The 57,671-nt window shown below is 43.0% G+C and carries 52 protein-coding genes and 5 tRNA genes (1 of these 57 running past the window's edge); 24 read left to right on the forward strand and 33 right to left on the reverse strand.

The window, feature by feature from the left end; genetic code table 11:
* Nucleotides 1–1,100: ShlB/FhaC/HecB family hemolysin secretion/activation protein (locus tag BHC51_RS03635; protein WP_143558745.1), on the reverse strand; the 1,100-nt coding region annotated here is incomplete at its 3' end.
* 811 nt (nt 1,101–1,911) lie between these two features.
* Between BHC51_RS03635 and BHC51_RS03645 the strand changes: the two genes are divergently transcribed.
* Nucleotides 1,912–3,213 carry a threonine/serine exporter family protein gene (locus BHC51_RS03645; protein WP_100153345.1) on the forward strand — a complete coding sequence of 434 codons (1,302 nt, stop codon included), beginning with the start codon at nt 1,912–1,914 and terminating at the stop codon, nt 3,211–3,213.
* A gap of 136 nt (nt 3,214–3,349) precedes the next feature.
* Here BHC51_RS03645 and BHC51_RS03650 read toward each other — a convergent pair.
* Nucleotides 3,350–3,436 (reverse strand) — tRNA-Leu (locus tag BHC51_RS03650).
* Nucleotides 3,437–4,125: 689 nt separating this feature from the next.
* Nucleotides 4,126–4,212, reverse strand: a tRNA-Leu gene (locus BHC51_RS03655).
* Nucleotides 4,213–4,299: 87 nt separating this feature from the next.
* On the opposite strand from BHC51_RS03655, the gene rnr reads away from it, so the two are divergent.
* Nucleotides 4,300–6,633, forward strand: coding sequence for a ribonuclease R (gene rnr, locus BHC51_RS03660; RefSeq protein WP_100153346.1), 2,334 nt, complete (start codon nt 4,300–4,302; stop codon nt 6,631–6,633).
* A gap of 592 nt (nt 6,634–7,225) precedes the next feature.
* On the opposite strand, the gene BHC51_RS03665 is transcribed toward rnr, so the two are convergent.
* The 8 genes from BHC51_RS03665 to BHC51_RS03700 form a co-directional block, all read right to left on the reverse strand.
* Nucleotides 7,226–7,798, reverse strand: a complete 573-nt coding sequence (locus BHC51_RS03665) for a 50S ribosomal protein L25/general stress protein Ctc (protein ID WP_100100696.1) — start codon at nt 7,796–7,798, stop codon at nt 7,226–7,228.
* Between the two features lie 61 nt (nt 7,799–7,859).
* Nucleotides 7,860–8,846: a ribose-phosphate pyrophosphokinase gene (locus BHC51_RS03670; protein ID WP_100090315.1), complete on the reverse strand. Its 987-nt coding sequence runs from the start codon at nt 8,844–8,846 to the stop codon at nt 7,860–7,862.
* Between the two features lie 576 nt (nt 8,847–9,422).
* Nucleotides 9,423–9,498: transfer RNA gene (locus BHC51_RS03675), tRNA-Gln, on the reverse strand.
* Between the two features lie 30 nt (nt 9,499–9,528).
* Nucleotides 9,529–9,604, reverse strand: a tRNA-Gln gene (locus BHC51_RS03680).
* Between the two features lie 21 nt (nt 9,605–9,625).
* Nucleotides 9,626–9,701, reverse strand: a tRNA-Gln gene (locus tag BHC51_RS03685).
* Nucleotides 9,702–9,711: 10 nt separating this feature from the next.
* Nucleotides 9,712–10,563 (reverse strand): 4-(cytidine 5'-diphospho)-2-C-methyl-D-erythritol kinase, encoded by an 852-nt coding sequence (ispE, locus tag BHC51_RS03690; RefSeq protein ID WP_100153347.1) that lies wholly within the window; start codon nt 10,561–10,563, stop codon nt 9,712–9,714.
* Between the two features lie 19 nt (nt 10,564–10,582).
* A complete protein-coding gene (gene lolB / locus BHC51_RS03695; RefSeq protein WP_100153348.1) occupies nt 10,583–11,212 on the reverse strand; it encodes a lipoprotein insertase outer membrane protein LolB in 630 nt (209 codons plus the stop codon).
* Nucleotides 11,213–11,416: 204 nt separating this feature from the next.
* A complete protein-coding gene (locus BHC51_RS03700) occupies nt 11,417–14,245 on the reverse strand; it encodes a tetratricopeptide repeat protein (protein WP_100153349.1) in 2,829 nt (942 codons plus the stop codon).
* A 326-nt stretch (nt 14,246–14,571) separates the two neighbouring features.
* Between BHC51_RS03700 and mutM the strand changes: the two genes are divergently transcribed.
* Together mutM and BHC51_RS03710 are read left to right on the forward strand one after the other, a co-directional pair.
* Nucleotides 14,572–15,393: a bifunctional DNA-formamidopyrimidine glycosylase/DNA-(apurinic or apyrimidinic site) lyase gene (gene mutM / locus BHC51_RS03705; protein WP_100153350.1), complete on the forward strand. Its 822-nt coding sequence runs from the start codon at nt 14,572–14,574 to the stop codon at nt 15,391–15,393.
* A 12-nt stretch (nt 15,394–15,405) separates the two neighbouring features.
* Nucleotides 15,406–16,221 (forward strand): lysophospholipid acyltransferase family protein, encoded by an 816-nt coding sequence (locus BHC51_RS03710; protein ID WP_100123817.1) that lies wholly within the window; start codon nt 15,406–15,408, stop codon nt 16,219–16,221.
* A gap of 38 nt (nt 16,222–16,259) precedes the next feature.
* On the opposite strand, the gene pdxH is transcribed toward BHC51_RS03710, so the two are convergent.
* A complete protein-coding gene (pdxH, locus tag BHC51_RS03715) occupies nt 16,260–16,892 on the reverse strand; it encodes a pyridoxamine 5'-phosphate oxidase (protein WP_100100708.1) in 633 nt (210 codons plus the stop codon).
* 191 nt (nt 16,893–17,083) lie between these two features.
* Here pdxH and hemA point away from each other — a divergent pair, with 191 nt between their 5' ends.
* A complete protein-coding gene (gene hemA, locus BHC51_RS03720) occupies nt 17,084–18,346 on the forward strand; it encodes a glutamyl-tRNA reductase (protein WP_100153351.1) in 1,263 nt (420 codons plus the stop codon).
* 84 nt (nt 18,347–18,430) lie between these two features.
* Nucleotides 18,431–19,513 carry a peptide chain release factor 1 gene (gene prfA / locus BHC51_RS03725; protein ID WP_100100689.1) on the forward strand — a complete coding sequence of 361 codons (1,083 nt, stop codon included), beginning with the start codon at nt 18,431–18,433 and terminating at the stop codon, nt 19,511–19,513.
* A 43-nt stretch (nt 19,514–19,556) separates the two neighbouring features.
* On the opposite strand, the gene BHC51_RS03730 is transcribed toward prfA, so the two are convergent.
* Nucleotides 19,557–20,441, reverse strand: coding sequence for a DMT family transporter (locus BHC51_RS03730; protein WP_100153352.1), 885 nt, complete (start codon nt 20,439–20,441; stop codon nt 19,557–19,559).
* A 53-nt stretch (nt 20,442–20,494) separates the two neighbouring features.
* Complete coding sequence (locus BHC51_RS03735; RefSeq protein ID WP_100100687.1) at nt 20,495–20,764, reverse strand: DUF1289 domain-containing protein; 270 nt, start codon at nt 20,762–20,764, stop codon at nt 20,495–20,497.
* Nucleotides 20,765–20,997: 233 nt separating this feature from the next.
* On the opposite strand from BHC51_RS03735, the gene typA reads away from it, so the two are divergent.
* The 3 genes from typA to mfd all read left to right on the forward strand — a co-directional run bounded on the left by typA (nt 20,998) and on the right by mfd (nt 27,293).
* The gene (typA, locus tag BHC51_RS03740; RefSeq protein ID WP_100123813.1) at nt 20,998–22,812 is read left to right on the forward strand and encodes a translational GTPase TypA; all 1,815 of its coding nucleotides are present in this window, start codon (nt 20,998–21,000) and stop codon (nt 22,810–22,812) included.
* A gap of 388 nt (nt 22,813–23,200) precedes the next feature.
* Nucleotides 23,201–23,689: a DUF456 domain-containing protein gene (locus BHC51_RS03745; RefSeq protein WP_100153353.1), complete on the forward strand. Its 489-nt coding sequence runs from the start codon at nt 23,201–23,203 to the stop codon at nt 23,687–23,689.
* A gap of 187 nt (nt 23,690–23,876) precedes the next feature.
* The gene (gene mfd / locus BHC51_RS03750; RefSeq protein WP_100153354.1) at nt 23,877–27,293 is read left to right on the forward strand and encodes a transcription-repair coupling factor; all 3,417 of its coding nucleotides are present in this window, start codon (nt 23,877–23,879) and stop codon (nt 27,291–27,293) included.
* Nucleotides 27,294–27,449: 156 nt separating this feature from the next.
* Here the strand turns inward: mfd and BHC51_RS03755 are convergent, their stop codons facing one another.
* The 6 genes from BHC51_RS03755 to glyQ form a co-directional block, all read right to left on the reverse strand.
* Nucleotides 27,450–28,148: a M48 family metallopeptidase gene (locus tag BHC51_RS03755; protein WP_100153355.1), complete on the reverse strand. Its 699-nt coding sequence runs from the start codon at nt 28,146–28,148 to the stop codon at nt 27,450–27,452.
* A 261-nt stretch (nt 28,149–28,409) separates the two neighbouring features.
* The gene (locus BHC51_RS03760) at nt 28,410–29,171 is read right to left on the reverse strand and encodes a lysophospholipid acyltransferase family protein (RefSeq protein WP_100153356.1); all 762 of its coding nucleotides are present in this window, start codon (nt 29,169–29,171) and stop codon (nt 28,410–28,412) included.
* Between the two features lie 6 nt (nt 29,172–29,177).
* Nucleotides 29,178–29,753: a D-glycero-beta-D-manno-heptose 1,7-bisphosphate 7-phosphatase gene (gene gmhB / locus BHC51_RS03765; protein WP_100123808.1), complete on the reverse strand. Its 576-nt coding sequence runs from the start codon at nt 29,751–29,753 to the stop codon at nt 29,178–29,180.
* A gap of 8 nt (nt 29,754–29,761) precedes the next feature.
* The gene (locus BHC51_RS03770) at nt 29,762–30,211 is read right to left on the reverse strand and encodes a DUF7832 domain-containing protein (protein ID WP_257381743.1); all 450 of its coding nucleotides are present in this window, start codon (nt 30,209–30,211) and stop codon (nt 29,762–29,764) included.
* A gap of 45 nt (nt 30,212–30,256) precedes the next feature.
* The gene (gene glyS / locus BHC51_RS03775; RefSeq protein ID WP_100153357.1) at nt 30,257–32,320 is read right to left on the reverse strand and encodes a glycine--tRNA ligase subunit beta; all 2,064 of its coding nucleotides are present in this window, start codon (nt 32,318–32,320) and stop codon (nt 30,257–30,259) included.
* A gap of 22 nt (nt 32,321–32,342) precedes the next feature.
* Nucleotides 32,343–33,260, reverse strand: coding sequence for a glycine--tRNA ligase subunit alpha (gene glyQ / locus BHC51_RS03780; protein WP_100100679.1), 918 nt, complete (start codon nt 33,258–33,260; stop codon nt 32,343–32,345).
* Between the two features lie 182 nt (nt 33,261–33,442).
* On the opposite strand from glyQ, the gene trhA reads away from it, so the two are divergent.
* The 5 genes from trhA (at nt 33,443) to BHC51_RS03805 (ending at nt 36,513) form a co-directional block, all read left to right on the forward strand.
* The gene (trhA, locus tag BHC51_RS03785) at nt 33,443–34,066 is read left to right on the forward strand and encodes a PAQR family membrane homeostasis protein TrhA (RefSeq protein ID WP_100153358.1); all 624 of its coding nucleotides are present in this window, start codon (nt 33,443–33,445) and stop codon (nt 34,064–34,066) included.
* 75 nt (nt 34,067–34,141) lie between these two features.
* Nucleotides 34,142–35,008 (forward strand): MetQ/NlpA family ABC transporter substrate-binding protein, encoded by an 867-nt coding sequence (locus BHC51_RS03790; RefSeq protein ID WP_180296423.1) that lies wholly within the window; start codon nt 34,142–34,144, stop codon nt 35,006–35,008.
* 88 nt (nt 35,009–35,096) lie between these two features.
* Nucleotides 35,097–35,432, forward strand: a complete 336-nt coding sequence (locus BHC51_RS03795) for a DUF2288 domain-containing protein (protein ID WP_100153359.1) — start codon at nt 35,097–35,099, stop codon at nt 35,430–35,432.
* 34 nt (nt 35,433–35,466) lie between these two features.
* A complete protein-coding gene (locus BHC51_RS03800; RefSeq protein WP_100153360.1) occupies nt 35,467–35,892 on the forward strand; it encodes a type IV pilin protein in 426 nt (141 codons plus the stop codon).
* Between the two features lie 195 nt (nt 35,893–36,087).
* A complete protein-coding gene (locus BHC51_RS03805) occupies nt 36,088–36,513 on the forward strand; it encodes a hypothetical protein (protein ID WP_100100675.1) in 426 nt (141 codons plus the stop codon).
* 85 nt (nt 36,514–36,598) lie between these two features.
* On the opposite strand, the gene BHC51_RS03810 is transcribed toward BHC51_RS03805, so the two are convergent.
* Nucleotides 36,599–37,417, reverse strand: coding sequence for an META and DUF4377 domain-containing protein (locus BHC51_RS03810; protein ID WP_100100674.1), 819 nt, complete (start codon nt 37,415–37,417; stop codon nt 36,599–36,601).
* Nucleotides 37,418–37,549: 132 nt separating this feature from the next.
* Between BHC51_RS03810 and BHC51_RS03815 the strand changes: the two genes are divergently transcribed.
* Entirely contained in the window at nt 37,550–38,365 is an 816-nt protein-coding gene (locus BHC51_RS03815; RefSeq protein WP_100100673.1) for a competence/damage-inducible protein A, read from the forward strand.
* 306 nt (nt 38,366–38,671) lie between these two features.
* Nucleotides 38,672–39,775, forward strand: coding sequence for a 3-phosphoserine/phosphohydroxythreonine transaminase (gene serC / locus BHC51_RS03820; protein WP_100153361.1), 1,104 nt, complete (start codon nt 38,672–38,674; stop codon nt 39,773–39,775).
* 146 nt (nt 39,776–39,921) lie between these two features.
* On the opposite strand, the gene BHC51_RS03825 is transcribed toward serC, so the two are convergent.
* Both BHC51_RS03825 and BHC51_RS03830 read right to left on the reverse strand, forming a co-directional pair.
* Nucleotides 39,922–41,232, reverse strand: coding sequence for an FAD-binding protein (locus tag BHC51_RS03825; RefSeq protein WP_180296424.1), 1,311 nt, complete (start codon nt 41,230–41,232; stop codon nt 39,922–39,924).
* A gap of 610 nt (nt 41,233–41,842) precedes the next feature.
* Nucleotides 41,843–42,361 (reverse strand): TlpA disulfide reductase family protein, encoded by a 519-nt coding sequence (locus tag BHC51_RS03830; RefSeq protein ID WP_100100669.1) that lies wholly within the window; start codon nt 42,359–42,361, stop codon nt 41,843–41,845.
* 292 nt (nt 42,362–42,653) lie between these two features.
* On the opposite strand from BHC51_RS03830, the gene arsC reads away from it, so the two are divergent.
* The 6 genes from arsC to BHC51_RS03860 all read left to right on the forward strand — a co-directional run bounded on the left by arsC (nt 42,654) and on the right by BHC51_RS03860 (nt 48,114).
* Complete coding sequence (gene arsC, locus BHC51_RS03835) at nt 42,654–43,010, forward strand: arsenate reductase (glutaredoxin) (RefSeq protein WP_100100668.1); 357 nt, start codon at nt 42,654–42,656, stop codon at nt 43,008–43,010.
* Nucleotides 43,011–43,670: a YdcF family protein gene (locus BHC51_RS03840; protein WP_100100667.1), complete on the forward strand. Its 660-nt coding sequence runs from the start codon at nt 43,011–43,013 to the stop codon at nt 43,668–43,670.
* 283 nt (nt 43,671–43,953) lie between these two features.
* Nucleotides 43,954–45,243 carry a glutamate-1-semialdehyde 2,1-aminomutase gene (hemL, locus tag BHC51_RS03845; protein WP_100153362.1) on the forward strand — a complete coding sequence of 430 codons (1,290 nt, stop codon included), beginning with the start codon at nt 43,954–43,956 and terminating at the stop codon, nt 45,241–45,243.
* Between the two features lie 445 nt (nt 45,244–45,688).
* Complete coding sequence (locus BHC51_RS03850; protein WP_100153363.1) at nt 45,689–45,955, forward strand: acid-shock protein; 267 nt, start codon at nt 45,689–45,691, stop codon at nt 45,953–45,955.
* A 129-nt stretch (nt 45,956–46,084) separates the two neighbouring features.
* Entirely contained in the window at nt 46,085–46,747 is a 663-nt protein-coding gene (locus tag BHC51_RS03855) for a response regulator (RefSeq protein WP_100123798.1), read from the forward strand.
* Nucleotides 46,723–48,114: an ATP-binding protein gene (locus BHC51_RS03860; protein ID WP_100123797.1), complete on the forward strand. Its 1,392-nt coding sequence runs from the start codon at nt 46,723–46,725 to the stop codon at nt 48,112–48,114. The genes BHC51_RS03855 and BHC51_RS03860 overlap by 25 nt, the downstream gene beginning before the upstream one ends.
* A gap of 279 nt (nt 48,115–48,393) precedes the next feature.
* On the opposite strand, the gene upp is transcribed toward BHC51_RS03860, so the two are convergent.
* From upp to murI, 6 genes are all read right to left on the reverse strand, one after another.
* Nucleotides 48,394–49,026 (reverse strand): uracil phosphoribosyltransferase, encoded by a 633-nt coding sequence (upp, locus tag BHC51_RS03865; RefSeq protein WP_100100705.1) that lies wholly within the window; start codon nt 49,024–49,026, stop codon nt 48,394–48,396.
* Nucleotides 49,027–49,102: 76 nt separating this feature from the next.
* Nucleotides 49,103–49,414 carry a Grx4 family monothiol glutaredoxin gene (gene grxD / locus BHC51_RS03870; protein ID WP_100100662.1) on the reverse strand — a complete coding sequence of 104 codons (312 nt, stop codon included), beginning with the start codon at nt 49,412–49,414 and terminating at the stop codon, nt 49,103–49,105.
* A 19-nt stretch (nt 49,415–49,433) separates the two neighbouring features.
* On the reverse strand, nt 49,434–50,696 hold the full coding sequence (locus BHC51_RS03875; protein WP_100100704.1) for an RsmB/NOP family class I SAM-dependent RNA methyltransferase: 1,263 nt from the start codon (nt 50,694–50,696) through the stop codon (nt 49,434–49,436).
* Nucleotides 50,697–50,705: 9 nt separating this feature from the next.
* Complete coding sequence (locus tag BHC51_RS03880) at nt 50,706–51,380, reverse strand: DUF3108 domain-containing protein (protein WP_100153364.1); 675 nt, start codon at nt 51,378–51,380, stop codon at nt 50,706–50,708.
* A 17-nt stretch (nt 51,381–51,397) separates the two neighbouring features.
* Nucleotides 51,398–52,030, reverse strand: a complete 633-nt coding sequence (gene purN / locus BHC51_RS03885; protein WP_100153365.1) for a phosphoribosylglycinamide formyltransferase — start codon at nt 52,028–52,030, stop codon at nt 51,398–51,400.
* Between the two features lie 32 nt (nt 52,031–52,062).
* Entirely contained in the window at nt 52,063–52,872 is an 810-nt protein-coding gene (gene murI / locus BHC51_RS03890; protein ID WP_100100659.1) for a glutamate racemase, read from the reverse strand.
* 234 nt (nt 52,873–53,106) lie between these two features.
* Between murI and tsaE the strand changes: the two genes are divergently transcribed.
* Together tsaE and BHC51_RS03900 are read left to right on the forward strand one after the other, a co-directional pair.
* Entirely contained in the window at nt 53,107–53,580 is a 474-nt protein-coding gene (gene tsaE / locus BHC51_RS03895; RefSeq protein WP_100100658.1) for a tRNA (adenosine(37)-N6)-threonylcarbamoyltransferase complex ATPase subunit type 1 TsaE, read from the forward strand.
* 3 nt (nt 53,581–53,583) lie between these two features.
* Nucleotides 53,584–54,903, forward strand: coding sequence for an N-acetylmuramoyl-L-alanine amidase (locus BHC51_RS03900; protein ID WP_100100657.1), 1,320 nt, complete (start codon nt 53,584–53,586; stop codon nt 54,901–54,903).
* 501 nt (nt 54,904–55,404) lie between these two features.
* Here the strand turns inward: BHC51_RS03900 and BHC51_RS03905 are convergent.
* The 4 genes in view from BHC51_RS03905 to BHC51_RS03920 are tightly spaced (at most 9 nt apart) and all read right to left on the reverse strand, a layout consistent with a single transcriptional unit that may run on beyond the window.
* A complete protein-coding gene (locus BHC51_RS03905; protein WP_100153366.1) occupies nt 55,405–56,046 on the reverse strand; it encodes a hypothetical protein in 642 nt (213 codons plus the stop codon).
* Between the two features lie 9 nt (nt 56,047–56,055).
* On the reverse strand, nt 56,056–57,033 hold the full coding sequence (locus tag BHC51_RS03910) for a phage tail protein (RefSeq protein WP_100153367.1): 978 nt from the start codon (nt 57,031–57,033) through the stop codon (nt 56,056–56,058).
* Nucleotides 57,034–57,036: 3 nt separating this feature from the next.
* Complete coding sequence (locus BHC51_RS03915) at nt 57,037–57,603, reverse strand: YmfQ family protein (RefSeq protein WP_100123791.1); 567 nt, start codon at nt 57,601–57,603, stop codon at nt 57,037–57,039.
* Nucleotides 57,600–57,671, reverse strand: the 3' portion of a protein-coding gene (locus BHC51_RS03920; protein ID WP_100153368.1) for a baseplate J/gp47 family protein. 981 nt of this gene lie beyond the right edge of the window; only the last 72 of its 1,053 coding nucleotides appear in the window; its start codon lies beyond the right edge, outside the window — the gene reads right to left on this strand; it ends in the stop codon at nt 57,600–57,602. Before BHC51_RS03920 ends, BHC51_RS03915 begins: the two co-directional genes overlap by 4 nt.

The raw sequence follows: 57,671 nt of genomic DNA on the forward strand, positions 1-57,671 counted from the left end.
GTTATGTCTGTTTTGCGGTGACTGTTGCGGTATAGCATGTGGGTAATGCCTATATCGGTATTGTCGCTGTTACCACTATAGTCATAGTTTTCGTTATATCCGGCTACTGCCTGATGGTAACGGTAATGGTTACGGTTATAGGCGATAAGCCAGTTGCCTACCGGTATGGAATAATGCAGTGCATAACCATGGGTTCCGCTGCCTGTTTTGCCATCATCGCTGAAGTAGCTGTCTTTGCCGCCCAGATCATGGTTGTAGTTGACATAGAATAAATCACTTAATCCTAATGGGTTATCTACCGATAAGGTGGCACCGCCTTGATAGCGCCCAGTTGAATGGCTACCGGAATCGTCTACGCTGAGGCTTAAACGTAAGGGGACGGTGCGCTGAGCCCAGCTAATTACGATATCACTCTGGTTGGGTTCTTCTGCAGGTTCAATCTGGATATCAGCTTCGGCAGTTGGTACTCGACGCAGGTTTTCCAGTCCTTGCTCCAGTTTCCGCAGGTTCAATATGTCTCCTGCTCTGGCTGGAAATTCATTCCGTATATGGCGGATACGCCCAATATGTGTAGTAGCAGCATTGTCCAGATTATAACGAATGGCATGAATGCGCCCCGGTATAACACTTAGTTGTAATTTCCCGCTGCTTAGGTCTTGCGGACTGGCCAGAATACGGGTGGTGGTATAACCACGTTCAATGACGGCATTTTGTGCCAGTGTCATGAGTTGATTAACCCCCTTGGCTCCCAGACACATGCCGGGCGTGAAATGACTCTGACGAATGGCTTTTTTCAGGGCAAACTGAAAACGCCCCGCTTCTTCACCAGTCAAACTGATGCTATTGATAGCAAAGCAGGGTTTTTCATCTGTGATTAGTTTGCCTGCCTGCGGCAGGTTTTCTTCTTCTGGCTGCAAACGCACGTTAATATCCGGCTGCATTTGCTGCTGGAATTGCTGCTGCCGTTGCTGTTCGCGAATAATTTGCTGTTGCTGTTTTCGCTCGAGTTGATCTATCATTTCAGACATCGGTGCAGCATAGACTTGTAACAAGCCACTACCCAACAGATTTACCAACAGAGCAAGTTTCTTTATGTGCATTTTATGCTTATAAATTAGTGTTAATATTAGTAAATTTTAATGGCATTATGTATTAATTTCAACTTAATGCGCTATTGATGAATGACTGCATTCGGTTGGAAAATGTATTGATTGATGTTGAAATCTAGTTAGATAAATGATAAATGGGATAGAAATATATTCTAATATTTTGTTTTTACTGTTGAAAATTTTGTTGCAATTTTAAATTTACTGTTTTTGATATCCGCCATTTTATGTAAAACAATAAAATAAGAAAAGTTAGTTTTTTATGTTGCTTTCTACTAATTTTTTATTATAAAATTATAACTTTTGCTATATTTTTGTATTTATTAGTTTATTTTATTTAATTTTAGCAATATTATTGTTTTTTATTTGTATTAAAGAAAACTTGAATCTGTACACGGAAAATCGGTTAAAAAAACGGCCGGTTCAGACACTAAACCGGCCGGTGTCTGTACTAATGTAACTTTGGTCTGTACGGACATTTTGCTAATTGAATTAATAAAATACTTTAAAGCGTTCGGTGTCATCAATAAAGGTTTTTTCGGGGAAAGGTGCTTCATTGGAACCGAAAGGCATCATTGCATGTAGTTTCCAGCTGGCTGGTATCTGCCATTACCGGTAGTAACTGATCGCTTTCCGTTGTAATATAGACGGCAGAATTAAAAGCTACCACTGGTCAAATTCCTTTATGAATAATGCATTGCATTATCTATATTGCATATTATTAAGTCATTCATTAAAATATACTTTATCTAATAGATATGGGCGTTATAATAGTTAATTCATTGTTATTAGATTTAAATCTATTATGACTCTGCCTTTTTCATCCAATGAGCTTCAGCTAAATATTAAATCAGATTTGGTTTTAAGGGTGGGCAAAATTTGTCTGGCAGCAGGTACTGGTAGTTATCGCATCAAACAGTCAATGCGCCATGTTGCTCATATGCTTGGAGTAGAAAATCAGGCACATATTACACTGACAGAAATCAATTCCACTTGCCGCTGCGAAACACAGTTCAAAACAGAAGTTACTAATATTCAGGGTATTGGTATCAATACTAATAATATTCAATTACTTGAAACGTTGTTAATAGAAGTACAGGCACGTTATCAGGATATGAGTGAAAGTGAGCTTATCTGTTATCTTGACCAATCTCTGGCAATCATTGAAACTCAGCCAGCTCTATATGGTTTGTGTGAGTCAGCTTTGTTTGCTGCTATTGCCTGCTCCTCTTTTACTTTTCTACTTGGTGGTGGTCTGATAGAAATGCTGGGCGTACTGATTGCTTCTGCTTTTGGTCAGGCATTACGGCAGACACTGCTATATAAACATCTAAATCAGTTTGTGGTAACTATGCTGGCTGCTGCAATGGCTTCAAGCCTGTATTTTCTGATTATTGGCGTGAGCTGCTTAATATTAAAAGTAAATATTCAGCATACTGCCGGCTATATAGCTTCGATGCTGTTTTTGATACCCGGCTTTCCATTGATCACAGGTGTATTAGATTTGGCCAAACTGGATTTTTCCTCGGGTATTCAGCGTGTAACCTATGCGGTAATCATAATTTTTTGTGCTACTTTTGCTGCATGGGTGGTTGCTGCGGGCATTCATGTAGCACCAGAGGCAATGCTCACACCCAACCTTTATCCTGTCTGGACGGCTTTTTTCCGCCTAATTGCCAGTTTCTTTGGAGTACTCGGTTTTGCCCTGCTCTTTAACAGTCCGATTAAAACTGCATTGACAACTGCTTTTATTGGTATGTATGCCAATACTCTGCGCCTTGAATTAATAGATTTTGCTAATATTCCCATTCAGGCCGCCTCTTTAATTGCAGCCTTTATTGTTGGTATTAGTGCGTTTTATTTTAGTCATTACATTAAATGCCCGCGCATTGCTCTGTCGGTACCTGCTGTATGTATTATGGTTCCCGGTATCTACATGTTTCGCGCGATGTACTTTGTACAACAAAATGATATGGTTAATGCTATTAACTGGGGCACTCAGGCTTTGCTTATTGTTTTTGCGCTGCCATTAGGCTTGGTGCTGGCACGAGTATGTACAGATAAAGAATGGGCATTTAACCTGTTACCTGCTGATGAACGAAGGTAGTTTGTTTCGCTCTGTTTTGTTTACCAAATAGGTACTCATATAGAATGTTAAATTAAATATAATTTTATAAGAAGTTATTTGCATATTTGGAAATAAAAAAAGATATCTAATTAATTAGATATCTTTTTTTGAATTCTGGTGCCCAGAAGAAGACTCGAACTTCCACACCATTGCTGGTACATGGACCTGAACCATGCGCGTCTACCAATTCCGCCACCTGGGCTTATTCTTTAACACAGCCATTTCGTTGCTATGTTTATTGAAGTTGCGTATTATATATTTTCGGTACACGTTGTCAATAGACATGCTGGCATCCGTGACAACAATTACTGATTTATAAGGAAATTTTTTCGTTTTAAGGAAATATGCCAGATACAGTTTTTATCTGTTTAATTAACTGTTTATGGCATAAAAGTTGATAAGCTAATAATTCTTCGGGTAAAAAATTACTGCAATTTTGGTTGTGATGCTTTATTAAGTTAAATTAGTTAATACTGTCAATTAAACTGGCTATATAACAAATGCTTTATCAGGTACTGATGCGATTTATTATGTTTTAAATATAATATATACTTATCATAGTATATATTATTGTGTCTCTGCCTGATTTGTATCTGATTATGGCTTTGAGTCTGCTTTCATAGATCAATACATAATGCTATTCTTTATTTTGTATAATTTTAGATGACTATAAAAGGTCTTGCTATTTTTTCTGTTACTCAATTATTCTATTTTGAACTAATGATGATGTAAGCTACGTTTTATACAGCTATATTATATTTATAATAATGGAGAAAAATTTCCTGAGCAATGCTTAAACCCATAGTAAAAACACTTAAAAATTTAAGCACTTAACAAATATTGGAAATAAAAAAAGATATCTAATTACTTAGATATCTTTTTTCGAAATTCTGGTGCCCAGAAGAAGACTCGAACTTCCACACCATTGCTGGCACATGGACCTGAACCATGCGCGTCTACCAATTCCGCCATCTGGGCTTTTGCATATATTGCAACTTTCAGTTAAAGTATGTCTTTAACTGAGGAAATGCATTATATATTCTCTAAAGAGATTGTCAATACCCTATGAAAAAAAAATCAGATTTGCGCCATCAAGACCCTTATTTGGAACGAGAATTACAACGTTATCTTAACCCTTTACCCAGCCGTGAATGGATTATTGCTGTTTTGGAAAAAATCGGCATTCCAGTCAAAATGTCGGAGCTGGCACAAAAACTCAATATTACTACTGAAGAAGCCGCTTTTTTTGAACGTCGTTTAAACGCTATGGCACGTGACGGACAGATTTTGATTAATCGCCGTGGTGCTGTTTGTGTAGCCAATAAGCTAGCATTGGTTAAGTGTCGTGTTGAAGTACACAAGGATGATTTTGGTTTTGCTGTACCATTGAATGCGGCAGATGGCAGTGATTTTGTTCTTTATACTCGCCAAATGCGTGGGTTGATGAATGGAGATATTGTTACTGTACGCCCTGCAGGTAACGACCGACGTGGTCGGCGTGAAGGTCAGGTACTAGATGTGATCGAACGCGCTAATCGGGATGTGGTTGGCCGGCTGACTATTGAACATGGTGTGGCCATGCTGGTGCCGGAGGACAAACGTCTGGGTGCAAGTATTGTGTTACAGCCAAAGTCTCTCGGCAAAGCCAAAGCCGGGCAGGTTCTGGTGGCCAGAATTGAGTCATACCCGAATGCTACACAGGCCGCCGTTGCACGTGTTACTGAAATTCTGGGTGATTATGCTGACAGTGGTATGGAAATTGAAATCGCTGTACGAAAGCATCATCTACCTTATCAGTTTAGTCGAGAATGTCTGGCTCAGGCTGCTACAATACCTGATCATGTTAAGGCTGCTGAGCGCAAAAACCGTGTAGATTTGCGTGAACTGCCTCTGATTACTATCGATGGTGAAACTGCGCGCGATTTTGATGATGCGGTATATGCGGAAAAAGTTGGTCGTAATTATCGTTTGGTGGTAGCAATTGCTGATGTCAGCCATTATGTTCATCCTGATGATGCTATTGATCAGGATGCACAGGAACGTGCTACAAGTGTTTATTTTCCACGTCGGGTTATTCCGATGCTGCCAGAAAATCTGTCCAATGGTATTTGCTCGCTTAACCCAAATGTAGAGCGCTTGTGCCTGGTATGCGATATGGTTATTACTTATGCCGGTAATATTAAAAGTTATGAATTTTATCCGGCTGTAATGCGTTCTCATGCACGGCTTACTTATACGCAGGCATGGGACTATATTAGTAATGATCAGTTTGATGATCCGATAAAAACGCATGTAATGAGCCTATATCGTCTGTATCAGATTTTACTGAAAAGACGCTTGCAACGTGGTGCAGTGGAGTTTGAAAGTATTGAAACTCAGATGTTGTTTAACCCACAGGGAAAAATTGAGCGTATTGTGCCTGTTGAACGCAATGAAGCCCATCGCCTGATTGAGGAATGTATGCTGGCAGCCAATGTCTGCGCTGCAGAGTTTCTTAAATACCACAAGCACCCTGCCCTGTACCGCAACCATGCAGGTCCTACCAGTGAGCGGCTAAGCACTTTGCGTGAGCAACTGGCTTTGCTAGGTTTGCAATTGAATGGTGGCGATAATCCTACGCCAAAAGATTATGCAGAACTAAGTGAAAAGATTAAAAACCGGCCAGATCACAATGTCATTGGTGTTATGCTGCTGCGGTCTATGCAGCAGGCAGTATATGAACCACAAAATATTGGTCATTTTGGTTTGGCCTATCCGGCATATACTCACTTTACTTCTCCAATTCGGCGTTATCCTGATCTAACGGTGCACCGTGCCATTAAGGCAATTTTGCAGCACAGGCAGTATCAGCCGCAATCGTGGGCTGATTTAGGAGTACATTGTTCTCTGGCGGAACGCAAAGCTGATAATGCAAGCCGTGATGTTGAAAACTGGCTGAAAACTTACTATATGCAAGACAAGATTGGTGAGGTGTTTTCCGGTACTATTTCAGGCATGGCAAACTTCGGTCTATTTGTTACTCTAGATAATGTTTATATTGATGGCATGATTCACATTAGTGATCTGGGCGAAGACTATTTTAATTTTCATCCTGAGCTGATGGCGATTGTTGGCGAACGTAGTGGTATTCGCTTTAAGCTTGGTGACAAAGTGATGGTGAAAGTAGCCCGCGCTGATCTAGATACAAGCCGGATTGATTTGGTATTGGTCAGCACCAGTAGTGGCAAGCGACGCCAGAAAAAAGATGCACTGAAAACTCAGAAACAGCCTAAGATTTCTGTCAAAAAAACACACAAAATAGTTAACAAAAAGCAAAAAAATACTAGAACCCAAACAGTTACAGGTCAAAACTTTCGTTCAGCCAATACTCGGGGTAAATCAGGTCGCAAAAAATCTTGATTTCAATCTGATTGTTATTAATTCAGTAGCTAGTTTAAGGCAATATATCTGTCTGCTCCGGGTAAATTTGGCACGCTGTAAATAATGATGTTTTTATTATTTATAATCTATAAAGGCTGTTATCTGATATTTTCTCAGCAGCAGCTTTAACTCGGATATTTAACTTTTTCTATAACTGATGTTCTGTGTTACAACAGTTGTATGATAGGTTTTGTTTATGAATATTGAAATTTGCTTATTTTTTTGAGGAGGAGGACTGTTATACTGGTTGAAACCTGTTTACATATCTTTTGCATTAGAAATGTTTTAAGCTTTTAAGCAGTTACCTGTACTGTGTTTGTAATTACACTAATTTTTGTCAATACTGTATCTGAAAGTATAGATTACTACAAGTTTAGTTACTTATTTGTTTTTCTTAATTGTTAATACTGACATATTTACTAAACAGTAATTTTTCATTGAATCATATTACTATGGGTATGATGAAATAAAAAACTGAAGCCTGTAATAACAGACTTCAGCTTTTTATTGGGTATTTACCTGTAATAAGTTAAATACTTTTCAAATATAGGCTATATTTAATTTTTATAGCTTATTTGTTTTTACCGGTAGCAGAAGCAATAGCCAGATTTTCATTGCGATTTAAGGCAACGCTGGTAACGCCTTCTGGGAACACGAGATCAGACAGGTGACGAATTTCACCAGCACGGATAGTAGCAACATCCAGCTCCATCACGGCAGGAATGTTTTTCGGCAATGTATTCACTTCTACGCTGGTAGCCAACAAGGATACACGGCCACTCTGCAATTTCTCTGCTGGAGAAATAGCTGCATTTAACAAGTGTAATGGAACACGGATATTGATGGCTTTGTTTGCATCAACAGCCTGAAAATCAATGTGCTGTACCTGCTGTTTAAATGGGTGCATCTGGAAATCACGTACGATAACGTCGTAGGTTTTACCACTAACATCCAGTTTGATAATAGCAGTATGGAAAGATTCTTTTTCCAGTGCATACCATAAGGTACGATGATCTACAGTAATAGCTACCGGTTCGGTTCCTTCACCGTACAATACAGCCGGTACTTTACCTTCGCGACGCAGGCGGCGGCTCGCACCAGTGCCCTGAGCTTCACGGATTTCTGCTTTAATTTCGTAAGACATAACTACTCCAAGGTTAATAATGCCATCATCGGCCGCGACCAGCTTAAGACGGCTAGGGGTATTAAGGGAGAAACATTGCTCCCGGTATGGCCACATCTTCATTAAAGAGATATGACACAGATTCTTCGTTGCTGATACGGCGTACAGTTTCTGCCAGTAAGCCGGAAATACTTACCTGACGGATACGTTCACATTTCTGTGCAGCTTCCGATAATGGAATGGTATCCGTTACCACTACCTGATCAATTTCTGATGAGGCAATTCGTTCGATTGCTGCACCGGAAAATACTGGATGAGTGGCATAGGCCAGTACGCGTTCTGCACCGCGCTCTTTTAGCGCTGATGCAGCTTTACATAGGGTATTGGCAGTATCGATCATGTCATCAATAATCAGACAGGTACGATTCTGAACTTCACCAATAATATTCATTACTTCGGCCACATTGGCTTTTGGCCGGCGCTTATCAATAATGGCTAAATCAGTACCCAGAGTTTTGGCTACGGCGCGGGCGCGCACTACGCCACCGATATCGGGGCTGACTACTGTCAGATTATCGATTCGCTGTTTTTCAATGTCGTGCACCAGAATAGGTGTGGCATAGATATTGTCAACCGGAATATCAAAAAAGCCCTGAATCTGGTCAGCATGTAAGTCAACAGTGAGTACACGGTCAATACCGGCAGAATACAGCATATTGGCTACTAGTTTAGCTGAAATCGGTACCCGAACTGAGCGCGGGCGGCGATCCTGACGTGCATAGCCAAAATAAGGTATGGCAGCGGTAATCCGGCCGGCAGAAGCACGCTTGAGTGCGTCAGCCATGGTAAGGATTTCCATTAAATTATCATTGGTTGGCGCGCAGGTAGGTTGTACGATAAATACATCACGACCGCGTACATTTTCTAGTAATTCAATTGCAATTTCGCCGTCAGAGAATTTTCCTACCGAAGCACGTCCCAGAGAAATATCCAAATGTCTGGCTACGTTATTAGCCAGCTCCGGGTTTGCATTGCCGGTAAACACCATCAAACTGTCGTATGCTGCCATTTCTGTTGTACCTGAGTCCTGTTTAGGTTTGGTTTGGTTTGTATGAGGTAGATTAAACATTTAATCCAAGGCTTTCATATCACCACTGATGCTGGTGTATCTGTCATTTAAACAAGTAGTGAATATCAACCGGACAAAGTGGTTTTACTTTTCTTTCTCTCGGTCTGCATCCATTACGTTACTTTTAAATTTAAAAGTAATAACCACCTCTTTTAAAAAGATTTTCCAGTATGCACTGGCTAGCTACAAGTATCGGGGCTGAAACTGATTTAATCAATGGTTTTTACTGATATTTGATAGCAGCATGGCAAAATAGTGACACCATTTTATTTCAATGATTGAATCTATATTCTGTTCTACCCTTTAACTGGTTTTTCTTACCACAAAATGTGAAAGCTGCTTATACATTCTGTAACATCATTATGCCTGTATGAAGCCAGTATACTGATTTTCATCCAGACAGCCGAGCATGGTAATAATTATATCACTTCTGGCGATATACACATGCTCTTACGTAACAATTTGTCGTTTACACATTAAATAAGCGTGTAAGTAAACTTACACGCTTATTTTAATTGGCTGGGGAGGTAGGATTCGAACCTACGCATACCGGAATCAGAATCCGGGGTCTTAACCACTTGACGACTCCCCAAAAGGGTTTACTGCCTAAATACTCTAAATGTGGCTGGGGAGGTAGGATTCGAACCTACGCATACTGGGATCAAAACCCAGTGTCTTAACCACTTGACGACTCCCCAATGCTTTTTGTATTAAGCAATTGGCTGGGGAGGTAGGATTCGAACCTACGCATACTGGGATCAAAACCCAGTGTCTTAACCACTTGACGACTCCCCAACAACACACATCATTGATAAAATGGATGCCTCGCTAATGAAGCAACGCAATACGCCTGATGCGCGTGAGAAACTTTATTGTAAACAGCTTGTGCGGCACTTTCAGAATCAAATGACAAAAATACGCATGCACCAGAACCACTCATCATTGGTGAACCATATTCAGCCAAAACATCAAATGCTGCTTTTACTGCTGGATACTCAGCCAAAACAACGCTTTGCATATCATTGCACCAGTGCTGTCCTGCTTGGAAGTCTGGCATTATGCGTGGCTTAGAATCACGTGTCAAGTCTTTATGTGCAAATATTTTCGGTGTACTAACGTGCACAGGAGGCTTGATAATCACATACCATTGTTTCGGCAAGGATATCGGACTTAAAACTTCACCAATGCCACGAGCGAACGCACTCTGACCAAAAATAAAAAATGGCACATCTGCACCCAATTGCACCCCTAGCTGCAATAATTGTGCCTTATTCAGGCTAAGCTGCCACAAACGGTTGAGTGCCATTAATACTACTGCTGCATCTGCACTACCACCACCTAGTCCTCCTCCGATGGGAATCTGTTTATCCAACCAGATATCCACGCCCTGCCGTGTACCCGTATGACTACGCAGTAACTGTGCTGCACGCACACATAAATCCTGCTCTGCCATAATTTCGTCAATTGGTGTATGCATTGCTATATGGCCATTATTGTTTACTCTGAGCCAGATTTGGTCATACAGTTCAATTAGGGTGAAGATGCTTTCAAGTAAATGGTAGCCATCAGCACGCCTGCCGATAATTCGCAAATCAAGGTTCAGTTTGGCTGGTACCAGAAAATGATGAGCATCAGCTGCCGGATGTAAATTATTCATGTTCTGCTATTTATTAAATTCAGAAAAGTCTTTGACGCAATTCACATTGCGATGATATCTGGCTGGCAGTATCTGTATATTCATCAAAAACCAGTCTGATGTCAAAACGTGCATTATTTAGCTGAATAATGCGCGGATTACGGCTGCCATTTTGCAGCTGGCGCTGGATAATCCAGCCAGACTGTTTTAGCTTGCCATCTGGCAGTAACTGGTACGGTTCATCTGCAATCCAGTAACCTTGCACCCACTGATTAAGATGATCAAATGGCAGCGCAAAACCAAGCATACGCTGGCTTAATTCTTCTATGCTGGTGGCAGTGATAATCTGTCCTTTGCTATCCTCCGCAATTACTCCAATGTTGTCACGACACAAAATACCTACGCTGTTACCCAATGGTGTTTTGACTTCTATAGTTTGCACTGCGCCTAAATTCTGCCAGCTAAAGTTGGCATAAGTACCCTTACCCTGATCTTTAATAGCCAGTCGGCCTGAACTATCAAAACTGGAAACGGCCTGTTCATTACTAGCCTGCCAGTCTGAGGCTGTAGTTACTTTTTTCTGTACCAGACTACTACAGGCGCTTAAGACTAAGCTCAGGACAACTACTGCTGGCACATAAAGACGTGGCTTACACAAAAATGAATACATTGTCTTCCATTTCGGTAATTGTGATGGCGTTTATTGTAACGGTATGGCTAGCAACTGTATGTACTCAGACATGTTAATTTTCTGGTTATTTACAGATGTGAATCAGTAGCTGCCGTTTACACGATGTATATGCGGCAGCTTTTGCGATATGAAGATAATCTGATTGACTATTTAAGTTCAGCTCATAACCGTTATTGGTCTGATTTATTGATCTGGTGGCGCAGATGCAGACAAGCTTACCGGATTTACAGCAAATTTTTTCAAAGTCTGCTGTAAAACTTTCTGGTCTGAGTTTTTATTAGTTAGCCCTTGCGCCCAGATTTGCCGTGCCTGCTCCTGTTTCCCTAATTGCCACAGCACTTCACCCAAATGTGCGGCAACGGTACTGTCCTGCACAGTTTGGTAAGCAGAGCGTAATAGAGGTAAGGCTTTTTCCGGATCGCCATTAAGATAATACGCCCAGCCCAAACTATCTTGAATCACTTCAGATTTCCCGTCTAACTGATTTGCATGTTGCAGAATAGTTAGTGCCTCGGCCCAGTAGCGTTTGTGCATACTTAGCATGGTATAGCCCAGATTATTCCACCCATCAGCACTATCAGGATTCAATTTGATTAAGGCACGAAAATCTTCTACTGCTTTTTTCGGCTGATCCAGATTTTCTGCATAAGCCAGACCACGCATATACAGGATTAATTCCACAGGTTTGCTATCGTGCGTGATATTAGCAAGCTGCTGGGCTTCTTTCAGATGCTGTGTCAGTTTATGTACATAGGCTTTTGGCTGAAGTATTTTACGATCAATGTAAATTGAAAGTTCAAGTGCATAAAAGTTATCAGAATTTGCTGACTGCTGATTGTTCTGGTTTATGCGTTGCAACCATTGTTGGGCTGCTGGTATGTTGTTTTGCTCTACTTCAATTATGCCCATCAGATAGGCTTTATTTGTAGCAAATTTATTATCTGTCACCTTGCTTAACCACTCTTGTGCTGCAGCATTATTTTTATTGAGATAAAAATAAGATGCAGCATGAAGCGCTGCTTCACTGCGCTGGCTGGCATTACCTTCTTGAATCACTTTATTAACGTTATCAATAAAAACCGGTGCATTTGTATTCATAACTTCCAATAATCTGACTCTTCTCAGATAAAGCTCTGCATCGGCATGAGCTATTTCTGTTTTTGCAGTTGTAAGTGGCAAGCTGGCCGGTTTAATTCCATGCTTATCCAAAATCTGATTCAAAACTTTATGATCACTTTTTTTGTTAAGCCAGCCCTGAGCCCATATTTGGCGGGCTTCGTTTTCACGCCCTAGTTGCCAGTAAATTTCACCCAGATGGGCTGCTACTTCGCTTTCAGGTTGATGCTGATAGGCATATTCAAGCAAAGGCAGTGCTTTCTCGGCATCTCCATTGAGAAAGTATGCCCAGCCCAGACTGTCATTAACAGCCGGAGAATGGCTGTTTAGAGAATAAGCCTGTTCCAGCAACTTCTGGGCTTCTGGCCAGTTTTCTTTAGGCATGCTTAGTAAAGTATAACCCAGTGCATTAAGGCCATCTATCTGATTAGGCCGCATCTGAACAAAGCGGCGCATGTCTGCCACTGCTTTTGCTGGTTCATTCAATTTATCTGCATATAATAGTCCCCGCAGCAGTAATAATGGCGGAACATCCTGTTCTTGTGTTTTGGCGCTGCTCTGCTCGGCTTTCGCCAGCATTCTATTCAGATATTGTTCATACTGACGGTTTGTGAGTGAGGAGCTGTTTATAAATGTTTGCAGTCGCAGTAAATCTCTGGAACTGAAAAATGTGCCCTGTTTACTGGCAGACTGGGCTTTATTCAGCCATTTTTGTGCTGCTGACCAGTGTTTTTCTTCCGCTTCCAATGAACACATCATGAGCGCCTGATCAAAGGCAAACTGTGGATCATCGGCTTTTGCTGCCCATGAGCGGGAAGCAGGCAGATTATGCTCATCATAGTAGCGCATGGCTACCATCATTGCTGCTTTACTGCGCTGATTGCGATTACCTAGTTCAGCAATTCTTTCTGCATATGAAGCAATGGTAGCTGTATCTGATTTCTGGCTGACTGCCAGATAAGCCGCCTGCAAATACAGGTCTGCACTTTTGCTTTTAACCAGCAATGGTTGCAGAGTTTGGTATGCCTCCTGTAATTTGTTATTTTTAATTAGCAATTCTATATAGAGGCTTTGCCATTTAGCCGGCATGGTCTCGACGCCGGTTTGCTGATAGAAATCCAGCAAATATTGTGGTTGTTTAAGATTAATCAGATTCAGCGTAAGCTGGCTGGCAGGAAAGATATCTGTATCCAGACGCAACAGTGATTGTAATGCTTTGATGGTTTGTTCTTCGTGAGCACCAGTTACGCCATAAATAGCATCAGCAATTAATGCTTCTGCCATTTCTGGATGCAAAACTGCCGTTTTGTGAATTGGAGTATTTAGCTCATCAGTGGCATTTAGATTGTTTAACCTGAATTGCGCCAGTTTTAAAAACAGCCGGCGTAGCTGGTAATCGTTGGCATTCGACAACACTGCATCTGTATTTTTCAGTACTTGTGGCACATCTCTCTTTGCTATAGCCAGCTCCCACATCAGGCGCTGTTTGGCTGGCGTCTCTGTCGGCTGGATTTGCTGCCAGCGATCAGCAATAGTTTGCGCCTCTGTGATTTTATTGGCACCTAGCGCCATTTCCATAGCCCGCGCAGCGACTTCGGGTTCCTGCGTATGTTCAAGCATACGCATGTCTGCGGCCAAAGCAGCATCGGTTTTACCCTGAGAATAGGTAAGTTCGCTAGCAAACAGAGTAAAAATATCATTGGCTCGCCCGGCAATAGTCAAACGCCGTTGCAAGGATACGATATCATCCGGAGTGGTAATTTGATTTACGCGCTCAATTTTGGTTTGAATCAATGGTACCGATGTCTGCCGTTTCTGAGTACTGTTTGCATTGGCTAAACTTGCAGCCATCAAACTTAAAACAATTGGGGTAATACGATGAATCCAATGAGGCATTAAACTTCTCCATGTATGCTGATCAGTTATCGTGTACACTGACTTATAAATAATAACTATTTTCCAGTAAAGGAAATTTTTACTTTCTATTCATTGCAGAATCTGTTCAGTTGCCAGCAGTGATTCAGACAATTGATACAGGAATATCCGTCACCCATTTAAGATTAAACTATTAAGGTAAAATAATTGCTACTTTAACACAGGCATTTTCAGCTGCGCATGACTTATGTTAATTTTATCTGCTTATAGTTTAAGCAACATGGGCTTTCAAATTTATTTTTATGATGCTATTGTATCGATTTTATTCTGGATTTTATAGTTAAATCATGCCTGAACTGCCTGAAGTAGAAACTACTCTGCGTGGAATTACTCCTTTTATTCTGAATCAGACTATTTCACAAGTAGAAGTGCGTCAATCGCGTTTGCGCTGGCCTGTGATGGATAATCTTGGTTCACTGCTTGAGGGGGAAAAGGTTCAATCTGTTAAACGCCGAGCTAAATATCTGTTAATTGAGCTGGATTCTGGCACGCTGATCATTCATCTGGGCATGTCTGGCAATTTGCGTGTCTTCACGGATTTTAGCGCTCCCCCAGTAAAAAAACATGATCATCTGGATATTGTTTTTGCTAATGGTACTCTGCTGCGTTTTCATGACCCCAGACGCTTTGGGGCAGTATTATGGTTTGTTGGCCTGATTGAGCGCCACCCATTACTGGCTAATCTTGGGCCGGAACCACTAAGTGAAGATTTTAATGCTGATTATCTACAGCAAAAACTGGCCAAACAGAAGCGTGCGATTAAGCTAGCAATCATGGATAATAAAACGGTGGTTGGTGTAGGCAATATCTATGCTAATGAGGCTTTATTCCGCACTGGCATTCATCCAGCCACCATAGCCATGCATTTGGACAAAATGCAGGTTAGCGCGCTGACTGAAGCAATCAAACAGATATTGCAGGAGGCAATCAGCGCTGGGGGCAGCACCCTGCGCGATTTTGTGAATAGTGCTGGCAATAGTGGCTATTTTCAGCTACAACATCATGTATACGGGCGAGCAGGAGAACTGTGTCCGCAGTGTGGCCATCCGATTAAGAAAATGGTTTTAGGACAGCGTAGCAGTTTTTACTGTCCTCAATGCCAGCGATGATGATTAATAATAATGACAAAATCACAATATACTTCTTTACTTACCCGCTGTACACGTATTATCAGACTGGCGTTATGGCTACGAAAAACCATCAGGCGTGTGAAGCGCTTCAACAGCCTGAATGCAACTGAACGTAATAATGAGTTAGTCTCAATTGCGCAAAATTTACTGCATATATTGCATGTAAAAGTAAAACCTGAACAGGCAATGCCAGATACAGCCAGTATGCCATGGCTAACTGTTGCCAATCATGTTACTTGGCTGGATATTTTCGTATTGATGGCTTATATTCCGGGTGGTTTTATCGCCAAACAAAGTATCAAGTCTTGGCCTGTATTGGGCAAACTGGTCACTAATGGTGGCACAGTTTACATTAACAGGCAGTCACGGCAGGATATTAATCCGGTGATTAATGCTATTGAGCAGGCTCTGCACGAAGGTAAGAATGTGCTGTTTTTTCCCGAAGCCTACACTTCGGAGGGTTTAACAACGCTACCGTTTAAGGCTGCTTTGTTTCAGGCAGCCATCGATGCAGACAGACCGGTAATGCCGGTAGCAATTCGCTATTACGATATGCAGGGACAGCGCACTCCGAAAGTAGCCTTTGTTGGCAAAACTACTTTACTGCGCAGTCTGTGGAATATAGTTTCTCTGCCGGAAATCATGGTAAAGGTTGATTTTGCTGCTTTACTGAACGCTGATGATAATAAAATTACTGATCGTTTCAAACTAAAAACTCAGGCTGAAGATTTTATTCGGGCAAGAGTACTCAGCGATAGCCCGATTACATCTATTAATGCATCAGCAGATAATATATCTTCTCAATAACGGCGATCTGATATTCAATTCAAGAATAAACTATTAATCTAAGGTGATAAACGCTGTTTAATCCATAGGTTATTTTGCTTTATGTACTGGATACGATCATGTAGACGACTTGGCCGCCCTTGCCAAAATTCAACCTGCTCGGGCTGTACCAGATAACCACCCCAATGAGGTGGTCGCGGTACATCCAGCAGATATTTTGCACCCAATTTTGCTGCCCGTGCTATCAGCTCAGTCTTGCTACTGATAACTGTACTCTGTTCACTTGCCCATGCACCAATACGGCTGCTATATGGCCGGGAATGAAAATACGCATCGGAATCAGCAGCAGGCAATTGATGCACTGCTCCTTCGACCCGCACCTGACGTTCCAGCTCCGGCCAGAAAAATGTGAGTGCTGCATAGGGGTTATGGCTTAAAGAGCAACCTTTGCGACTATGATAATTGGTGAAAAACACAAATCCCTGTGCTGTTACTTCTTTTAACAACACAATGCGCGCATTGGGGCGTCCATGCTGATCAACAGTTGCAATGTTCATGGCTGTGGGTTCATTCACTTTGGCATGCATGGCTGCCGTCAACCACTTTTGGAACTGTTCCAGCGGATTGGCACTACATTCAGCCTCACTGAGTGACTGTTTGCTGTAGTCCTGACGAATATCGTGTAAATCCAGATTATTCATGATGTTTGTTTATGCATGCAAAAAATTTATTTATAGTGTCAATAGACTTGATTGGCTGCTTTTTCGGCACTAATAGCGTATAATTATCCGATTTAACAGCTTTATACTTAATCAGAATATAAAGTCTGGTTGGCAATCATCCTACCCGCGGTAGCGGGTAAACGCAAATTACTTCAGGTAACATGTCTTTAACCGTTATCGGGCTGAATCACCAAACTGCCCCTGTTTCCATACGTGAACGTTTGGCTTTTCCCGCCGTCATGCTGGCAGAAGCCTTGGCTGCACTTGGCAGTGAGGCGGAGATTGCGGAAGCGATGATTTTGTCTACCTGCAACCGTACAGAAATCTATTGTATTGGAGATGCTACCGCGGTAATACGCTGGCTCTCCAGCTACCATCAGTTACCGCTGGCTGAATTTGCGCCCTATTTATACCAGCTCCATGACAGAGAGGCCGTGCAGCATGTCTTTCGCGTAGCATGTGGTCTGGACTCAATGGTTCTGGGTGAACCACAGATTCTGGGACAATTAAAAGAAGCCGTGCGCATGGCACGTAACCAGCATACATTACACCAGCATTTGAATGCATTATTTGAAAAAACCTTTGCCGCAGCAAAAGAAATTCGTAATGAAAGTGCAGTTGGTGAAAATTCAGTATCTATGGCTGCTGCCGCAGTAAAAATGGCTGCCCAGATTTTTCCTGATATTTCTGCATTGAATGTCTTAATGGTGGGGGCCGGTGAAATGATTGAACTGGTTGCTACCTATTTTGCAGCAGAACATCCGCAGCGTCTGACTGTACTAAATCGTACACTGACACGGGCACAGGAATTGTGCAGCAAACTGAATGGCGGAGCTGATGCCCGCATATTAACTGATTTACCTCAAATTCTGCCTGAATACGATGTGGTTGTATCTTCTACTGCCAGCCCGTTTCCGGTTATTGGCAAAGGTTTGGTAGAGCGAGCACTGAAACAACGGCGTGGTATGCCCATGTTTCTGCTCGACTTGGCGGTGCCGCGTGATATTGAAGCTGAAGCGGGCGAACTGAACGATGCATATCTGTATAGTGTTGATGACATGATCAATATTGTGCAACACGGTCAGGTTGCACGGCAACAGGCTGCCGCTGCTGCTGAAAAGATGGTAACCAGCAAAGTAGCTGAATTTATTGCCTGGCAACAAACCCGCAACAGTGTTCCTTTAATTCGTGCTTTGCGCACTCATGGAGAAGAACAACGCTGCAAGGCCGTAGCTAAAGCACTACGCCGACTGCGTAAGGGTACGTCCATTGAAGAAGTGCTGCAACGTCTCAGCCACGAGCTAACCAATAGTCTCTTGCATGCACCCACCAGAGCATTGAATAAAGACAGCCAGCAGCATCCCGAGCTGGCTGAAGCCATCAGCCTGATTTATCACCTGCACGGCCAGAAGCGGCAGCGTTAGTGTGTTATTCAGAACCCAGTGCTCACTACACCTACTCAATACAGCTTTGATTAACTAATAGCTTAATTTAATACGGAATACCAGATGAAACCTTCATTGATAGACAAGTTACAGCATCTGACGGAGCGTCTGGAGGAAGTAACCGCTTTGCTGGCTTCTCCTGACGTCACTAATAATATTGACGAATATCGTCGCCTGACTCGCGAACATGCTGAACTTACCCCGGTGGTAGAAACCTACCGCCTGTATACACAAGCAGAAACCGATCTTGCCGCAGCAGAAGAAATGCTTGCAGATCCAGAATTAAAAGAATTTGCAGCAGAAGAAATCAATAACGCACGCAGCCAGATTACGCAACTAGATAGTGAATTGCAAAAACTGCTGCTACCAAAAGATGAAGATGACGATAAAAATATTTTTATTGAAATCCGTGCTGGCACCGGTGGTGATGAAGCAGCCTTGTTTGCCGGTGATTTGCTGCGTATGTATACCCGATTTGCTGAGCGCATGGGCTGGCAAGTAGAAATTGTATCCGCCAGTGAAAGCGATCTGGGTGGCTATAAAGAAGTAATTGCTCGCATTGCCGGTATGAATGTTTACAGCCAGCTCAAATTCGAGTCCGGTGGACATCGGGTGCAACGCGTACCTACCACTGAAAGTCAGGGCAGAATTCATACCTCTGCCTGCACTGTAGCCATCATGCCTGAGGCTGATGAAGTAGCCGAAGTACAATTGAATCCTAACGATTTACGTATTGATACCTTCCGTGCTTCCGGTGCTGGCGGCCAGCATATTAATAAAACCGATTCAGCTGTACGCATTACTCATTTGCCTACCGGAATGGTGGTGGAGTGTCAGGATGGCCGGTCGCAGCATGCTAATAAAGCACAGGCGATGCGTGTTCTCGCTTCCCGTCTGTATGAGCAGCAGAAACATGCAGCACAAGCCAAGGAAGCAGCGGAGCGCAAAAGCCTGATTGGCAGTGGCGACCGCAGTGAACGTATTCGTACTTATAATTATCCCCAAGGCAGGGTGACCGATCATCGCATAAATCTCACCTTACACAAACTAGACTTTATTATGGACGGAGATTTGGGTGAACTGACGCAGGCACTGATTGCCGAGCATCAGGCTCAGCAGCTGGCCCTGCTGAGCAATGCCAGCTAAGTCATTAAAAAAGCTGTTCTGAATACCAGAACAGCTTTTGAGTTTACATCCCCGGCAGCCATGAATTAAGCCTGCTGCCATAGAATAAAAACCAGATTGCAGCAATAGCAAGTACAATTCCGGCAGCATTTAAACCATTAATTTTTTCTTTAAATACAAAAGCACCAATGATGGTGGCTAGTGTAATCACCCCCAGATTCATGCCGGCAAATACCAATGAAGGATCCTGCTGAAACTGCTGATGGGCACGGATATAAAACAAAATATTGGCAAAGTTCAGACAGCCCAATAACAAACCGGCCAGAATACTGGCAGCATTCCAAACCGTTCTGCGTAAAAACAGATAACCTGTAATCAGAATAGCAGCCAGAATAAATGCCACCTGTAAAGTTGGTGCAAAGGCTGTGCCACTTTTAGACATCTGCTTAAACAGAATGTCAGTTATTCCATAACAGAGCCATACTCCGAACAAACAGCCAGCAGTACTGAAAAAACCACCCTGCCCCTTACTTTTGGCCGGATTCTGCCGATAAAGTAAAGTCAGCAAAGCCAGCAGAGCCAGCGCAATACCAATAATCTTGTTGGTACTCAGGCTTTCACCAAAAAACATAAATGCCGCCACAATAGGCAAAAACAGCGATAAGCGCTGTGCCGCATCGGTTTTAACCATCCCAGCCAGCTCAATAGCCCGCCCCAACACAATAAAACCCAGTGGTAAACCAATACCTAATGCCAGAAAAATAATCCAGTGACTGATGTAGGTATTCCAGTTAGCGAAATCCGGATGCAAGAAAAACCAACAGCATAAAGCAGCCACCGGATAACTAACTGCTACAGCCTGAGCAATATCAACCCCTTTTTGGCGCGCCAGTTTCAATAATACCGATACCGACACACTACACAAGATACTAATAATTAAAAAATGCATTTCTCCTCCCCTCAAACAAAATTTACAGACTGATTAGATATTGATTCAGGAATTTAAAAATCAAAATCCGCCTGCATCGATAATTGCTCCATCAGCTCGTCCCCGCCTTTGCCTGCCTTCTGCGCCAGCCACATTAACTGCTCAAGCTTGCGCCGGCGCAAGCGACATAAACGCAGTACATGCTGCTTCTGCGTATCAGACAGGCGCAGCCAACACAAACGTTCACTCCTGCTACGCAGACAGCCCTTGCAATAACCCTTCTGATTACTCTCACATACTCCACGACAGGGACTTGGAATAACAAAAAATTCTAACTGTTCCATCGTTCAGACTCCTGTAGACAATGACAGGGCTGCAATAGCAGCCAGCACCTGATAGTTAGGTTAGCTAATAATGCAAGCACTCGCGATGGTGCATACTCGGCCATAGATCAGACACTTTAACACAGTCAGATAAGCCTGATTTCACTAAAAATTCCACGAAAAGCAGAGTAAATGTTATAATTCAAGGTTAATTTACCATCTAAATAGCAAATACAACTAGGTTACACACTCCCATGAGTAAAAAAATTCGTAATATTGCCATTATCGCACACGTCGACCACGGCAAAACCACATTGGTAGACCAGTTATTGCGTCAGTCAGGTACTTTCCGTGCCAATCAGCAAGTAGACGAACGGGTAATGGACAGCAACGATCTGGAAAAAGAGCGTGGCATTACCATTCTGGCCAAAAATACTGCCATCGAATATGAAGGCTTTCACATTAATATCGTTGACACCCCGGGACATGCTGATTTTGGCGGCGAAGTAGAACGCGTACTGGGTATGGTTGACTGTGTATTACTCTTGGTGGACGCTCAGGAAGGCCCAATGCCACAAACCCGTTTTGTGACCAAAAAAGCACTGGCTCTGGGGCTAAAACCTATCGTGGTTATCAACAAAATTGATAAACCAAGCGCCCGCCCAAGCTGGGTTATCGACCAGACTTTTGAACTGTTTGACAAACTGGGTGCTACCGATGAACAGCTCGACTTCCCCATTGTATACGCTTCTGGCCTGTCTGGCTTTGCCAAGCTGAATGAAGAAGACGAATCCAGCGATATGCGTCCTCTGTTTGAAACCATATTAAAATACACTCCTGAGCCATTAGGTGATGCAGACAAACCCCTGCAATTGCAGATTTCCCAACTTGATTATGATAACTACACCGGTCGTTTGGGTATTGGTCGTATTCTGAACGGACGTATTAAACCCGGTCAGGTTGTGGCTATCATGAATGAAGATCAGCAAATTGGTCAGGGACGCATTAACCAGCTACTTGGTTTCAAAGGGCTGGAACGTATTCCCTTGCAAGAAGCTGAAGCCGGCGATATTGTGACTATTTCTGGTTTGGAGGATATCGGTATCGGCGTAACTATTGCCGACCGTGAACAGCCTCAGGGCTTGCCTATGCTCAGCGTGGACGAACCTACTCTTACCATGGACTTCATGGTTAACACCAGCCCGCTGGCTGGCACCGAAGGTAAATTTGTTACCAGCCGCCAGATTCGTGAGCGTTTACAAAAAGAATTGCTTACCAACGTGGCTTTGCGGGTTGAAGACACCGCCGATGCCGATGTTTTCCGCGTTTCCGGCCGTGGTGAACTGCATCTAACCATTTTGATTGAAAATATGCGTCGTGAGGGTTATGAGCTGGCAGTTGGTAAACCTCGTGTGGTTTTCCGTGAAATTGACGGCGTCAAATGCGAACCCTATGAAAATCTGACCGTTGATGTGGAAGACAACACGCAGGGTGCGGTAATGGAAGAACTGGGTCGCCGCCGTGGTGAACTGACCAATATGGAAAGTGATGGCAAAGGACGCACCCGTTTGGAATATCGTATTCCTGCACGTGGCCTGATTGGTTTTCAGGGTGAATTCATGACCATGACTCGTGGTCAAGGCTTGATGAGCCATGTATTTGACAACTACGCACCAGTAAAAGCGGAAATACCCGGCCGCCGCAATGGTGTGCTGGTATCGCAGGAACAAGGTGATGCTGTGGCTTATGCTTTATGGAATCTGGAAGATCGTGGTCGTATGTTCATCAACCCGGGCGAGAAAATTTATGAAGGCATGATTATCGGTATTCACAGCCGTGACAACGATCTGGTAGTCAACCCGCTAAAAGGTAAAAAACTGACTAATGTTCGTGCCTCTGGTACAGACGAAGCAGTACGCCTGACTCCACCAGTATTAATGTCTCTAGAAGCAGCGGTCGAGTTCATTGATGATGATGAACTGGTGGAAATCACCCCACAAACCATCCGTCTGCGTAAGCGCTACCTAAGCGAACAGGAACGGCGCAAACATTTCAAAAAACTGGATTAATTCCGGTTATTTATCCAAAACAGGCAGTTTTTACAAGCTGCCTGTTTTTGAATTAATATAAATACACTGGTAAACAATCTTTTTGTCTTCTAATTATCTAGCAACTCGTAAAATCCCGCTCATCTGGCTAGAGTACATTTTGCCAAACAAACAGCTTAAGCAGATTCACATATTCCATTGCATCTTAAATCATTTCAGACAATCTTTTAGCACCGAAATCCGGTACTCATATACAATCACGATTTCAAACTGTTAGAATTACCGATTGCCAAGTCCTAGATTACATACTTTTTATTTTTACAACAAAAATTACTCTTGTTTGTAACAAAAGTATCCCCCATTTCCATACCCGTTAATTTTGATTTGATTTCACGAGGATTAATTTGCCATGACCGCAGTATTGGTGATACTGGCTATTGTTTTATTGCTTATCGGTCTGTTAGGCACAGTTGTGCCTGCCTTGCCCGGATTGCCCTTGATGTTCGGTGGGGCTTGGTTATTAGCGTTAAGCAGCAATTACCAGATTATGGGTGCGCCTACATTGATTACTCTGGGTATTCTGACCATACTGGGCTGTGCTATGGATTACATGGCAGGCATGCTTGGTGCTAAACATAGCGGTGCGAGCAGAAAAGCCATCTGGGGATCATTTATCGGTGCTGTAATTGGCATGTTTTTTGCTCTCCCCGGCATGGTACTTGGACCTTTACTGGGCGCGGCAGCAGGTGAATTTATCGCCAGACGTAATTTAGTGGCCGCCGGCAGAGTAGGATTTGCTACTGTTATTGGTTTGGTTCTGGGCGTAGTAGCCAAAATTGGCTGTGCATTCGCTATCTTGATAACAATTGCAGTTATGTATTTGTATTCATTTTGTTAATTTAATAAATTTCACCGCAAAACAGTATGGCTACAGTATTTGAACAAGTACTGTAGCCATTTTCCCGATTTTCTACACCTATTTAGAATTATTTGGATTTAATTGCCTGTTAATACAGGCTTGTCTTATCATAGCTTGCCCATAAGTATTGGTAATCGAATTAATTATTACGTGTAAAACTTAAATTATGCCCGCTGTTGCCTCTTTTGCATTGCCCAAAGCCAAACAGACTATGTTCTGGCCAAATTTAAATGCTGGCAGTTTGCCCTTACTGCTCAGTAAACATTTACCCGAAAAAAAACTCAAAATCATCCTCACTGCCGACACTGAGCAGGCAATACGCATTCAGTCTGCCTGGCAGTTTTTTGACCCTGAAGCGCGGGTAGTTTTTTTTCCAGACTGGGAAACTTTACCATACGAACATTTTTCCCCCCATCAGGAACTGGTGTCCGAGCGTCTTGGTACATTATGGCAACTAAAAAACGGACTGGTTGACGTTTTACTCCTGCCTTTGGCCACGGCCATGCAAAAAATCGCACCGCCTTCATTTCTTCTCGGCCGCACTTTCTGGCTGAAAGTCGGACAGGAATTAGATCTGGATGCACTTAAGCACAGCCTAATTGAAGCCGGATACAATCATGTTACCCATGTTGTAGCAACAGGTGAATTCGCTACTCGTGGTGGTATTCTCGATATTTTTCCAATGGGCAGCGATACACCGTTTCGTCTGGACTTATTTGACAACGAAATTGATACCATTAAAACCTTCGATGCAGACAGCCAGCGCACATTAACAAGTGTAGACGAAATCCGCCTGCTACCAGCTCACGAATTTCCCACAGACAGCGATGCACAAAAAATCTTTCGCAGCCGCTTTCGTGAAGAAATCAATAGTGATGCACGTAAGGCCACTGTTTATGCAGCAGTATCTGAAGGCCACTTCGGTGCTGGTGTTGAATACTATCTACCTTTATTCTTTGAAGAAGAATGTGTCAGCATTTTCGACTATATAAATGAAGACGCAATTCTGGTTTGTTTAGGCGATATTCATAATGAAGCCGCCCATATCTGGCAGGATGTCAAACAGCGGTATGCTTTGGCACAGGGCGATCCAGCCTATCCACCGCTAGCACCCAACTATTTGTATCTGAGTGAAGATCAATTGGGTGCACGTATTAAACCTTACGCGCGTCTGGTACCTGAATTAAGCGAAGACAATATTTATGCCCTGCCCAATGTCGCTGTTGACCGTCAAGCAGATGACCCGCTGCATACACTGAAAGCTTTCCTGCAACAATGCTCTTGTCGGATATTGATTTGTGCCGAGAGTCTCGGTCGACGTGAAACCATGTTGAATTTCATGCGCGAATACAATTTACAGCCGAACGTTGTTAACGGCTGGCAGGATTTTCTTGACAGCACCAGCCGCCTGTGTCTGACAATTGCTCCTTTAAGTTATGGCTGTTTACTGCCAGAGCAACATCTGGCCATCATTACTGAAGCCGACTTATACCAGTATGTTGTACGCGGCCGCCGTACACGGCGCAAACATAGTGCCGTTTCCGATGGCATGCTGCGTGATTTAGCTGAAATCAAAATTGGCGATCCAGTGGTTCACGAACAGCATGGCATCGGCCGGTATCTGGGATTGGTTACACTGGATTTGGGTGAAGGCGCCAGTGAAATGATGTTACTGGAGTATGCTGAGGGTTCACAGCTATATGTGCCTGTTGGTCAACTACAATTAATATCACGTTATGCAGGCAGTGCTCATGAAAATGTCAGTCTGCACAAACTTGGCCATGGTGCATGGGATAAAGCGCGTCATAAAGCGGCTGAAAAAGCCCGCGATACTGCAGCAGAACTGTTGAACCTGTATGCCCAGCGCGAGGCTCAGCAAGGACACCGTTTTAGCTTGAATGAAATCGATTATCAGGCTTTCGCCAATGGCTTTGGCTATGAAGAAACCGAAGATCAGGCTGCTGCAATTGCTGCTACTATTAAGGATTTATGTGCAGAAAAACCGATGGATCGGCTGATTTGCGGTGATGTTGGTTTTGGCAAAACCGAAGTGGCCTTACGTGCGGCTTTTGTTGCTGCCATGGCTGGTAAACAGGTAGTGGTTCTCGCGCCGACAACACTGCTGGTGGAACAACATGCACAGAATTTTGCCGACCGCTTTGCCGACTTTCCCATCAAAGTGGCACAGCTGTCCCGTTTCAATACCAGCAAACAGACACAGGCTACATTGGCCGGTCTGGCTGATGGCACAGTAGATATTGTAATTGGCACACACAAACTGGTACAACCAGACGTACATTTCAAAAATCTGGGACTGGTTATCATAGACGAAGAACACCGCTTCGGGGTACGACAGAAAGAACAACTGAAACGTCTGCGTGCCAATGTCGATGTGCTTACGCTCACCGCCACACCCATTCCGCGTACCTTAAGCATGGCACTGGAAGGCCTGCGTGATTTCTCACTCATTACCACAGCACCGAGCCGCCGTCTGGCAGTGAAAACTTTTGTTCGCCCTTTCAGTGATGGTTTGATACGCGAAGCTGTAATGCGTGAACTGAAACGTGGCGGCCAAGTATTTTTTCTGCATAACGAGGTGGATACCATAGCCAATGCCTATGAGAAACTAAGTACCTTGTTGCCTGAAGCTCGTATAGGTATTGCCCACGGCCAGTTACGTGAACGTGAGCTTGAACAAGTAATGCGTGATTTTCTCCAGCAGCGTTATAACATTTTACTGTGCTCAACCATTATCGAAACCGGAATTGACATTCCTAATGCTAATACCATTATCATTGAACGAGCAGACAAATTCGGCCTTGCTCAGCTACACCAGCTGCGCGGTCGCGTAGGCAGATCTCACCATCAGGCCTATGCTTACTTACTGGTACCTGAAGCGATGACCAAAGATGCGCAGAAACGTCTGGAAGCAATTGAGATGGCAGATGATTTGGGTGCCGGCTTTACATTGGCAATGCAGGATCTGGAAATCCGGGGGGCTGGTGAAATTCTGGGCGAAGGACAGTCTGGCGAAATGATTCAGGTAGGTTTTACCCTCTATACTGAGATGCTGAAACAGGCTGTACGTAACCTGAAAAAAGGCCGCGAACCTGATCTGGACGCTCCACTGGGCATTACCAGTGACATCAAACTACATAGTCCTGCTTTGCTACCTGAAAGTTACTGTCCCGATATTCATGCTCGTCTGGTGCTCTATAAACGTCTGGCCAGCTGTGAAACTGAAGCTGAGATAGACCAGATACATGAAGAGCTCATCGATCGCTTCGGCCTGCCCGAACCTGCGGTTTCTACTCTGATTGCCAGCCACCGCCTGCGCATCGATGCTGCTCATCTGGGTATCGATACGATTGATGCCAGCAGCGAAGCCATAACATTTACCTTTGGTAAGCATCACAGCATCAATCCGGCTACGATTGTAGCTATCATGCAAAATGACAAAAATTACCGTCTCGTGGGCGCCGATAAACTCAGAGTTAATATTGCCATTGAAGATATATTGCAACGCGTACAGATAATTAAAAATATTATGAAACAGCTTGCTGTTGATGCTAGCCAAGCCTAAATATAATTGTGATAACAATAGTTCATCTCAAACAGAGAATAAAATCAGCCATGATTTCATCATAAAATCAGTGGTAATTCAGTTTAGACTGAATTACCACTGATTACTATTACCTAACCAGATTTGTATCTTAATAAATATTAGCCATATCTTATTTCAGCTCACATTATCTAGTGTAAACAGCTCTGTACCATGCTTTTTTAACCATAATCGAGCACTAACGGTTTCGGCCGTATATTCGGCCACCATCGCCCAGAATGCCTTACCATGATTGGCATGACGCAAATGACATAACTCATGAATGCAAACATAATCCACCACAAAGGCAGGTGCACCAATCAATCGCCAGTTTAAGCGAATACCAGTACGCCGGCGACATACCCCCCAAAAAGTACGCGCCTGACTTAAAGCCATTGCGGCCGGCCGCAATTGCATTACCTGTGCCCAATATTGCAAACGCGATAATAATTCAGTTTGTGCACACTGCTTTAACCAATCACGTAAAACTACATACGGTAATTGTGTAGTTGACAGCGGTAATAAAAAACTTTGTCGCGCATGCCAATGCACACGAGTAATCACAGCCACCGACATATAAGAATAAGTTTGACCACGAAACCAGATATATGCAGGTAAAGCTGTTGAGATTTCTGCTGCCTGCTGCCAGAACTGCTTGATAGAAGCCTCATTAGCCCTTAACCATTGATGTAAAGATTTCATGGATACAAATGGTGGTGCATTAATGTCCAGTAGACAATGCGAAGCTACGCGTAAAATAATATTTTTTCGCGCAGTGCGGCGCAGCTTTAGCCTGATGGCACAGTCATCTGTAGTTGTGTGAATAAACACCGACATAACAACTAATCTGTCAAAATCCTATGAAGGATAACCTTGTTATAGGCTACTATTTTTGCATAAATACACAAACCCGTTTATTCTACCTTGTCTACAGCCACCTCAGACCCGAATCAGTCGAAGTAGCAATTTAACATCTGAACATCAGACTAAATTTTACGAATAAAACGTTGTTTTCAATTTGATTAAAGATATTCAAGCTTAACAATCATACATGACTGCTAATACAACCAGATTTATAATTACCTGAACCACATGCTGCTAATGCTGTACTATCGGTGTAGGCACTTGTGGATTTACCGGTGCGAACGGGCCGACTCCCTGAATTTTTACCTGTTGGTCTTCTATCCACCGCTCACAAAGCTGGATTAATTCTTCTGGTGTCTGTGCAGCGGCATAATGAACTGGAGTACCAATCACCACCGTTACTTTACCCGGATATTTAAAAAAAGAATTTTTAGGCCAGAATTCGCCACTATTCAAGGCCACTGGCACCAAATCTATTTGCAGCGTCTGCGCCATCCTCGCTGCACCTTTCTTATAATGCCCACGGTATCCGGGCTTAATCCGTGTACCTTCCGGGAAAATACAAATCCACATACCTTTTTGATGGCATATTTTTCCCTGACTAATGATCTGAGCATTCGCAGCTTTAGGGTTATTACGATCAATACCTATTGTGCCACGCCATTTCAGTGCCCAGCCAAATATCGGAATACGGAAAAGCTCACGTTTAGCAACAAAGGCCAGATCAGGAAAAAAGGAAAGCATAGCCAGCGTTTCCCAGCCAGATTGATGTTTACAGCAGACGATACCCGGTTCACATGGAATATTTTCCCTACCAATTACCTCATACTTCAGGCCGATAACGTGTTCCAGCATCCAAAACAGTACTTTCGCCCACGCAGTAGTTGTCCATGTAACACCTTTGGGAATGAGCATGGAAATAATTACCACTACCAGCCATACCAGCGAAAATACACACAAACAAAACCAGTAAATCAAATTACGTAACAACAACATGTTAGATTATTCCTCGGCTGCCTTTTCAGCCTGTACACGACAAAATTTGGCAAAATCCAGCAAATCGTCATACACTTGTGTATCCTCCGGCAAGGTTTCCATTTTCAACGTGTCTTTACCTTTTCCCGTTAAAACAAGTACCGGATGCCCACCAATTGCTGCAATTGCCTGCATATCGCGAATACCATCTCCTACCAGCCATGTATTTTCAGGCTTCATATGCAAACGATCGAGAATGTCCAGCAATAAGCCCGGTTGAGGTTTGCGACAGTCACACTTGGCATTACTGGTATGCGGACAAAACCAGACTCCACTCAAACGGCCACCGGCTTTCTGAATATGAGTATGCATTTTGCCATGTACTTCATTAAGCTGCTGCATACTCACTTGATCGCGCCCAATTCCGGACATATTCTCAGCTACTACTACGGTGTACCCGCTTTGAGTTAAAAAGGCAACAGCATCCATACTGCCGGGTAATGGATGCCATTGGTCAGGGTCGGTGATTGGCTGCGGCTGCATTACATTCAATACGCCATCACGATCAAGAATAATTAATTTGCCTTTTCCACTCAATGCCATAATTATCCTTACTGAGCAGGTTTCAAACTTTGACGCCACCGAATCAGAGCACCATCAAATACACCATCAAGCAAAGCCTGATTTTCATCATTTATTTCCACATGATAAAAGCTTTCCAGAGCTGGGGTATTCAAAGTATGCACGTAGTCTTCCATAAAACGGCCATAGCCATCCTCTTCATCTTCATAATAATAAAGTGAAAAGCGACGGCCTTCATCATTGAAATCACTGTCTTCCAAACAACCAGCCATATTATTCAGAACGAATTCAGCTCCACTCATTACCTGCGCCTTTACCGCAGACATGTCTTCTTCTGCCGCTTCGTCCCATTGAGGATTATATAATCCCCGACGCACAATCCATGACCAGTAATAGCCCATGTGCGTAGCTGCATTAGCCATTGCCAGAGCTGGCGGATAATCTTCTTCTGTATGAAATACTACATTATCAAATATCATGATTTGGTTCTCATCCATTATAAGAACGGGCTGTACAAACAGATATTACTCATTCAGCAAAGCGATGTCGGCAACTGCATTCATCTGGTGTGACAAAAACAGTAATAAAGCCAAGCGATTATTCTTAATCGCTTCATTTTCATCCATTACCATTACATTAGTAAAGAATGTATCTACCTTTTCCTTAATGCCAGTCAATTCCGCTAATGCCTGAACAAAATCCTGCTGTTTCATGGCAGTTTGAATTTTTATTGCAACCTGTTCAGTTGCTTGATACAGATTCAGCTCATCCTGTTGCTGTAAAAGCGCAGTTGTAATAACAGGCAAGACAGAAAAATCGACTTTTCTCAGTAAATTGTGAACACGCTTGTTGGCAGCTATTAATGCAGCAGCTTCAGCCAGTTGCTTAAACTGCGTCACAGCAGCCAATCTCGCTTCCAGCTCACCCAGATTATCCACTTTACCCGCCAATACTGCGGCAACCACATCCTGCGCATAAGTATTTTGCAACAGAATAGCCAAACGCGCCTGCATAAATCCGGCTACTTCACTAACCGTATCCGCAGCCAGTTTGCCAGCGGGGAAAGTATCGAAAGCAGCTTGTAATAGCGGCGTTAGTGCCAGATTATGCTGCATCAGCATCCGCAAAATACCCAGCGCACTGCGACGTAATGCATATGGATCTTTGTCTCCGGTTGGAATAAGCCCAATTCCCCAGATACCCAGCAAAGTTTCCAGTTTGTCTGCCAGAGCCACTACTGTGCCAAGTAAGGTATCTGGTAATGCATCATTGGCAAAACGCGGCCAGTAATGTTGCTCAATTGCCACAGCCACATCTGTGTCTTCACCATCATGCAGTGCATAGTATTTACCCATCGTGCCCTGCAATTCAGGGAATTCACCTACCATATCAGTAAGTAAATCTGCCTTAGCCAATTCAGCAGTACGAGCTGCTTTATTAACATCAACACCTAAGAGTGGCGCAATTGCTTTAGCCAACTGGGTGACGCGTTGCACTCTTTCTGCCTGACTACCTAGTTTATTGTGGTACACAACATTTTGCAGACCGAGTAGACGACTAGCCAGAGAGATTTTCTGATCCTGACGGTAAAAGAATTCTGCGTCAGCCAGACGGGCACGCAGTACACGTTCATTGCCATGAATAATATGAACCGGATTATCAGTTTGTAAATTGGATACCAGCAAAAAGCGGTTGATCAGCTTGCCTTCACTGTTTAACAGCGGGAAATATTTCTGATTCTGCTGCATGGTTAAAATCAGGCATTCCTGTGGCACTTGTAAAAAGCGTTCATCAAAACCTGCCTGCAGGACTACCGGCCACTCAACCAGAGCCGTTACTTCATCCAGCAAACCCTCAGCATATGCCACCTGCGCATGCAATGCCTGCTCCGCCTCGCTCAAGTCCTGCTCAATGCGGGCACGGCGCTCAGCAAAACTAGCCACAACCTTACCCTGCTCCAGTAACTGCTGCGCATAATCTGCTGCATGGTTGAATGTAATTTTACCTTTGCTCAGAAAGCGGTGACCCAATGTCCAGTTCTGGCTGCTTAAACCCAGCACACTGCCCGCAACCGTTTCTGTACCATGCAGCATAACCAGTCCATGTACCGGACGGACAAAGGTATAGGTACTGCTCCCCCAGTGCATGACTTTAGGAATCGGCAGCTTTTTAATAGCCACATTCAAAATATCACTCAACAGCGCACTCAAAGGCTGGCCTGCCTGAGTATATTCATAAGCAAACACCATTTGCTTGCCATCATCAATCTGGCTGAGCTGATTAATTTCTATCTGATTACTGCGGGCAAACCCCTGCAAGGCTTTGGTAGGTTCACCATCTTTCATACCGGCAGCCACACTCGGGCCTTTTTTCACGATGCGCTGATCCGCCTGCACCGGTTTAACATTCTGTATCAGAACACCTAAACGTCTGGGCGCAGCAAATACCTGATAATCAGCTTCGCCACTGATGAGTTGAGCTTTCTCCAATCCTTCAACAACACCAGCTGCCAGACTTTCGCCCAGATTATTCAGCGCTTTTGGTGGTAATTCTTCGGTACGCAGTTCAATTAATAAAGGAGCATTCATGCAAGTATTACTTTCATTCGGTTCAGGCTGTCTGGCCGTTAGTATTTTTTTTCAATAACGGGAAGCCGAGCTTCTCGCGGCTTTCCACATATTTATGCGCAACCGCACGGCTTAAAGCACGCACACGGCCAATATAAGTGGCACGCTCCGTCACAGAAATAGCGCCACGTGCATCCAGCAGATTAAACGTATGTCCGGCCTTGAGTACCAGCTCATATGCAGGCAGTGCCAGACTGACATTCTCTACTGCCAGCAAGCGTTTGGCTTCTGCTTCATAATGGTTAAACTGTGCCAGTAACCATTCTGCATTACTGAACTCAAAATTATAAGTAGATTGCTCTACCTCATTCTGATGGTATACATCGCCATAGGTGATAATCTGTCCGTCTTGGGTTTTGGTCCAGACCAGATCGTAAACATTTTCAACGCCTTGTAAATACATGGCCAGCCGTTCAATACCATAAGTAATTTCACCCAGAACCGGCGAGCAGTCCATACCGCCTACCTGCTGAAAATAGGTAAATTGTGTAACCTCCATGCCATTGAGCCACACCTCCCAGCCCAGCCCCCATGCACCCAAAGTAGGATTTTCCCAATCATCCTCAACAAAGCGGATATCATGCTGACACGGATCAATACCCAGCTCCTGCAAAGAGGCCAGATATAACTCCTGAATATTATCCGGTGACGGCTTTAATGCCACCTGAAACTGGTAATAATGTTGCAAACGATTCGGATTTTCACCATAGCGACCATCCTTAGGTCGGCGCGACGGCTGCACATAGGCCGCAAACCACGGTTCAGGCCCTAGTGCGCGCAGACAAGTAGCCGGATGGCTAGTGCCCGCTCCCACCTCCATATCCAGAGGCTGCAACACCGCACAGCCATGTCGAGCCCAGTAATTTTGTAAAGTAAAAATAATTTCTTGGAAAGTCAGCATGAAGGGAAATTTCTGATAATCTGCAAAATTATCTATTTTACTGTGCTTGCCAGCAGTTGAACAGCCATCATCACATTCCTAAATAACCATTCGTGCTAATAATAAAATCAAAAAACACTTGCACCATCCGGCTGGCAGTGAAAGGATAGCCGTTTCATTTATCAGATTTCCTCTCTTAAAAAATGTATCATGGCGAGCGTTTCAACGCATATTCTCACCTTGCCGGCTTTATCCTTGCCTGCGTGGGTACAATATTTCTCCTAATTAAATCTGTACATTATGGTGATGTGTACCGTATTGTAAGTTCAGCCATTTATGGTACCAGCCTGATACTTCTGTATGGTATATCAACCCTGTATCATTCCGTCCATTCACACCGTGCCAAGGCAGTGTTGCAAAAATTTGACCACTGTGCCATTTACCTGCTGATTGCCGGCAGCTATACTCCTTTTACCCTCACTACATTAAACGGTAGCTGGGGCTGGTCATTACTTGGTGTATCGTGGGGACTGGCAATATTTGGTATTATTCAGGAAGTGACCATTGGACGCAAAAGTGAAACTCGTATCCTGTCGCTGATTCTTTATCTGTTGATGGGCTGGCTGATTGTCATTGCTATCTATCCGCTGACCCAGCGCATGTCTTCACCGGGTCTGTTTTGGCTGACTACTGGCGGACTGGCATACAGCATCGGTATCTACTGGTTTATTAATGATGAAAAAATTCGCCATGGCCATGGTATCTGGCATATTTTTGTCATGCTTGGCAGTTTGGCACAATTTATCTGCGTTTATGCCTATATTTGACATTGCAACAGACAGATATAGAGATACAACTGAAGTACACACTTAATTGAATCATTCAGCATCGAAAGAAGTTTAGTGAAGATTTATCTGAAAACCCTGCTTGTTAGTCTGTGCATGCTTATTGTGACAGCCTGTAGTGGTGAAAAAACCACGCAATCTTCTGTTTCAGCAGAACAGATAAAAAAAGAAATTATAATCGGTACCACCGTAGGCGATTTTGCTGATATGGTGCGCGATCAGGTGCAGCCTGAACTGGAAAAAAAGGGCTATAAGGTACAACTACTCGAATTCACCGATTATGTCCGCCCCAATTTGGCCTTAGCGGATAAATCCATTGATATTAATATTTTTCAACATAAGCCATATCTGGATGATTTTGCTCGATCGCGCCAGCTGGCCATTATACCGGTCTTTCAGGTTCCCACTGGCCCTCTAGGAATATATACTGGCAAATTGCACGAACTTAATGCAATAAAAAGTGGCTCTAGCGTCTCTGTACCTAATGACCCGTCCAATCTGGCTCGTGCTCTGGTTATGCTGGACAAGCTGGGCTGGATCACTCTAAAAGCCAGTATTAACCCTCTTAAAGCCTCGTTAACCGATATTGCCAGCAATAACAAAAATATCAAACTGATACCACTGGAAGCCGCCCAATTACCCCGATCCCGCCATGATGTAGATTTTGCAGTGATTAATGGCAATTTTGCCACCAGCTCCGGGCTGAAATTCACATCCGCCTTATTTCTGGAACCCGGCTATACCTATGTTAATTGGGCTGCAATCCGAACTACAGACAAAGACAGCCAATGGGTAAAAGACATAACAGCAGCATATAACTCCACGGCATTTAAAGAATATGCCTTTAAACGTTTTGCTGGTTACAAATATCCCGAATCATGGGGTATACAGAGCCAACTACCTTCATCTGCACAAGCACAATAACTACCTGTCTTAGCTCTGAACAGACAATTCGTTATAGGTATTTATATATTTATAACGGAATGTTTTTACTAACCATAACTTAAAAAACATGAAGTCGAACAATTTTATTCCCGGTGCTGAACTGCCATTAGAACAGAAAATCAATCTGGAAACTGCACGTATCAACTGGCATGAACTCCAGCCTCACTTTGCCCGTGGCAACTGTATTTACGTAGCACCGGAACTCGATTTAGTCGATATTGCACACAAAATAGCCACAGATGACAGTGCCACCATTGCACTTTTGATACATAACGGTAAAATTAGTAAAGTCAGCGATATAATGGCACAACAATATTTTGACCGTAACCAGCCAATGTGGGCCGTTGTAGTAAAGCCATATGTGCTGATACAGCCAGACAATACTATTGTCGAAAGCAAATAAAACAAGCATTCAAAATAGATAGAAAGAGAACATTATGCAGCGACGCAATCAGGGCTTTACGCTTATTGACTTAATGATTACCATCACTATTATTGGCATATTAGCCGCAATAGCCTACCCGTCCTACAATAGCTTTGTGATTAAAGCCCGCGAACAAAACGCCCGTGCTGATTTAGTGCTGAATATCAACAAACTGGAACGGTATTACGCCAAAAACAACACATTTATTACAAACACTACAGATCCGACAAATAATCTCGAACAAAATACACATACGCTCGAACAAAAAAATAGCGCAACATATTTTACTTTTAGTGGTACCTACCAACCCAGTAGTTATCGTCTGGTGGCCACGCCAACACCGGACAATAGTGGTGCAACAAGAGTGGTTGTTTATGACAGTTTGCATGGTATGTTATTGTGTGATGATATTAGGCAAGAAAGCTGTGATCCTTTTTAAATTTATGTTCATTCATTTCACGTTACAGCATATCCTGCTGAAATTGCATAATTTTCAGCAACATGCTTACTTAAGTAAATCTATTTCTTTATTTTAGTTAAATAATAGTTTAAAATTTACAAATATATTCAATATTTAACTTTTTATTTTTAAGAAAGTAATTAAATTTTTGATAAAAAATAAAAGAGCAAATATATGGAAAAGCTGAAATCAATCCTGCTAATATCGGCCACTTTAGCACTGGCCGATCCGGTATTAGCAGCCGGTTATCAGGCTGCTGACAATTATGGGTTCGATGATGCTGAAAGAATCATCATCCAGATGTATAATCAGCAACAACAGATTGAAAAAGAAATCGACAAATTATCGGCATCACTTTTTCAGGATGATAATCAGGTTAAATTATTTAAGAATTGTAAAAAGCATGAATGTCATCAATACAGTGAAATTTCCTCTTTCCAACTCGACCCGAATCTAAACTTTACTTATCAGAATCAGATTAACAGAGATGGGTTAATCAAATCAGTTACTCGACGTGGCAAATTTAACCAGCACATGCGCAAACAGAAGCTGATACTGGATAATGCAGATGGTCAACCAGATGTTTATCTGCATCAGTAAGTACTTAGAATTTCAGAATAGCAATTATCTAAAAAGGCAATGAAAAAATCATTGCCTTTTAATTTAACTATTTAACAGGTAAATTTTATTTATGCTTGTGCTTAGTTGAATTCACCTCAGAACGTTCAATTATCTGATCCAATTTATAAATATATTGGCTAGCAGCAGTATCATCCGCAGCACCGGCTGGTTTTACTTCATATACATTCAAACGCAATACCTGACTTTCAGCCGGATTAAACTGCCAGCCATCGATAGTGCCGGCAAAATTACGCCATACACCGGTTTTAACCTTTACACCTTGGTCATTATAAAAAATTTCACGAACTTTCAGACATTGCACCGCTCCATTATCTGTCTGACAAGTTTGTGTCTGCGGGCTTATTTCCCAGAATACCACCGTAGGCTGACCATATTGGGAAGTCGCTGTAGGCACACCACGCCAGAGCAGAGACTGACCGCGCTGATTTTCTATCCTTAACAGTGGTTGCGGATTCTGAGCATCTTCGACATTAAGCAATCCGGCATGTAGTTTTTGACCATTCATAAAAGCAATAACTGCCGCATCCTGTGCCATTACATCAGGAGCACAAGCCATCATAGTGCTCATTGGTGCTTGAATATACATATCCTGTCCGCTTAACTGATAAGCAGAACCAATACTATTACAACCGCCTGAAACATTCAGCCGCTGGCCAGCAAAATTCAGTTTTAAAGCTGAATTCGCCGCAAAATTGGCCAATGGTCGACCATGCCGGTCAGTTGCTTCTACCAACTGCCAGTTATAAGCACCTAACTGCTGCACACTTGCAGCACGCATATTCACCTTACGGTCTGATGTATGTGCACAGGCAGCAAGACTGCCTGCAATCAGAGCAGTTACTACCAATTTTTTAATATTCATAAGTATATCCTTGCTAAAACGATACAACACTTGCACATTAAAATAAATCTGGGCATAAAACAACTATCATGTTTTATATAACCGAAAGATTAGCTATTATGCAACAGCAGCCGCAAACTCTGGAGAATCAGTATGCAGATCGGTATTATCATTATCGGAGATGAAATCCTGAATGGTTCACGTCAGGACAGTCATTTTACTTTTTTCAGACAATTGTTCCAGCAGCATGGACTATATATGGCTTGGGCGCAATATTTACCTGATGATCGAGCAATAATTACCAGACAGCTTATCCTGTCATTTAAAGAGAAAATACCTGTTTTTGTCACCGGAGGCATAGGTGCCACGCCGGATGACCATACACGCCAAGCCTGTGCTAATGCTTTAAACTTACCTTTAACATCTCATCCTGATGCCCTGAAAGAAATTGAAGCCATTTCAATCAAACATGGCGATGCATTAGACAGCCCTGCGCATTTGCAACGGGCAAAAATGGCGGATTTTCCTCAGGGAGCAGCACTGATTCCGAATCCATTCAACAATATCGCTGGCTTTTCAATCAGAGAGCATTATTTTTTACCCGGCTTCCCCAAAATGGCACATCCAATGGCTCAATGGGTATTAGACAAGTATTACCAACAAAATTTTTTCCTGCACCGACTGGCTACCAAAGCCGCTCTGGTTGATGGCTTGCCTGAATCACGAATTATTCCTCTGATGGAGCAGATTGAACAAAAATGGCCGACTATCAAAACCTTCAGCCTGCCCACTATCCGCGATGATTTATCAGCCGATGAACAAATACATCAATACCGGCTGGAATTTGGTTTAAAAGCATGGGGCAAAGACTGTACCTGTCTGCAAGAAGTCTGGGAAGAGGCTGTACAGAAACTGATACATCTTGGAGCAACTGATATCACCCCATTGGATAAAAGTAGTGAAGGCTGAATCAAAGCCCTTCACAATAGTTTATATATGGATAAAATCTGTAACTAAGAGAAAAATTACCTGTTTAAACGCTAAAAAAAAGGGTTTAAAACCATACTTAGCCCGCTTACAGGCTGAAAAAACCATACTTTTATCCCTTTACATGCAAAACGGTTTTGTATTTGCGTTTCATTTAGCAAACTACTAGAATTCCAGCAACTTACAGCAGTGTCTGGTTTTGCGGTCAACCAAATACCACTATATGACTGGTCGATAGTGAACTGAACTCATCAACCGCACTACTTAGCAACAGGTATACATTTATTCATGACAATTCTGAACAAATACAATTTTTCTGCCGGTCCAGCAATACTGCCAGAGGCCGTATTACAAACAGCTCAGGCTGAAATGCTGGATTATAATGGTACTGGTAGCTCAGTGATGACCATGAGTCACCGCTCAGATGCTTTTATCAGTATCTTGCATCATGCCGAACAGGACTTGCGTCAGCTGCTGCATATTCCAAACAACTATAAAATATTATTTATGCAGGGTGGAGCCAGCGCTCAATTCAACATGCTAGTCATGAATCTCGCTAATGGCTTTAAACGGGTTGATTCAGTAGTTTCCGGTAACTGGAGCCGGATTGCCCACAGCCAAATGGGCAAGCTTTCCAATGCCGAAATACATTTAGCAGCACATGGCGGTGATTTATATAACTATACAGACGTACCAGCACCTGAAAACTGGGACGTTGACCCAAACTCAGCCTTTGTTCACTATTGCATTAATGAAACCGTACATGGTCTGCAATACCGTGATATTCCCAAACCAGACGGAATGCCTCCGATCGTATGTGATATGTCGAGTGAAATTCTTTCCCGACCGATTAATATTGCTGATTTTGGCGTTATTTATGCTGGTGCCCAAAAAAATATCGGGCCGTCAGGAGCTACCATTGTTATTATTCGCGAAGATTTGCTTGAACGCTGCTCCGAGCGGATTCCTGACGTATGGAATTATCAGAGCCATATAAGCCGTCAGGGAATGTATAACACCCCTGCGACCTATCCGATTTATATTTCAGGGCTGGTATTCCGCTGGCTTCAGGTTCATGGTGGAGTGGAACAGATACAGGCCATCAACACAATGAAAGCTGAAACCCTGTATTCTGCTATAGATAACAGTAATGGCTTTTATACCAATAATGTAAAACAACATGCCCGTTCACATATGAATGTCATTTTCCATACCCCTAAAAAAGAGCTAGACACGATATTTGTGCAGCAAGCTAATGCTCATGGTTTATGTGCATTACAGGGCTACCAATCAATAGGTGGAATGCGTGCCAGTATTTATAATGCCATGCCTATTCAGGGCGTAGAAGCACTGGTAAGTTTCATGCAGGAATTTCAGCGTCGATACGGCTAATTTTTTTGACGCTCACTCAACCGGTGTAGTAGAAAATCTGCTGCACCGGTTTTCAGTTATATCCTAAATAAATCATAGTTTTTTCTATCAATGATCCCCTTGAATCTGGATTTTTAATTAAGAGGATTAATAACTTCAGCCTTACTTTACTGAACAGTATTAGGACGATACCGCTCCAACAGCATATTACTGAATTTATTTTCTGGATCTACTCGCTTTTTAAGTTTGAAGAATTGCTCTGCTTGTGGGTAAGCACGCTGGAATTGCTCAGAAGTTGCATGCAATTGATAAGGTAAAAAATAACTTCCGCCGTTTGCCAGTGCTGCATCTATTAACTCTCGAGTCCAGATACCTACCTGCTCTTTACTGCGCTCATCAGTAGTTTGCTGATAATAAATAACAAAAGCAAATACTTCGTTTTTAGCCCATGCAAGCAGCGAACCGCTATCTCGATTGGCGTGACGAACAGAGATATTAACGACATTAACCTTATGTTTCTTCAGAATAGCAATTAATTCGGGATAAAAATCATCAAACCGTTCAACCGGTATAAAATATTCTTCCAGAGCGAAACTTTTATTTTTTTCAGCAATTGGTTCCAAAATGGATACATCATAACTGGCTTCGTAATTACGCCACATTACCGGTTGCTTTGCATAGTCTACCTCATCATGCAATTTACGCAACTCTTTGCCAAAATGAGATGAAGCTACAATTTTTATTCTTCGTTCCTGCTTGCGTGAATGTTCAAAGCGTGATCTCAACCTGTCTGAAATAGTCAGAGGTTCTTGCGTCTGTTCAAACGTTATTAAACGAACTTTCTTAAAATCAGGCGGATACATTACAGCATTGTGAAATATTGCAGCCTTATTAGACCGGATATTCTGAGAGAAATACTGGTAATACCTTGTAATTGGCATAACCTCACTAATACGTTTTACCTTAACATTATCAACAAGGCGCAAAGTTACTTCCGTGATAACTCCCAAACCACCATAACCACCAATAGCGCCATAAAATATATCCTGATTTTCTTTCGGACTGGCCGCCACTATCGAACCATCAGCCAGTACAATTCTGAATTGTTCTACAGACAGAATAATAGGTCCTTCGCCAATATAACGACCATGTACATTTACAGCCAATGAACCGCCAATACTGAAATTGGCAAAGCTTTGCATAATTTTTACTGATAAACCATAAGGATCAATTAATTCTTGTACCTGACGCCAGCTTGCCCCAGCCTCAATGGTTAAAAGCTTTTGCTCAGGATTAAAAGCAATCACATGATTCAGCTTTTGCGTATCTATTTGTAGCCCACCCTGAATTGCAGTTTGTCCGCCCATACTGTACTTGCCCCCGGCTATACTGATAGTACCCTGAGTACTCTTAACCAACTCTGCAACCTGTTGTGTTGATTCCGGCTGCACTACCGCAGCCACCTGTACAGGTGTCATCCCAGTAACATCATTTACAATTACAGCATGTGTTCTTAATGAGAAGAGCATAAAAAGTATGTACAACAAATTTACTTTTTTCATTATTTAGTGATCTATATTCAACAGATTGAAAAATATACCTACCCTGAATAAGCAAATCAAATAAATTTATTGTTTTATATCAACCAATAATCGATTTACATCCTAAACCAGAAATATTCTTATTTTCTTTACATTAACTGAATAATCTGATTATTTCAATAATTATAACCAGTAGTCCGAATCTTTGTAAAAGCTATCTGTAGCATCATTATTCTCAGCAGTGACCGCTAAATCTGAGCCTAAACCAATCTGGCTTAGTGTGAAAAGAACCGACACCACAAATGCGCTACAACTCAGATCCAGATATTCTTCTTTTCAGTCCGACAATGCTTTAACTTAATATAAACCATTACTATTATTAGAGAAATACACAACCTGTATTACTGTCTACAACAATGTTACCTGCTAACCATCCAGCAACTGAATAACCTGATGCTGGCAAGTGCCTTACAGACAATACAGAAAGTGGTCTTAATCAGCTAATAAACAGAGAAAGGTACACTTTAATCTTAAGCTACATGAAAATTTATAAGCGAACTTTGCGTCGCGCACACTGTTTTTTTGCTGCTTCAACTGCCTGATTGAGTCTGGCTTCAGTAAGCGTTCCCAGCAATGCTTGCTTAAACCCGCAGCCAGACGCCTGTACCAATGTATACGGTACCCCACCAACCTCATTACCTAATTGCTTCATCCACGCCCGACTATCTGTGCCAATGTAGCGATACAGTGGATAATGTACTGACACTTGCCGAGTAAATCGTTGTAAATTAGCATCATTATCCAGCGCCACTCCCACTACAGTAACCACATCTTTACCAGAACGTTGCTGCTGTAAATACCAGCGTGACAACATAGGCATTTCTTTCCGGCATGGCGTACACCAAGTTGCCCAGATATTAACCACAAGTATCGGCTTTTCCGTTGGTAAAACTGCGGCCTTACCTTGAGGCCAACTTTGCAATTCTGCCGCCTGTAAACGAACACAACTTAAAAACAAGACACTCAACAAAAAAATTTTCTTTAAAAGCCCGGTAGATTGAGACATACCCTTACCTGAATATTACATTTTAATAGCGTTAATTATAAAATATTTCCCATACAATATTACTAATACAATTTCGTTATACTAACTACTAACGCAGTAGTTACCATTCTTTTTTTCTATCCTTGCTGCATTAATCAACTGAATCATGTAACTAAATCAGATAATTTATTTATATCAACCACAACAAAATTAGTTTAACCTTTAGAATAATTAATAATACTTGTCAAAATTTGAAGTTTCGTCCACACTTACCATTTAGATTTTTCATTTCTTTAGAAGTTCAGGGATAATCATGACTGATACCGTCATACTGTACCACAACCCGAATTGTTCCAAATCGCGCGCTGCTCTGTCTTTACTTCAGGTACGCAATGTCGACACCAAAGTCATTCCCTACCTGACCGAACCATTAACCGAAGCACAGATTCGCATATTGAAACAGAAACTTGCGATTAGCTCTGCGCGGGAAATGATGCGCAGCAAAGATGATTTATTTACAAAACTAAATTTGCTTGATGCTGATGAAGATACACTAATAGCAGCCATGGCAGCACATCCAATACTAATAGAAAGACCAATAGCAGTAATCGGTGAACATGCGGCTATAGGTCGTCCGTTAACCAATATTGAAGCTTTACTTGAACAGTAAATGATCTCCAGCACACGTCTTGGCTTCTGGTACTGTTTGCGCAGTGTTATCATTGCAGGTGCCTTGTTTATTGGAACCAACTATGCCATCAGTGTTGCTATAGTTTATCAGTTCAGTCATCCGCAAGTACTCAGTGAAGCCGATGCAGCAATTGTACTTGGTGCAGCAGCATGGGATAAACGCCCTTCTCCGGTTTTTCGCGAACGCATTAATCATGCCATCCATTTGTACCGTACTGGCAAAGTAAAAAAAATTCTGTTTACTGGCGGCAGCCCCAAACCCGGTTTTATGACTGAAGCCGCAGTTGGTCGGCGCTATGCAATTCGCAACGGCGTTGATGCCAATGATATTATCTACGAAAACCATTCTCGGGATACTTGGCAGAATCTGGTTAATGCACAGATAATTGCCGAGGATAATGATTTAAACAGCTTTATCATCGTCAGCGATCCCTATCATCTGGCACGTGCTAACTTCATTGCACGTGACTTGGGGCTGCATGCTCAGGTTTCACCTACCCCAACCACCCGTTATACCGCCACCCAGTCTAAATTACGCTTTTTAGCACAGGAAAGCTATACACTGATGATGTATCAATGGGTAAAGTATCTGGCGCGTTTTCCACGGCTTATCCATATGCTAAGCACCAAAATTTTGTAATTATTTTAAGCTTACTATTTTCCTGTATATACATATCCTTTTATTACACGCACTTATAACTGGAATCAATGACAACAGTTTTAGCGAAGCAGAATAATTTGCACTATTATTTCTCTCAGTACGTCATAGAGATATCAATAAACACAATCGGATAATTATTTTGCTTTCTGTTACTCTGACTAACAAGCCCCACAAAAGACCATTAACCTCACCCGTCAATCGATAGTATGATTATTCCCTAAAACTCAATCATTCAACACATCCATTAGCAGAGGATCAAATCATGGATCGAAACCAGCAACTCTTCGAACAGGCAAAAATCATTATTCCGGGCGGAGTAAATTCCCCAGTACGTGCTTTTGGCAGTGTTGGCGGTATCCCTCGCTTTATTAACAAGGCACAAGGTGCATATATATGGGATGAAAACCAGAGCCGTTATATCGATTATGTTGGTTCATGGGGACCAGCTATTGTTGGACACGCGCATCCAGAAGTAGTTGAAGCAGTCTGTCATGCTGCCGAAAATGGTCTTTCTTTCGGAGCACCCACCGAAAATGAAATCCGCATAGCCGAAGAAATTCGCCATATTGTGCCCAGCATGGAGCAAATTCGTCTGGTCAGCTCCGGTACTGAGGCCACCATGAGTGCGATTCGTCTGGCTAGAGGCTTTACCGGACGCGACAATATCATTAAATTCGAAGGCTGTTATCATGGCCATTCCGACAGCTTGCTGGTTAAAGCCGGCTCCGGTCTGTTAACCTTCGGCCATCCCAGCTCAGCTGGTGTCCCTGAGGATTTCAGCCGTCATACTTTGGTTTTGCCTTATAATGATGTAGAGGCTTTACAACAGACATTTGCTAGCAAGGGCGACAGTATCGCCTGTGTAATTGTTGAACCGATTGCTGGCAATATGAATATGATTCCAGCCACAGCTGAGTTTGTTCAGGCTTTGCGCACTCTTACTGAACAACATGGCAGCGTGCTGATTTACGATGAAGTCATGACGGGTTTTCGTGTTGCTCTGGGCGGTGCACAATCAATTCATGGTATTAAGCCTGATTTAACCACCATTGGCAAAATTATTGGCGGTGGCATGCCCGTTGCTGCTTTCGGCGGTCGAGCAGACATCATGTCCTGTATTTCACCTTTAGGTGCGGTTTATCAAGCAGGCACATTATCTGGCAATCCCGTATGCGTGGCAGCCGGGCTGAAAACACTAGAAATCATACAGCGACCCGATTTTTATACATCTTTAAGCACACGCACTCAAGAATTAAGTAATGGTTTAGCAGCAATAGCACAAGAAACCAATATTCCATTCTGTAGTCGCAGTATAGGTGGAATGTTTGGTTTTTACTTTAATACAGAACTGCCAAATTGCTTTGCAGACATGCAACACAGCAATCAGATATTGTTTAAAGAGTTCTTCCATGCCATGCTTTCACGCGGTGTGGCCTTTGCGCCATCCGCATATGAAGCCTGTTTTGTGTCTGCTGCTCATAGCAGTGAAATCATTGCCGATACTCTTGGGCTGGCCGCAGAAGTGTTTACCGAAATCGCACGCACCATCTGATATATAAATGATTACCGGCGAATGTCTTATTTGGTTCATGCGCCGGTATCTTTTACCAGTTCAGTAAACGAACATTAACCGCTAGCAATATATTTTCGACTTCTCTTTTCAGCTCTGGTGCCACAATATATCTAATTGAATTTAATAAATTTACCTACAATATCGGTAATTTTTGTAATCATTTATCGCCATTTCATGTCTAATTGATATTCACTTTTCCTGCTATATTTACAGCGCAATAAAACCAGTTGCAGACAAATTCTTTAAATAGAACACTAAAACTAATAAAAACTTTCTTCCTACGCTACATAATAACTAAAAATTACAATTAATTAACATTAAAAAACAATTAACTAAGTCTAGCCTAAGTATTTAAAGCCATACTGTGTATTAACAAGAACCAAGATGGTTATTGTCCTAAACTAATTTTTAATGGAGATCTGTCATGAAAAAAATTACTGCTGCTGTTGTAAGTGCTATTTTCGGTTTAACCTCTGCTGCTTCTTTCGCCGCTCCTGTTGCTGCAACCACCACTACTACAACTGACACCACTACTGCTACCACCTCTGTAAAACCAGCAACCAAAACTGTTAAACCAGTTGCTAAAAAAACTCAGGTAAAAAAAGTACACACTAGAAAAGCACATGCCCCAAAAGCTGCTGCCAGCACTACTACCACCAAACAAACCACAACCACTACTGAAACAAACTAAGCAGGCTTTAGGTTAACGTTTGAATAAAAACCGTTTCAGAAATACTGAAACGGTTTTTGTTATCATAGACATCTCTCAGTCTGATTTAATACAGACTGCCCATTTGTCTATGCGGAAAAATGTTAGCCTATGCGAATTCTACTTCTCGAAGACGACAAAATGATTGCAGAAGCGCTAAGCGATATGCTCCATGGTGCCGGCTTTGCTGTCGATTGTGTTACAGACGGCCTAGCAGCAGAAAGTGCATTACAGCCCGATATCTACGATATAGCCTTACTGGATATCGGAGTGCCTAAACAGGATGGCCTTAGTGTACTTCGCCATCTGCGTACCAAAAACAGTGACTTACCCGTGATTCTGATTACTGCCCGTGATACTGTGGAAGAACGCATTAACGGACTGGACAGCGGTGCCGACGACTACGTAATCAAACCATTTGCTTCTGCAGAATTATTGGCTCGTATTCGGGCTTTATTGCGCCGGCATTGTGGACATGCCAGCCCAGTACTGAGCAACGGCACAATTACCTTGAATCCGGCTACCAGAGAAGTAAGTGCCAATGGTGTGGTTACCCGCCTGTCAGCGCGCGAATACGCTCTGCTTTACAGCTTATTGCTACAGCCGGGCACCATATTGTCACGGCAGGAACTGGAAGAAAAAATTTATGGCTGGAATGAAGAAGTTGAAAGCAATGCCGTAGAAGTAGTAATTCATGGAATTCGCAAAAAGCTTGGCAGCAACGTCATTAAAAATGTACGGGGGCTGGGATGGCTAGTAGACCGACGCGTATAGTATCCTCACTACAATGGCGTTTATTACTGGTTTTAACCATTTTGGTAACCTTTATCGCCATTATTGGCGACATTCTTGCCTATCAGACAGCTTTTCGGGAAACTCAAGATTTGCAGGATACCCAACTGGAGCAGATTGCACATTTACTTGACCCACGCAGTTCCATACTGCGCCGAGATACACAGGAAGATCTCAACTTTCCCGAAAGTGCCAGAACATTGCCCAAACCTCGTGTACTAGCACAAACGCTTGATTCCCCCTACCTTAATATCCTGATGGGTGATGACAACGCAGTACAAAATTTGCAACAGCTACCGGATGGCTTTCACAATTTTACCACCGTAGCTCGGCACTGGCGGGTATATATCCTTACCCGAGAACACCAACGAATTATTGTTGCCCAGCGCACCGCCTACCGCAATCACATCGCTAAGGACAGCGCACTGAGTGTGGTGTGGCCATTTCTTATCCTCATGCCCATCTTGTGGCTGTTCACCGCCATCTGGATTCGCCGCTTGTTCCGAGCAACACAAGAAATGAGTACAGAACTAACTGCACGCAATGCCAACGATTTATCACCACTGGATACCAAGCACGTACCAACTGAAATCCGTCCGTTCATCACCGCACTAAACCGTCTCTTCAGCCAGCTACAGGCTGCAATTGAACATGACAAAAAATTTATCAGCCATGCAGCACATGAATTACGCACGCCAATCACAGCACTTACCATACAGATAGGCCGTTTTGACGAACCGGATTTAACTATTCAGGAACAACACAAACTCATCAGACAAATCAAAGCCGGTATAGCACGTACCGAACAACTGCTTACCCAACTTTTATCCATGGCCAGAGCACAACATCAGCAACAACAGCACCTTGTGCCGAATAATGTTCACACCGCCCTGATGCCGCTACTGCGCAACCTGATTGCAGAATTACTGCCTCTGGCAGAACAGAAACAGCAGAACCTGAGTGTAGACATCAGTGAATACATCAGACTGCCCATCAGCAGCAATGATTTACACACCATTCTGAAGAACATTTTGGCTAATGCCATCAAATATACACCCGCCAATGGTCATATCTGTATTCACACCAGACAGAATGCAAACAATCAGTTGACTCTATGGATAGAAGACAGTGGCTATGGTATTGCTGAAACTGAACGAAAACTGGTATTCGAACCGTTTTACCGCATTCTGGGTAATAATGAAAATGGCAGCGGCTTGGGACTGGCCATTGTTAAAACCCTGTGTGACCAATGGCAAATTGCCATTGAACTGGCAGACTCAAGCCTGAAAAACAGCGAACAAAAGCCGGGACTGGCTGTTGGCCTGATATTCCGCATCAATAATACATAAATTCAAACAAAATATACCGCCATTAATACCTGCTGATATTCATTAAAATTGAATAGCATAAACAATATGCTTAAATATTTATTACCCAGAGCACCACTCAAAATATTTCTCTGCAATGCTAACTGCAATGGCCAGATTTCCTTACATCAAACCATACACTAAACTGGTTTTCATTTAGTATAAATTAAAAGACAGAATTCCCTAGATGAGAATTCTGTCTTTATAATTAGTACATCTCTCACAGTCTACCAACAGACTGATTAAAAACTTACCAATAGTTCACCAGTGTTTGGTTCCAAAAATCTTGTCACCCGCATCACCCAGCCCGGGGATAATATAGCCATTTTCGTCCAGATGGTCATCCAAAGCGGCAGCATAGATAGTCACATCAGGGTGTGCCTCATTAACCGCTTTCACCCCTTCCGGCGCTGCTACCAGTACCAGTGCCTTAATGTCCTTACAACCTTTTTTCTTAAGCAAGTCAATGGTTGCATTCATTGAACCACCGGTAGCCAGCATTGGATCAATAATCAGTGCCGGACGCTTATCCATCTGACTGACAAATTTTTCAAAATAAGGTACTGGTTCCAGCGTTTCTTCATCACGCTGTAAACCCACCACGCTAATTTTAGCAGTAGGAATTAAATCCAGCACCCCATCCAGCATACCCAGCCCGGCACGCAGAATAGGCACTATGGTAACAGTCTTGCCTTTAATCTGGTAAGCATCAATCTCACCACACCAGCCCTGCATTTTGACAATTTCCACATCAAAATCGCGGCTGGCCTCATAAGCCATTAACCGAGCCAATTCCTTTGTCAACGTACGAAAACGATAAGTACTGCAATCCTCTTCACGCATCAATGACAGTTTGTGCTTCACCAGCGGATGGTCAATCACATTAATATTCATAGCCAGTTCCAAAAAATAATTCCTTAAACACCTAAATCAAAACAGCTACCGGATTATTTGTCCGAACAGAATTTAGTCAGACAGAGGCCAGCAAAGTCTGCAACTCACCAGCTTCATACATTTCCAGCATAATGTCAGAACCACCAACAAATTCACCTTTTACATACAGCTGCGGAATAGTTGGCCAGTCTGCATATTCTTTAATACCCTGACGGATTTCATCATCTTCGAGTACATTAACAGTATGAAAATCCTTCAAACCTGCTGCCTGCAAAATCTGCACGGCACGGGATGAAAAACCACACTGTGGAAACTGTTTTGTCCCTTTCATGAACAACACAACCGGATGTTCAGTAACAAGTGTTTTGATTCTTTCCTGAGTACTCATGTACATTCCTTATTTCATTTTACTTAATGCGTGTTAGCACAGCGGCAAAAAAGCCGTCTGTATGATGTTTACCGGTATGTAGCTGCAAATAATCACCCTGCATCGCGGGCAGAGCATTATCCTTCAGCAAAGCCTGTACCGGCTCAATATGCCAGCCTGTGTTGGCAGCCAGAAAATCATTTAACTGCTGCTGATTCTCAGCCTCAAGAATACTGCATGTAGCATACACCAGTCTGCCACCCGGGCGTACCAGCGCAGAAGCCGCCTGCAAAATTGACCGCTGCTGTTGCTGCAATGCCTGTACATTGTCACCACTTTGGCGATATTTTAAGTCAGGATTACGACGCAAAGTGCCCAGCCCGGAACAAGGCGCATCCACCAAAACACAATCAGCTTTACCCTTCAAACGGGAAATACGGGCATCATGTTCATTATCAATGCGCTGCGGATGAATATTAGTCAAACCGGCGCGCACCATGCGTGGTTTCAAATTAGCCAGCCGCTTTTCTGCCACATCTAGCGCATACAGGCGCCCGCTACCAGCCATCATCGCACCCATTGCCAGCGTTTTACCACCGGCACCAGCACAGAAGTCTACCGCAATCTGCCCGCGTTTTACGCCGGTTAACAGTGCCAATAACTGGCTGCCTTCATCTTGTACTTCCAACACGCCATCCAAAAACAAAGTGTGACGGTTTAATGCCGGCTTGTCATATAGTCGGATTCCCCAAGGTGAATAAGGGGTAGCTTCAGCACGCAAGCCCTCTGCCTGCAACACAGCCAGAATCTTATCACGTTTACCCTTGAGGGTATTAACCCGCACATCTAACGGAGCTGCTTGCATCACACTGCGACCATAATCAATAATCTGATTCTCATCCCAGTTCTGCTGCTGTAAACAATCAATCAGCCATTGCGGCAGCTCAGCAGTAGTTGTCAGCGCGGCAGCAAAATCAGACTTATGTTTTTTCAATTCAACAAGCCACTGCTTCTCTTCAGCATCACACAAACTTTCTACAGCATGAACACTTAAACCACGCCCTAAAATGAGTGCTGCTAAAGCCGCACGACGTGGTTTGTTATGCGGTCTGGACAGCATCATCTGAATTTTCTGTAAATGACGAATGGCCGCAAACACAGTTTCGGCTATTTCCTGCCGATCTCGAACACCCAGCTTACGCTCGCGTCGAAAGAAAGCAGACAACACAACATCTGCCGGCTGTCTGAACGTTAACACCTGAGCCAGAGCAGCAGCTGTCAAATCAAGTTGTTGTGCATTTATCATAATTTCTTAAATAGCCTTCCCGTCAATTTGGCCACCTTTCAGTTGCAAGGTATAAACCTTACCATTATCCATATAGCTAATCTGTACCGGAATATTCTCAAATTGCGGCGCAAAAGCATATTCCACTACATTATCACCACGACTAATACTATACTGGCTGATATCAATTTGCCGGCCATTAACCAGCAGTTGCGCATTGCCACGATTACGAACTTCATCCAGCAAGTAAACTTTTTTACCATTAGTCAGATAAGTATTTGCGGGCAATTTACCGTGATTAAAGCCCAGTTGCCAGCCGAGTGCAAACATATCGTATACCGGTCCGTTTACCGCCATATGCTTACTGGCCTCTGAAACCTTTCCATAATCAATACCCTGTTCAGTAAAGCGTGCCTGTGCATAAGGTTTACCATAGCGACTATCGATATAGGAAAGCGGATTCAGGATAGAACCATTTACTGTACCAGCAGAAACAAACTGCATTTGGTAAAAAATCAGATTAATCTGGGTATTAATCCGGTACTGATCACCTTGTTGTACAAAATCCATGCTTACCGGCAACCCATAACTGTCTACAAACTGCAATTGTGCCCGTTGTGGCAAATCGGCAGCCTGTGCTACTGGTAGTAATAGTAAACTTACCCAGACAAACAATAGACCCAGCCAGAATTTTACTTTCATACTTCTCTCATAGCCTACTAATTTTTCAGGAAAATCGAATCATCTATATCAGCCATAGATAAATTATTAACTCGATTACCCTCTACAACCAGCTTGCCAGCAACAAAATCAGCCACAGCCTGTGGTAATAACTCATGCTCAAGCCGCAATACCCGCTGTGCCAGAGCATCAGCAGTATCATTACCTAGTACAGGTACAACGCCCTGAGCAATGATCGGGCCGCAATCCAATTCTGCTGTAACAAAATGAATGGTGCAGCCTGCTACCCGACAACCACTGTCCAGCGCCCGCTGGTGCGTATGCAGGCCGGGGAAAGCAGGCAATAAAGATGGATGAATATTAATCAGCCTGCCGGCATAATGATTACAGAATTCAGGCGTCAAAATACGCATAAAGCCTGCCAGTACCACCAGATCCGGCTGATAGGCATCAATCCGCGCCATAAGCGCAGTATCAAATGCTTCACGGCCGGCATAATCCTGATGGCAGATTGTCTCAGTTGCCAAACCATACTGCTCAGCCCACTGCAAACCAGCTGCATCAGCCCGATTACTGATTACCGCCACCACTTCTGCCTGCGCAATATTTGCCTCCACCACAGCCTGCATATTACTGCCACGCCCGGAAATCAGAATCACAATTTTTTTCATACCGTTCACCTTTACTTCTGCTAACAGATAACTTAGCCCAGAGACACCATTTCCAACTGTTCGAGACTACGCCCCAGAAACCGTTCCCCGATTGTCTGGAATCGCAGAGGAATATCACTCACATAAAAACGGTATTGCGCTCCCGAATGATCCGGATTAACCAACTGATGCTGTTCCAGTGCCTGTGCCGTTGCTTGTGCAGTCGTAATTGCTGAATCAACCAGTTTCAGTTCAGGTGCTTCCTGCCGGATTAATGATTTGAGTAACGGATAATGAGTACAGCCCAACACCAGTGTATCCACATCTTCCGCCAGAATCGGCTTTAAATACTCTCTGGCTGTCAAGCGTGTTACTTCATGATCCAGCCAGCCTTCTTCCACCAATGGCACCAATAACGGACAGGCCTGTGAAAATACGCGTGTTTGGGCATTCTGTTTATGAATCGCCCGAGCATAAGCATTACTATTGACGGTGGTACTGGTGGCAATCACACCAATATGATTATTTCGTGTTGTCTCCAGCGCAGCCTTGGCACCGGCAGCAATTACATCCAGCACCGGCATACCGCCCGCCAACTGCCGTACCCTTTCCCGTGCCACCGCAGCTATAGTATTACAGGCCACTACCAGAGCCTTAACATCATGTTCGAGCAGAAACGACACAATCTGTTCAGTATAAACTTCAATCGTATGTCTGGATTTCACTCCATACGGAACCCGTGCAGTATCACCAAAATAAATAATATTCTCATTAGGCAGCCGTTCCATCAAGGCCCGAACTACAGTCAGGCCTCCTACTCCGGAATCAAATACACCTATTGGGCGTTGTTGTATTGCAGTCATTTGTCTCTTCATCTGTAGCCATGACAATTCAGCACACCATGTACTGGAGCAGTCACAAACCACTCATCATCGCAATTATAGCATTGACCCAAAAATAAACTCATAGTACAAATCCTGCCCAACAGGCTTAAAACCCGCTTCAGACCTCCAACCTGACATACCGACAGAACTTTACTACTTTCACTCTTACAAACTTTATCGCATAATAAACCCGTTTTGTTCATTACACATACCATGTCTGCATCTCAAATCCGTGAAATTGTTCTGGCCGGCGAAAACGATACCCTGAATCTGGGTGCACGTTTTGCTCAGCATATCAGCCCTCCCCTAGTCATCTGGCTAGAGGGAGATTTAGGTGCGGGTAAAACCACTTTTACCCGCGGCTTACTCAATGCACTGGGTTATAACGGTGCAGTAAAAAGTCCCACATACAATATAGTTGAAACCTATCCTTTTAATGGATTCAATCTACATCATTTTGATTTATACAGATTCCAAAGCCCAGAAGAATGGCTGGATGCAGGACTAGATGAACTTATCACAACAGATAGCATAGTCCTGATTGAATGGCCGCAACTCGGTGGTGACCTAGCTCCGCCGGCTGACATTATCCTGAATATCACTTCTAATAACAGTAATGGCCGCACAATACAGATGAGTGCCGCTACTGCCCATGGTACACACACACTAGACAAGATTACAGAATAAACCATGCCTAATCATATCAGCCGCCGAAGATTATTAATTGCTTCTACCGGCACGCTATTAATCAGTCTTACCCCGTTTGCACGCGCCGCTAAAGCAGGCGCCGACATCGTAGCTTCGCGCATCTGGCCGGCCACAGCCTACACCAGAATGACACTGGAATCAACAACACCAATTCGATTTAAATATTTTCAACTAAAAAATCCCGACAGACTGGTTATTGACATTGAGGGCTCGGCTACCAATCAGGTTTTACGTGAACTGAGCAGCAAAGTCATCCCCATGGATCCTTATATTGCCAGTGTTCGTATCGGGCAATTTAATCCTGAAACCATACGTATCGTGATGGATTTGAAAACTACCGTCAATCCGCAGGTATTTTCACTGACTCCAGTAGCTAATTTCAAAAACCGTCTGGTAGTAGACTTGTATCCTACCGCTACGGTGGCCATGGAACAGGAAAAAAACGATCCATTAATGGCACTCTTGCAGGACTATAGTCATGGTAAAGTCAACAGTGACGGCACCACACGCCCACAGGCCTCCGCCTCCACGCCTCCGGTGCAAAAACCATCTGAAAGCAAGCCGCCAGTTATCAACCAGCCCCCGATATCAGGCAAGCCAAATAAACTCAACCGCCAGCCGGTTATCATGATTGACCCGGGACATGGTGGTGAAGATCCCGGTGCCACAGGCCCATCCGGCTTGCATGAAAAAGATGTGGTACTGGCTATTGGACGCGAAGTAAAAAAAATACTGGATTCCTATGGCTACAAAACCTACATGACCCGAAATGAAGACATATTCATTCCGCTAGGTGTGCGCGTAGCCAAAGCGCGTAAACTCAGAGCCGATGTTTTTGTTTCCATCCATGCCGATGCATTTACCAACCCATCCGCCAAAGGCACAGGCGTATACGCCCTTAATCCCAAAGGCGCCACCAGTGCAGCAGCCAAATATCTGGCACAAACCCAGAATGCAGCCGATTCGATTGGCGGTGTAAGTTACTCCACCGATAAAAATGTCAACAACACCCTGTTTGACCTTACCCAAACAGCAACCATCAACGATAGCCTGAAACTGGGTAAAGATGTTTTGAATCAGCTTGGCAAAATCAATAACCTGCATAAAGGCAGTGTCGATCAGGCTAATTTTGCAGTTCTCAAAGCACCTGATATCCCATCAATACTGGTTGAAACTGCATTTATTTCTAATCCGGTTGAAGAACGATTATTGTCAAGCAAAGATTTCCGCCAGAAAATGGCCAATTCCATTGCCAGCGGTATTAAAGATTACTTATCGACAGCAGTATTAGCACGTCGTTGATACCAATAAATCATTTACTTCTTATACATTAACCAATACAGCAATTCTGGTATAAATAGAAAATGAAATGACACTTTTTCAGCCTGAATGTCAGTTTTGCGACAGTAATTAAACTTCTCTTTTCCATGTTTAATAGCAGGGCTGACTGAAAATCTATTAGTATTTTTATTACAGTACAAAATGGTATTTTTATAAAATGATAATTTAATTTATCTCGCTTAGGTACTCCGAGAAATTAAATATTATTGATTTAAGCTGCAATACAAATTACAGCTTAATAATTGAGTTAGATTGAAAATAATCTAGCATTGAACACATAACAGAAATATTGAATACCGATTGCAGAATGTATTCCAGCCTGCAATCGGTAATTCGCAGATAAAAATATAATGATTAATTGTCGCTCAGAAATAAAAGTTAACAAAAAAGCTGCAAGATAAATCGATTATTATTTAGCAGCAAAATATTACATAAAATTACTTAAATATTACTTCGCAACCATCAGATATGCATAGCATCATTCCATAAATCAAATATTTGCTTTTCATCCAGATGCAGAACATCAGTTAAAAATTTCCACCAATTATCATTATCCAATAAAAAACTTTGCGTTTCCAGAATGTAATTGCGAATCTTGATTAATTCTATACCAGTCATAGCATTTTCAGCAGCTGCAACCAATGCTGCCTTATTTTTATCCAAACTGATTTCCAGCTGGGAAAGCATCTGCATACGGGACAAAGTTCCGGCACTCCTGCGTTTATCTAGCAAGCGTAATTGTGCTGCATCAGCTTTTTCTACCCAGCTATTTTTTTTCTCTGACCATTGATGATAAATATCAGGACAAGGCATTGTGGTAACCGTAGCTGGCAATATGCCCGGTTCATCGATCGCTACTACTTCGCCGGTTTTCTTGCAGTATACCGTTGCACCTCGATGGTCTTCGATATACTGCCAGTTATCATCTGTCCATTGTGCAATAAAACCTTTTTTAGACTCTGGCTGTTCAGCCTGAATACATAATCTGGGAATCAGATAATAGCCGTTATTTTCCAAAGGATCCAAGTCTGCTGTAGTCATACCAACAAAGTAGTTGTTTTCGTCTAGTTGGCAAACAGGAATAGTTTTTGCATAAATTTCCATTTTTATCCTTTAAATTTTAATACATGCTAATAATGCAATATTACGCGGTCTTGCTTCATTGCCACCATTATAATCAGTTGAAAACATATGCGTATGTGAACCATTTCCATTTGTTTGGAAATAATGATTATGGTTTCCAGCAATATCTGTATGTCCCCATCTCTCAATATTGCCACTATTAGTTTCAAAATTTGTGCCGGCACCATTAGTACTAATAGGTATACCATGGTTATGTTCGCCATTGATAGATGTCCAACCTGTATGGTCATGCCATCCTGATTCTAATGTAGTACCATTATGGTTATGACTTAAATTTTGATTGGATTGCCATGTGCCTATAGCGCGTCCAGTATCTATGCCGCGCCCATCATCCCAAGCCCGCAAGAATTCACCACGTAAATCAGGTAAATTAAAAGTAGTTTTACCATCTCCTGCACCAAATCGTGTACCAAGAGCTGCAAATAGATTTGCATATGTTGTACGTGATATGGCTGCACCATTAGCCTTTAACCAGCCTGTAGGTGCCCAGTCAATGGCAAAATAATGAACTGCACCTACAGGTGTGGCATTTATATCCATACTACCATCAAACGGCACACCATTAATTTTCCGTACTGTTTTCAATCTGGATGCGGTATCAGCAGTTTTAGCGGTACCATCCTTATCCAATTTGCTGTCATTCAATACTTTGCCTTGCCGTGCAGATAATGCTGAGAATTTGTCATTAGAGTTCAGCGAGTCAATTATCTTGGTTACTCCGGCAATATCGGCAGTTGCGGCAGCTGGCGCACTTGATGCTATTAACATTTTAATTGCCGTTATTACCTGATTCTGTGTGGCCTTTTCCGGTTTGATTCTTGCCGCCGTCAGAATAGCAATTAATTCAGCCTGTACCTGATTCAGCCAGCTAGCCGGCAATACAGTGCCCAGTTCGTTTATTCCGTTACCATCATGAAATAGCCCGTCCTGCGTATCAATTGGATACATCTTTTATTTGTCCTTATATGTAAATCGTATATCGGTAAATGCTGGTTTCAGCTCTTTTAATACACTTTCAATAATTACGTCACCATATGCTGTCAGTCTGTCACCGGCTGTTGACATTCCGGCACGAAAGCGTGTTGCGCGACTATCGGCATTTTTAATGTTTACCCACCACACCCACATAATGTCTTCCCGTGCCAGTCTGTCACCGGCTCGGCTGATACCTACACGGAATGGCTGCGGCTCGGTTATGGTGATATCGTAGCCAATTGAAGCGGCCATCTGCATAAAATAAGGAATACTCAGGCCACCGGTTTCGTTAATTTTGGTGATCACTGCCAGTATTCTTTGCTGGCCGTTTTTGCCGGTGCTGTCCAGATTGAGTAGTTCTTCCCAGCGCACGATATAATTTCCGGATGTGCGTGGGTCAATAACACCCAGTTTACGACGGGCAGCATTTTGTATTTCATCCAGACAGTTGCCATCAATTGTGGCGGCATTTCTTACTGCCGGTGCAGTACGGTTGTATGCAACCGGAGGTAATAACCCCAGTAAAGTATTGACGTAACTCATAGCAAACTCACATCAACTTTACCCAGCATAAACCATTCAATCTTTTTGTTTGTCTCTGCGATTAGATT

Origin of the sequence: Snodgrassella alvi (assembly GCF_002777745.1) — a bacterium.
Lineage (GTDB): Bacteria > Pseudomonadota > Gammaproteobacteria > Burkholderiales > Neisseriaceae > Snodgrassella > Snodgrassella alvi_D.

Coding starts and splice junctions, on each gene's coding strand:
- BHC51_RS03645 (WP_100153345.1), top strand. CDS start 1,912: ATGACTCTGCCTTTTTCATCCAATGAGCTTCAGCTAAATATTAAATCA.
- rnr (WP_100153346.1), top strand. CDS start 4,300: ATGAAAAAAAAATCAGATTTGCGCCATCAAGACCCTTATTTGGAACGA.
- BHC51_RS03665 (WP_100100696.1), bottom strand. CDS start 7,798: ATGTCTTACGAAATTAAAGCAGAAATCCGTGAAGCTCAGGGCACTGGT.
- BHC51_RS03670 (WP_100090315.1), bottom strand. CDS start 8,846: ATGGCAGCATACGACAGTTTGATGGTGTTTACCGGCAATGCAAACCCG.
- ispE (WP_100153347.1), bottom strand. CDS start 10,563: ATGAATAATTTACATCCGGCAGCTGATGCTCATCATTTTCTGGTACCA.
- lolB (WP_100153348.1), bottom strand. CDS start 11,212: ATGTATTCATTTTTGTGTAAGCCACGTCTTTATGTGCCAGCAGTAGTT.
- BHC51_RS03700 (WP_100153349.1), bottom strand. CDS start 14,245: ATGCCTCATTGGATTCATCGTATTACCCCAATTGTTTTAAGTTTGATG.
- mutM (WP_100153350.1), top strand. CDS start 14,572: ATGCCTGAACTGCCTGAAGTAGAAACTACTCTGCGTGGAATTACTCCT.
- BHC51_RS03710 (WP_100123817.1), top strand. CDS start 15,406: ATGACAAAATCACAATATACTTCTTTACTTACCCGCTGTACACGTATT.
- hemA (WP_100153351.1), top strand. CDS start 17,084: ATGTCTTTAACCGTTATCGGGCTGAATCACCAAACTGCCCCTGTTTCC.
- prfA (WP_100100689.1), top strand. CDS start 18,431: ATGAAACCTTCATTGATAGACAAGTTACAGCATCTGACGGAGCGTCTG.
- BHC51_RS03730 (WP_100153352.1), bottom strand. CDS start 20,441: ATGCATTTTTTAATTATTAGTATCTTGTGTAGTGTGTCGGTATCGGTA.
- BHC51_RS03735 (WP_100100687.1), bottom strand. CDS start 20,764: ATGGAACAGTTAGAATTTTTTGTTATTCCAAGTCCCTGTCGTGGAGTA.
- typA (WP_100123813.1), top strand. CDS start 20,998: ATGAGTAAAAAAATTCGTAATATTGCCATTATCGCACACGTCGACCAC.
- BHC51_RS03745 (WP_100153353.1), top strand. CDS start 23,201: ATGACCGCAGTATTGGTGATACTGGCTATTGTTTTATTGCTTATCGGT.
- mfd (WP_100153354.1), top strand. CDS start 23,877: ATGCCCGCTGTTGCCTCTTTTGCATTGCCCAAAGCCAAACAGACTATG.
- BHC51_RS03755 (WP_100153355.1), bottom strand. CDS start 28,148: ATGTCGGTGTTTATTCACACAACTACAGATGACTGTGCCATCAGGCTA.
- BHC51_RS03760 (WP_100153356.1), bottom strand. CDS start 29,171: ATGTTGTTGTTACGTAATTTGATTTACTGGTTTTGTTTGTGTGTATTT.
- gmhB (WP_100123808.1), bottom strand. CDS start 29,753: ATGGCATTGAGTGGAAAAGGCAAATTAATTATTCTTGATCGTGATGGC.
- BHC51_RS03770 (WP_257381743.1), bottom strand. CDS start 30,211: ATGATATTTGATAATGTAGTATTTCATACAGAAGAAGATTATCCGCCA.
- glyS (WP_100153357.1), bottom strand. CDS start 32,320: ATGAATGCTCCTTTATTAATTGAACTGCGTACCGAAGAATTACCACCA.
- glyQ (WP_100100679.1), bottom strand. CDS start 33,260: ATGCTGACTTTCCAAGAAATTATTTTTACTTTACAAAATTACTGGGCT.
- trhA (WP_100153358.1), top strand. CDS start 33,443: ATGTATCATGGCGAGCGTTTCAACGCATATTCTCACCTTGCCGGCTTT.
- BHC51_RS03795 (WP_100153359.1), top strand. CDS start 35,097: ATGAAGTCGAACAATTTTATTCCCGGTGCTGAACTGCCATTAGAACAG.
- BHC51_RS03800 (WP_100153360.1), top strand. CDS start 35,467: ATGCAGCGACGCAATCAGGGCTTTACGCTTATTGACTTAATGATTACC.
- BHC51_RS03805 (WP_100100675.1), top strand. CDS start 36,088: ATGGAAAAGCTGAAATCAATCCTGCTAATATCGGCCACTTTAGCACTG.
- BHC51_RS03810 (WP_100100674.1), bottom strand. CDS start 37,417: ATGAATATTAAAAAATTGGTAGTAACTGCTCTGATTGCAGGCAGTCTT.
- BHC51_RS03815 (WP_100100673.1), top strand. CDS start 37,550: ATGCAGATCGGTATTATCATTATCGGAGATGAAATCCTGAATGGTTCA.
- serC (WP_100153361.1), top strand. CDS start 38,672: ATGACAATTCTGAACAAATACAATTTTTCTGCCGGTCCAGCAATACTG.
- BHC51_RS03825 (WP_180296424.1), bottom strand. CDS start 41,232: ATGACACCTGTACAGGTGGCTGCGGTAGTGCAGCCGGAATCAACACAA.
- BHC51_RS03830 (WP_100100669.1), bottom strand. CDS start 42,361: ATGTCTCAATCTACCGGGCTTTTAAAGAAAATTTTTTTGTTGAGTGTC.
- arsC (WP_100100668.1), top strand. CDS start 42,654: ATGACTGATACCGTCATACTGTACCACAACCCGAATTGTTCCAAATCG.
- BHC51_RS03840 (WP_100100667.1), top strand. CDS start 43,011: ATGATCTCCAGCACACGTCTTGGCTTCTGGTACTGTTTGCGCAGTGTT.
- hemL (WP_100153362.1), top strand. CDS start 43,954: ATGGATCGAAACCAGCAACTCTTCGAACAGGCAAAAATCATTATTCCG.
- BHC51_RS03850 (WP_100153363.1), top strand. CDS start 45,689: ATGAAAAAAATTACTGCTGCTGTTGTAAGTGCTATTTTCGGTTTAACC.
- BHC51_RS03855 (WP_100123798.1), top strand. CDS start 46,085: ATGCGAATTCTACTTCTCGAAGACGACAAAATGATTGCAGAAGCGCTA.
- BHC51_RS03860 (WP_100123797.1), top strand. CDS start 46,723: ATGGCTAGTAGACCGACGCGTATAGTATCCTCACTACAATGGCGTTTA.
- upp (WP_100100705.1), bottom strand. CDS start 49,026: ATGAATATTAATGTGATTGACCATCCGCTGGTGAAGCACAAACTGTCA.
- grxD (WP_100100662.1), bottom strand. CDS start 49,414: ATGAGTACTCAGGAAAGAATCAAAACACTTGTTACTGAACATCCGGTT.
- BHC51_RS03880 (WP_100153364.1), bottom strand. CDS start 51,380: ATGAAAGTAAAATTCTGGCTGGGTCTATTGTTTGTCTGGGTAAGTTTA.
- purN (WP_100153365.1), bottom strand. CDS start 52,030: ATGAAAAAAATTGTGATTCTGATTTCCGGGCGTGGCAGTAATATGCAG.
- murI (WP_100100659.1), bottom strand. CDS start 52,872: ATGACTGCAATACAACAACGCCCAATAGGTGTATTTGATTCCGGAGTA.
- tsaE (WP_100100658.1), top strand. CDS start 53,107: ATGTCTGCATCTCAAATCCGTGAAATTGTTCTGGCCGGCGAAAACGAT.
- BHC51_RS03900 (WP_100100657.1), top strand. CDS start 53,584: ATGCCTAATCATATCAGCCGCCGAAGATTATTAATTGCTTCTACCGGC.
- BHC51_RS03905 (WP_100153366.1), bottom strand. CDS start 56,046: ATGGAAATTTATGCAAAAACTATTCCTGTTTGCCAACTAGACGAAAAC.
- BHC51_RS03910 (WP_100153367.1), bottom strand. CDS start 57,033: ATGTATCCAATTGATACGCAGGACGGGCTATTTCATGATGGTAACGGA.
- BHC51_RS03915 (WP_100123791.1), bottom strand. CDS start 57,603: ATGAGTTACGTCAATACTTTACTGGGGTTATTACCTCCGGTTGCATAC.